At 62.0% G+C, this 48,346-nt stretch carries 37 protein-coding genes, 1 tRNA gene and 1 riboswitch (1 of these 39 running past the window's edge); of the genes, 19 read left to right on the top strand and 19 right to left on the bottom strand.

Annotation, left to right across the window (positions count from 1 at the left end; all coding sequences use genetic code 11):
- Nucleotides 1-43: 43 nt before the first annotated feature.
- Both DF200_RS03555 and DF200_RS03550 read right to left on the bottom strand, forming a co-directional pair.
- Nucleotides 44-1,453 (bottom strand): hypothetical protein, encoded by a 1,410-nt coding sequence (locus DF200_RS03555; RefSeq protein WP_109136921.1) that lies wholly within the window; start codon nucleotides 1,451-1,453, stop codon nucleotides 44-46.
- A 130-nt stretch (nucleotides 1,454-1,583) separates the two neighbouring features.
- Entirely contained in the window at nucleotides 1,584-2,057 is a 474-nt protein-coding gene (locus tag DF200_RS03550) for a hypothetical protein (RefSeq protein WP_109136920.1), read from the bottom strand.
- A 196-nt stretch (nucleotides 2,058-2,253) separates the two neighbouring features.
- Between DF200_RS03550 and DF200_RS03545 the strand changes: the two genes are divergently transcribed.
- Nucleotides 2,254-3,456, top strand: coding sequence for a hypothetical protein (locus DF200_RS03545; protein WP_109136919.1), 1,203 nt, complete (start codon nucleotides 2,254-2,256; stop codon nucleotides 3,454-3,456).
- A 515-nt stretch (nucleotides 3,457-3,971) separates the two neighbouring features.
- Nucleotides 3,972-5,744 carry a UvrD-helicase domain-containing protein gene (locus DF200_RS03540; protein WP_241520107.1) on the top strand — a complete coding sequence of 591 codons (1,773 nt, stop codon included), beginning with the start codon at nucleotides 3,972-3,974 and terminating at the stop codon, nucleotides 5,742-5,744.
- Between the two features lie 146 nt (nucleotides 5,745-5,890).
- Here DF200_RS03540 and DF200_RS03535 read toward each other — a convergent pair whose 3' ends face one another.
- A complete protein-coding gene (locus tag DF200_RS03535; protein WP_109136918.1) occupies nucleotides 5,891-6,877 on the bottom strand; it encodes a hypothetical protein in 987 nt (328 codons plus the stop codon).
- A 5-nt stretch (nucleotides 6,878-6,882) separates the two neighbouring features.
- A complete protein-coding gene (locus DF200_RS03530) occupies nucleotides 6,883-7,689 on the bottom strand; it encodes a hypothetical protein (protein ID WP_146192002.1) in 807 nt (268 codons plus the stop codon).
- A gap of 201 nt (nucleotides 7,690-7,890) precedes the next feature.
- Here DF200_RS03530 and DF200_RS03525 point away from each other — a divergent pair, with 201 nt between their 5' ends.
- From DF200_RS03525 to DF200_RS03515, 3 genes are all read left to right on the top strand, one after another.
- Nucleotides 7,891-8,679, top strand: a complete 789-nt coding sequence (locus tag DF200_RS03525; RefSeq protein ID WP_109136916.1) for a hypothetical protein — start codon at nucleotides 7,891-7,893, stop codon at nucleotides 8,677-8,679.
- Between the two features lie 234 nt (nucleotides 8,680-8,913).
- Nucleotides 8,914-9,918, top strand: coding sequence for a hypothetical protein (locus DF200_RS03520; protein ID WP_146192001.1), 1,005 nt, complete (start codon nucleotides 8,914-8,916; stop codon nucleotides 9,916-9,918).
- Nucleotides 9,919-9,944: 26 nt separating this feature from the next.
- A complete protein-coding gene (locus tag DF200_RS03515; protein WP_109136914.1) occupies nucleotides 9,945-10,802 on the top strand; it encodes an ImmA/IrrE family metallo-endopeptidase in 858 nt (285 codons plus the stop codon).
- On the opposite strand, the gene DF200_RS03510 is transcribed toward DF200_RS03515, so the two are convergent.
- Both DF200_RS03510 and DF200_RS03505 read right to left on the bottom strand, forming a co-directional pair.
- On the bottom strand, nucleotides 10,803-11,237 hold the full coding sequence (locus tag DF200_RS03510) for a hypothetical protein (RefSeq protein ID WP_109136913.1): 435 nt from the start codon (nucleotides 11,235-11,237) through the stop codon (nucleotides 10,803-10,805). It lies immediately after the preceding gene.
- Complete coding sequence (locus DF200_RS03505) at nucleotides 11,209-12,063, bottom strand: hypothetical protein (protein WP_109136912.1); 855 nt, start codon at nucleotides 12,061-12,063, stop codon at nucleotides 11,209-11,211. The genes DF200_RS03510 and DF200_RS03505 overlap by 29 nt, the downstream gene beginning before the upstream one ends.
- Before the next feature lie 223 nt (nucleotides 12,064-12,286).
- Between DF200_RS03505 and DF200_RS03500 the strand changes: the two genes are divergently transcribed.
- The 10 genes from DF200_RS03500 to DF200_RS03455 all read left to right on the top strand — a co-directional run bounded on the left by DF200_RS03500 (nucleotide 12,287) and on the right by DF200_RS03455 (nucleotide 25,476).
- On the top strand, nucleotides 12,287-14,812 hold the full coding sequence (locus DF200_RS03500; RefSeq protein ID WP_109136911.1) for a hypothetical protein: 2,526 nt from the start codon (nucleotides 12,287-12,289) through the stop codon (nucleotides 14,810-14,812).
- Between the two features lie 175 nt (nucleotides 14,813-14,987).
- The gene (locus DF200_RS03495; protein ID WP_146192000.1) at nucleotides 14,988-16,490 is read left to right on the top strand and encodes a zinc ribbon domain-containing protein; all 1,503 of its coding nucleotides are present in this window, start codon (nucleotides 14,988-14,990) and stop codon (nucleotides 16,488-16,490) included.
- A 280-nt stretch (nucleotides 16,491-16,770) separates the two neighbouring features.
- Nucleotides 16,771-18,222, top strand: a complete 1,452-nt coding sequence (locus tag DF200_RS03490) for a tagaturonate reductase (protein ID WP_109136909.1) — start codon at nucleotides 16,771-16,773, stop codon at nucleotides 18,220-18,222.
- Between the two features lie 105 nt (nucleotides 18,223-18,327).
- Entirely contained in the window at nucleotides 18,328-19,899 is a 1,572-nt protein-coding gene (locus DF200_RS03485; protein ID WP_109136908.1) for a UxaA family hydrolase, read from the top strand.
- Nucleotides 19,900-20,120: 221 nt separating this feature from the next.
- A complete protein-coding gene (locus DF200_RS03480; RefSeq protein WP_109136907.1) occupies nucleotides 20,121-21,107 on the top strand; it encodes a LacI family DNA-binding transcriptional regulator in 987 nt (328 codons plus the stop codon).
- 136 nt (nucleotides 21,108-21,243) lie between these two features.
- Nucleotides 21,244-21,624, top strand: a complete 381-nt coding sequence (locus tag DF200_RS03475) for a glycerophosphodiester phosphodiesterase (RefSeq protein WP_146191999.1) — start codon at nucleotides 21,244-21,246, stop codon at nucleotides 21,622-21,624.
- Between the two features lie 159 nt (nucleotides 21,625-21,783).
- On the top strand, nucleotides 21,784-22,188 hold the full coding sequence (locus DF200_RS11090; protein WP_241520104.1) for a hypothetical protein: 405 nt from the start codon (nucleotides 21,784-21,786) through the stop codon (nucleotides 22,186-22,188).
- Nucleotides 22,189-22,421: 233 nt separating this feature from the next.
- Nucleotides 22,422-23,240, top strand: a complete 819-nt coding sequence (locus DF200_RS03465; RefSeq protein ID WP_109136905.1) for an alpha/beta hydrolase — start codon at nucleotides 22,422-22,424, stop codon at nucleotides 23,238-23,240.
- Between the two features lie 130 nt (nucleotides 23,241-23,370).
- Nucleotides 23,371-23,631 carry a hypothetical protein gene (locus DF200_RS03460; RefSeq protein WP_109136904.1) on the top strand — a complete coding sequence of 87 codons (261 nt, stop codon included), beginning with the start codon at nucleotides 23,371-23,373 and terminating at the stop codon, nucleotides 23,629-23,631.
- 399 nt (nucleotides 23,632-24,030) lie between these two features.
- Nucleotides 24,031-25,476 carry an amino acid permease gene (locus DF200_RS03455; RefSeq protein WP_109136927.1) on the top strand — a complete coding sequence of 482 codons (1,446 nt, stop codon included), beginning with the start codon at nucleotides 24,031-24,033 and terminating at the stop codon, nucleotides 25,474-25,476.
- A 183-nt stretch (nucleotides 25,477-25,659) separates the two neighbouring features.
- Here DF200_RS03455 and DF200_RS03450 read toward each other — a convergent pair.
- Nucleotides 25,660-25,732 (bottom strand) — tRNA-Asn (locus tag DF200_RS03450).
- A gap of 357 nt (nucleotides 25,733-26,089) precedes the next feature.
- Between DF200_RS03450 and DF200_RS03445 the strand changes: the two genes are divergently transcribed.
- Nucleotides 26,090-28,147 carry a cation:proton antiporter gene (locus DF200_RS03445; protein ID WP_158275763.1) on the top strand — a complete coding sequence of 686 codons (2,058 nt, stop codon included), beginning with the start codon at nucleotides 26,090-26,092 and terminating at the stop codon, nucleotides 28,145-28,147.
- 104 nt (nucleotides 28,148-28,251) lie between these two features.
- Here the strand turns inward: DF200_RS03445 and DF200_RS03440 are convergent, their stop codons facing one another.
- The 5 genes from DF200_RS03440 to DF200_RS03420 form a co-directional block, all read right to left on the bottom strand.
- Nucleotides 28,252-28,788: a hypothetical protein gene (locus tag DF200_RS03440; protein WP_109136902.1), complete on the bottom strand. Its 537-nt coding sequence runs from the start codon at nucleotides 28,786-28,788 to the stop codon at nucleotides 28,252-28,254.
- Between the two features lie 207 nt (nucleotides 28,789-28,995).
- Nucleotides 28,996-30,444 carry a type I glutamate--ammonia ligase gene (gene glnA / locus DF200_RS03435; RefSeq protein ID WP_109136901.1) on the bottom strand — a complete coding sequence of 483 codons (1,449 nt, stop codon included), beginning with the start codon at nucleotides 30,442-30,444 and terminating at the stop codon, nucleotides 28,996-28,998.
- Between the two features lie 390 nt (nucleotides 30,445-30,834).
- On the bottom strand, nucleotides 30,835-31,551 hold the full coding sequence (locus DF200_RS03430; protein ID WP_109136900.1) for a DUF4191 domain-containing protein: 717 nt from the start codon (nucleotides 31,549-31,551) through the stop codon (nucleotides 30,835-30,837).
- Between the two features lie 119 nt (nucleotides 31,552-31,670).
- Nucleotides 31,671-33,191, bottom strand: a complete 1,521-nt coding sequence (locus DF200_RS03425; protein WP_241520103.1) for an FAD-dependent oxidoreductase — start codon at nucleotides 33,189-33,191, stop codon at nucleotides 31,671-31,673.
- 141 nt (nucleotides 33,192-33,332) lie between these two features.
- Nucleotides 33,333-33,950, bottom strand: coding sequence for a DUF3043 domain-containing protein (locus DF200_RS03420; RefSeq protein ID WP_109136899.1), 618 nt, complete (start codon nucleotides 33,948-33,950; stop codon nucleotides 33,333-33,335).
- Between the two features lie 157 nt (nucleotides 33,951-34,107).
- Between DF200_RS03420 and DF200_RS03415 the strand changes: the two genes are divergently transcribed.
- Nucleotides 34,108-35,478: a dipeptidase gene (locus DF200_RS03415; RefSeq protein WP_109136898.1), complete on the top strand. Its 1,371-nt coding sequence runs from the start codon at nucleotides 34,108-34,110 to the stop codon at nucleotides 35,476-35,478.
- A gap of 358 nt (nucleotides 35,479-35,836) precedes the next feature.
- Here the strand turns inward: DF200_RS03415 and DF200_RS03410 are convergent, their stop codons facing one another.
- The 4 genes from DF200_RS03410 to DF200_RS03395 all read right to left on the bottom strand — a co-directional run bounded on the left by DF200_RS03410 (nucleotide 35,837) and on the right by DF200_RS03395 (nucleotide 40,830).
- Nucleotides 35,837-36,637 carry an SDR family oxidoreductase gene (locus DF200_RS03410; RefSeq protein ID WP_206603409.1) on the bottom strand — a complete coding sequence of 267 codons (801 nt, stop codon included), beginning with the start codon at nucleotides 36,635-36,637 and terminating at the stop codon, nucleotides 35,837-35,839.
- A 51-nt stretch (nucleotides 36,638-36,688) separates the two neighbouring features.
- Entirely contained in the window at nucleotides 36,689-38,215 is a 1,527-nt protein-coding gene (locus DF200_RS03405) for an acyl-CoA reductase (protein ID WP_170112476.1), read from the bottom strand.
- On the bottom strand, nucleotides 38,212-39,339 hold the full coding sequence (locus DF200_RS03400; protein ID WP_109136896.1) for a LuxE/PaaK family acyltransferase: 1,128 nt from the start codon (nucleotides 39,337-39,339) through the stop codon (nucleotides 38,212-38,214). Before DF200_RS03400 ends, DF200_RS03405 begins: the two co-directional genes overlap by 4 nt.
- A 135-nt stretch (nucleotides 39,340-39,474) precedes the next feature.
- A complete protein-coding gene (locus tag DF200_RS03395; RefSeq protein WP_109136895.1) occupies nucleotides 39,475-40,830 on the bottom strand; it encodes a solute carrier family 23 protein in 1,356 nt (451 codons plus the stop codon).
- A 152-nt stretch (nucleotides 40,831-40,982) separates the two neighbouring features.
- Nucleotides 40,983-41,090, bottom strand: a riboswitch (TPP riboswitch).
- Nucleotides 41,091-41,352: 262 nt separating this feature from the next.
- On the opposite strand from DF200_RS03395, the gene DF200_RS03390 reads away from it, so the two are divergent.
- Together DF200_RS03390 and mcrC are read left to right on the top strand one after the other, a co-directional pair.
- Nucleotides 41,353-43,125, top strand: coding sequence for a DUF8426 domain-containing protein (locus tag DF200_RS03390; protein WP_109136894.1), 1,773 nt, complete (start codon nucleotides 41,353-41,355; stop codon nucleotides 43,123-43,125).
- The gene (gene mcrC, locus DF200_RS03385) at nucleotides 43,122-44,189 is read left to right on the top strand and encodes a 5-methylcytosine-specific restriction endonuclease system specificity protein McrC (RefSeq protein WP_109136893.1); all 1,068 of its coding nucleotides are present in this window, start codon (nucleotides 43,122-43,124) and stop codon (nucleotides 44,187-44,189) included. Before DF200_RS03390 ends, mcrC begins: the two co-directional genes overlap by 4 nt.
- A gap of 138 nt (nucleotides 44,190-44,327) precedes the next feature.
- Here mcrC and phnX read toward each other — a convergent pair whose 3' ends face one another.
- The 3 genes from phnX to DF200_RS03370 form a co-directional block, all read right to left on the bottom strand.
- Nucleotides 44,328-45,110 (bottom strand): phosphonoacetaldehyde hydrolase, encoded by a 783-nt coding sequence (gene phnX / locus DF200_RS03380; protein ID WP_109136892.1) that lies wholly within the window; start codon nucleotides 45,108-45,110, stop codon nucleotides 44,328-44,330.
- Between the two features lie 243 nt (nucleotides 45,111-45,353).
- Complete coding sequence (locus DF200_RS03375) at nucleotides 45,354-46,562, bottom strand: 2-aminoethylphosphonate--pyruvate transaminase (RefSeq protein WP_109136891.1); 1,209 nt, start codon at nucleotides 46,560-46,562, stop codon at nucleotides 45,354-45,356.
- A gap of 333 nt (nucleotides 46,563-46,895) precedes the next feature.
- Nucleotides 46,896-48,346 carry the 3' portion of an extracellular solute-binding protein gene (locus tag DF200_RS03370; protein WP_109136890.1) on the bottom strand. It continues 1,390 nt past the right edge of the window, so the window shows 1,451 of its 2,841 coding nt (coding positions 1,391-2,841); the start codon falls outside the window, past its right edge; its stop codon occupies nucleotides 46,896-46,898.

Genomic DNA, 48,346 nt, shown 5'->3' with positions numbered 1-48,346 from the left:
TCCATACCCGCACACACAAAAGCCCCGGCCACGACGCCGAGGCTCAACACCCCACCACACAAACTGGCGAAGGCTCGAAATAAATGACGACATCTGCCAGCGACAGGACCATCAGCAGAAGACTCCACATGAAGGAGAACCAGAGGATGCGTCGTTCCGGCAGAATGACGATGCGAATCTGGGCTCGTGGCCGTCGGTCCATCAGACTGCGGGAGAAATGGATGCGTCCGGCCGCGGAGCGTGCCCGTAGGGAATGTCGCCGTTTGGAGGGGGAATCGCCTGATGCCGGGCAGGATTGGGGCGGACGGTTCCTGCTGTGGTACTCCTTTACATCAGCTATCACGGTTCTGTCGATCGGTTCGATTTCCATGTGCGATGATCGGGCCGAGTAGGTTTGGAAAATCATGTCCACTACATCGTGTGCCTGACGGGGGCCGATGGCATGGCCGAGTAGCCTGCCCCAGATGGAGGACGGCCAATCGGACTCGACTCGGGAGTAGCTGGTGTCAAAGTCGACGGTGAACGTCATGCGCGGTTGGACGCTGCTTTCCGCGATGTATACGGCGAGTACGTACTGTGTGCACAACGTGGAGACGAGCATAAGAAAACTCATCAGTGCCAGTGCATCGGGATTCTGCTGGTTGGTTTCCTCCCGGCACATATTGTGGTCTGCAGGGAGATGCAGTCTCACTTGGTCATGGCTGCTGATGTAGTCGCGAAGCACGTCTGCTGCGATGTTCACGCTCTCATTGCACGACGGTCGTGGCTGCCCATCGTGATGCGTCCCATCGGGGCGTTCTTGGCGTTGCGAAGAATCGCCTGGTTCCTGACGGGAAGTTTTGTATTCAGAAGACTCACGTTCATCGTTATCGTCGATTTGCGACAGGAGTTTGAGCAATGAGGAGAACCGATTCTCCCTACGGCGGTTTTCCGCGGCTATGTCCGTGCTGTCCGTGTTGCTGTCGATGATCGTTTTCAAAACGAAACCGATGTCGGTGCCGCGATGTTCCAATTCTTTGTCAAGCTGCTCATGGAATGAGAGTCGACTCCATAGATGCTTACAGGCTTCGATTGTGATGATACGGTTTTCGGAAAACGAGATGGTGGGAAGTTCCCTTCCCTCTGCGTCGCAGATTCTGCGGTGGATGAGATTTCCTGTTCCCATGAACATGAGGGGGACGGCGATATATGTCTCGGTGGCGTCGGTTTTGGAAGCTGCTCGATTGCAGCCCCAACGTAGACGCATTTCCGGGCTGAGTATGGTCTCTATCTTGATGTGATGTGCGATATTACCGTCGGCGGTGAATGTGGTGGTTTCATCTCGACGATTGATCCATCTATGCATCCCCAACAGGAGCATGGCGCTTTTGTATCTAAAGGCAGGGTCGTCCTGCATCGCTCCGAATTGGTTTTCGACATACGGCAATTGGGGATTTGTGGGTTTTCCCAGCATGGCTCCTCCTGATGGTGCTCCGACTCCAGTGTAGTCGCGGCCGTTCGGCCGCCCATGACATGCGGGAGCGGACCGAACGATCGAGATGGTCGTTCCGTCCGCTCCCGGAGAAGTTAAGTGATGTTTGGGGTTATCGGCGTTCGGTGTGCTGTTGTCGCTGTATGGCTTTTGCCTTGTAACGCGCGTCGGCAAGGAAAATGCCCATGGGAACCATCCAGCAGAATGCGGCGAGGATGAACGCGGCGATGTGGATGAACAAGGGGAAGTCCTCGGGGATAAGACCGTTTATGACCACGGGAATCGGCGTAACGGCGATGGTGAAGACGGCAGATGACAGCACAAACGTCATCGGAGACGTCATCACGGGCTTGATCTTCCTCATGATAAATCCGCACCAGCGGATATGGGCTGCGAGCAGCAGCGAATAGATAATGATGAAGGTGACGACGGTCACACCGCTGGTCAGCGCCCAGTTGATGACGTTCGTGGTGGTCTCTCCGGTAGGGGTGGAGAAGAACCATCCGAGTCCTCCGAGCACAAGCAGGAGAACCGCTATCACGATATAGAAGACGGTGGTCAATGAGACGGCGATAAAGATCGACATGGGTGAGCCTTTCTGTGTTGTTTCGGGCCGATTAACGGTGTCTCGCCATGAGTAACAGGACATTTCGTAGCCCCGAGTCTGGCTGTTCCCCATGTCAAAACAAGACGTCGTCGTCGAACGGGTTTGTCCGGTTGCATATGGCAAGGAGGGAATGAAGGATTCCCCGGACGAAGTCACACGATGACAGGAGGACATCATGGCACAGGAGAGCAATCACGACGGCGGGAACGTCGACGGACAGGTTCGCGACGGCGGGATTTCGAAGGAGACCCTGGCGGAACGGCGGTCGAAGAGGGACATGAAGAACATCGTCATGCCTCATCTGGCCGCGCCGCTGCCGCCGGACGTGGAGAACATGCTGCTGGACCGGTTCGCATACGCGTCGGTCCCCGAGAACGAGCTCGGACCCCAGTCGCCGCGCGTGGGCGACTGGGGCACGGCCATCGTCATGAATGATATCTGGCCGGTGCAGCGGGATTTCTACATCACACGGGAGTCCGAATCCGCGCATGAGGGATTCATGCCAGGGGAGCCGACCGAGCTGCCCGGCGTCATGATCACCAACGATGACGGAGACTATGAGTTCCATTCGCTGATCGAGGTGAGCCGGAAGGGCATCGCCCTGAATCTGGAGATGCCGCGTGTCACGGGGCGTGCCGTCCTCGATCTGGAGGAGACCGTCGCATCCGCGAGCCAGGTGTATCTGCTCGATCCGCCCCTTGACGACGATACGGAGCGGCTTCGCATCACCCATGTCGTCAAGTCCGTGGTCACCGGCGATGGCTCCTCGAAAATCGAGGAACGCACCCACGCCGCGCAGTACGTGTCCGCAACGGCCAAATGCGAGCTTGAGGTGTATACGGCGCCGTACAACGTGTCCGACCGTACGGTGCTGGAATCGATCGGATATGCAGTGGTGGACTCTCCCGATCAGCTGCATGCCCTGACCGCCGGCGAGCAGAGGGTCTTGGACGACATGGAGCGGATGAATCGCATCGAGGAATCCATCGCCCGGGCACGCGAGTTGGCCGGATCCCTGCCCGCCTGCGCTAAATGGATGGACGACCTGCACTACGACGACTGTGGCTGGGAACTCATCGTGGCGCTCAATCACGTTGGCGAGGAGCTGAAACGTGCCGGCCGGCCTGAGGACGCGCTGGAGGTGTTCCAATGCTGCATCGACGTGGATGAATACCGTCCGTATCGCATGTACATCGCGTTCCCCGTCATCCAGTCCGCCATCATCCTGCGCAAGCTCAAGCGTCGCGAGGAGGAACGCGACCTGCTGGAGCGCTGGCTGGAGGATTGCGGCGACATGCGGAATTCTGACCGCTGCGCGGAGGTGGCCGAACGTCTGCGCAAGATCTACGCCCGCGCGGCCGGCAAGGGGCGGGCTTAGGATTCAGGTTCGTGCGTGCATGGTTGTGTGACGGCCGCGCATAGGGTGGTTTGCCGGCGTGGTAAGTTCCATACTGTATCGATTGAATACGTGCGCATATGCGGGAGGGAACCGTGGGGCTGTTTGATTGGCTTTGGGGTAAACGGAAGAAGGGGGATGACTTCTCGGATGGGACCTCTTCGGAAGAGGACTCCAAGCCGGACGATGCCAAGGATGCGTTGGACGGCTGGATGCCGGTGGACCTGTCGGCGTTCGAGCAGGCCGGACCGGTACCTCCTCCTCCCATGAGAGACACGCCATCCGCCCCGCAGCCTCAGTTCCAGCCTCGGCCGCAACCCAGGGACCGGCCCCAATCTCAGCCTCAACCGGTTGCTGGGAAGAAGCACGAGGCCGCACCTCCCACAGAGCCACCGAAGAAGGATGATGCCAGGGGAAAGACAGAAGAGACCTCTGCCGTTCCACCCTCCCGCCGTCGTCCACGACCGTCGCCGTTTATCGGGGGAACCGGTGTGAAGATGACGCCGGAGCCGCTGCTGCCTCAGGAGATGCGCGATATGGTGAACCATGTCGTCGGCAAGGTCGAAGGCCATCCTCTCAGCGACGAACAGCTTTCCGCCATCGCCGGAGCCGGCAACAACACGCTGGTGCTTGCCGGGGCGGGAACCGGTAAGACCACCACGATCTGCGGCTACGTCTCGTGGCTGGTCAAATCCGGTGAGGCCAAGCCGGGGGAGATACTCGTCCTCTCGTTCACCAAGGCGTCCGCGGATGAAATGTCCGGAAGGATCCGCAAGGAGACCGGGGAGGATATTCGGGCATGTACGTTTCATAGCCTCGGCCTGAGAATCTGCAAGGGGTCAACCGCGGCGAACATCACCGTGCCATCCGAATCCGCCATTCGGGAAGCGCTGCAGACCGCGTTCGATGAAGCCATGGGCACTGATTCTCGGTATCGTAGACTTGCGTTGTCGATGATGCCGGAAGGAATCGTCAAAGGAAATGAGGCATGGGACGGCACCCCCATGTTCTCCAAGCCGACGTTGCGCTATGCATACCATCAGTACTGTGGTCATCTCATCGATACCGCTTGGACCATAATCCAGCACATGCGCGGCAATGACATGGACCTTGCCGCCATGGAACGGATGAACAGGGAGCGTGGCGGTGAAAACGTCGGCAGGAACCGCGACATGCTCAGAATTATCAAACCGCTGTTCGAGGCCTATGAACGCTATCTGCATGACGGGGGATACATCGATTTTCCGGGAATGATATCGCAAGCCACGCGATGCGTGGAGGACGGCTCATATGACAGTCCGTATCGCTACATCCTCATCGACGAATATCAGGATCTGTCGATGCCGAGATACGAGCTTGTATGCGCGTTGCGGAGGCGGCGCGACTGCGCGTTGTTCTGTGTGGGCGACGATTGGCAGTCGATATACCGTTTCGCCGGTAGTGACATTCGCTTCATCCTCGATTTCGCGCAGGTGTGGAGCGAATGGGGCTCGTCTCGAATGTTCCAGATCACTACGACGCGACGATTCAAGAACAGTCTGATCGAAGCCAGCGGGGAATTCGTGATGGCCGATGGTCATCTTTATGAGAAGCATCTTCGCGCCACTAACAATACTAAAGATCATTCGCTCAAGGCGTTGGGCGGCTCCGACGCCGAGGAGCGTCTTGACTCCATCATCACGCAGCTTGGCAAGCTGCCGAAAAACGCAAGCGTATTGTTCCTTGGACGATACCGTTCCGACGAGAACCTCCTGTTCGGCGGGCAATCCGCGTTCGGAGCGCTTTCCAAAAACGGCAGAGCGATTGCATTGTCCACGCGGCCGGATCTCACCATGGAGTTCCGTACCGTCCACGCGGCCAAGGGGCTGCAAAGCGACTTCGTGTTCCTGCTGTGTTGCTCGGGCGGTCTGCACGGATTTCCCAGCGCCATCGCCGAGGAACCGCTGCTTGGGCTGTTGTTGCCGGAGGTGGGCGAATATCCGTATGCGGAGGAGCGGCGTTTGTTCTACGTGGCCATGACACGCTGCCGGAAGAAACTGTTCTTCATCGTCGACAAGGCCCATCCCTCACGGTTCATGTATGAGCTGCGTGACCATATCTGTCCGAACATCTTCCGAGGGGTGACGCTGCCGCCGCAATGCCCTGTCTGCGGCGAGGCGCTGATGCAGCGGACCTGGGGAGACTCTCGCTTCTGGGGCTGCTCGGCCTACCCGAACTGCACATACACCAAACAGATTGCAGCCTCGAAGGCAACACGGCGGAGGAGGTGAGCTGTCTTCGAGGCCACGACGAATCGCGGAGCCGGTAATCCTTATCCGGGTCGTCATCATCGGTATCATCCCTGTAGCATCTGCGGCGTTTCAAAGTGTCCACGAGTTTGCGGTGGTTGCCGGACGGCTCATGCGATGGTGATGCATCAACGCTTCCAGAGATACTGTTCCACGAACCTCCTGCGGTCGTTCATGGCACAATCCCGGTAATCCTGCCATTCGAGCACGGAGTATGGTCCGTGCTCGGAGGGCAACAGGGTCTGCGTGCTCTCCTCGGCCTCGCGGTCATGCCGGTCGATCCACCGTTGCAGGGGGTTGCCCCTGTTCGCATTCGCATCGCCCGGCATATTGAACTTCGGCAATGGCACGCTGCCGACGTCCATGAGGAAGCTCTCTTTGCGGACGGGCTCGGACGATCCGTATCTGCCATGCCGGTAACGCCAGTTCATCCACAAGGCATGGAAATTGGGGACCGAGAGAAGCAGGGAGCCTACCGCCAGCGTCAGCATGAGCCATCGCAGTGCTCCCTGCGACGGTGATGCCGTCGGGGCCGCATCCTGACTCCAGTGATACAGTTGTCCACCGCAGAAATAGGAGACGGCGGACACCAGCAGATTCACAGTGATGAACAGGTTCGGATATCGCGTCAGCTCCTGGGAGACCGAATGCTCCATGGCATTGATCCTGCGGGCCACCCATAGGGTGAGGAATACGGCGAGCCCCGCCAACACGTTCTCCGGACTGTAGTAGTTCGTGAACCCGTTCAGCCAGCCCATGGAGAACGTCCAGCCGAATATGCTGAACAGCAGGAACAGCAGCGACCATGCCGCATTCGACCAAAGGGTCGAGACCTTGTTCAGCAGCGTGACCCGCAGATGCAGCAGAGGGATGTTCTTCATGGCGCTCGCACTGATATGGACGCGACCGGAGGCGATGCTGGAGCGCAGATCGCATTTCGGATCGTCTCCCTTTACATCCCACTCTACCGCGGCGATTTTGGTGTTGCGTATCGGATTGATTTCGATATGCGTCGATTTCGACGAGGAGGTCTGGAAGGCGAATGACAATTGCGCCGACGACGGTCTGGCGAATCGGTCCCACCATTTCTCCGTATAGCTGCTGTCGAAGGACATCTTGATTATGGTCCGATGCAGCAAGTACTCTTCGGGGACGAGCACGGTGCAGATGTAGTTGTCGCAGAACGACGACAGCAACAGCAGATAGTTTTTTTTAACGCCTCGCCGCTCCCGGTGCCGCCTGTAACGGTTTCGACGGCCTCGTCGTGCAGTTGCCCGAGTAGTGTCTTCACGGCCAAATCGTCTTTGGAATCCTTCGATGAGGGCCTCATGGCCGCACCGATCCGGCCATCATCGTCCGTCACGTCGGTGGGAAGCCGGCCGCTCCACAACATCCTCAGCAGATGCTGGATGTACGACTTCCACTGTTTGCGTTTCTCGGTATCTTCGTTCTTGCCGCCGGCGAAGATGCCGTGGGTGGAATCGAGGTATTGGTAAAGTTCTTTCCACCGTTTCCGAGCCTGGTCGTCATCCTTCGTCCTGTCACTGTCCGTTGACGTGTCCTCGGGACGGAGAGCGGAGAATGCGTCGTAGGAGATTTGCAGGAGGCGGTTCCAGCCGGAAATCCGTTTGAAGCAATAATCCAAGGCGCGTGCGCCTATCTCGCGGTTCTCTTGGAAATTGGCGAGAGACAGGGATTCCCCCGAAGCGGATCTGACGTCGGCGTGGATTAGATCCCCTCTGCCGAGGAACGTCAGCGGCACGCCGATGAGGCCGCTTGCCGTCCCTGCGTTTTCCAGGTAATGGATGCGCAGGTTTTCGGGAAGCGAGAAGTCGAAGCTGACCTGTCTTCTGGTGGTGTCCGCATCGGTGAACGTCAATGTCTCCACACGTCGCTTGACCCATTGGTCGTGCCCCAGCAGCAGCATCGCGCAGATTCTGTTTAACGGGAGTCCTGACCCCATGGAACTCCAGTACCAGGATCGATACCGGCCTTCCGTCCTGAATATGTGGTCCTTCACGACGACCCCCTCCATTCGCTGTGTCGTCCGACGTCGCCTATCGTACCCATCAGCCCCCCCTGTTTCCTGATGATTTGTCTTGTTCTTATGGGAAGGAGGTACACGTCTATGAACAACGAGAACAAGGGCGACGGCAGCAAGAGGGTGTTTTCCCGTGCGGATATCGACCGCTTGGATATAGAATTGTCCCAGCTTCGGGAAGGAGGGGCGTTGGGTGGCAGCTACCGGGAACGGATTCGGCTACTCAGCCGCGGTTGCTATGCCGAGCTGATGAACGCTGGCATCGGCACGCGGTGTGTCACGCTCATCATCGAGATCATGAGGCACCAGTTCGTCGCCCACTCATACTTCAATCTCATCTTCGACTACGAACGGTCCGACGATTCGGCCAGCCAGATTCTCGATCTGGTCAATGATTTCTATCTGGACAAGATCGACTCCGGGCGGAACGGCGCTTCCAAGTCGTTCGATGTCATGCTGCTCACCAAGGCATCCTGCGACGACGACCTCGTTCCCTATCTGACGACAAGCATCGGCAATTGGCTGCAGAACCGGTTGAACGCCACCCCCTTGGGCAGGCTCCGGCAGCGCGTGAGCAAAAGGCTGGAGCGTTCCCCGGAACGGTTCGTGCAGGTGGAGGAACTCGGCGGTGAGACATGGGGTCTGCGCGACGGCTCCCGTGTGCGTTTCGAGGGCGATCTCCAGACGTTGGCATCCGTCACCCTGCGGTATCCCATCAAACGGTATTATCCGAAAGAGGGTGCGAAGCGCGATCCGCAGATCGGGGCGAGAAGCCAGTTGGAGAACATGCTCGAAGGCGTGTTCAAGGCCGCGGACGCCTGTCTGACGCTCAACCAACTGGTGTCCCTGACGCTTACCGATGCCCTTATCTGCTGAGCAAGCGGGACCGGGAAACGGTTGAGGACATCGAACGACGCGTCGGAAATGCGGCCGGCGGGTGGAAGGGGCCGGACCCGGACTGGTTGCAGGGGTCGTGGTCGCGGAACGCGGCACGGGACCCATTCGATATCCTTGCCATTGAAGACACGGTGCAGCAGATGGGCCGCGAACATGATGCGGGTGGCGGGCCGGACCGGCAGGACGACATTCATGATGGAATGGAGGCTTGAGATGGACTATGAAGAGAAACGTCGGCGTCTCATTCGGGATATAGCCACCCGGTCCAAAGCCTCTTCGATACCGGAGAACGTACGGTATTACATGGATCCGGAGGTGCGGAGCCGTCTATTGGACGAAGGCGTGGGCGTGGGGCAGCTTTGGGTCGCCGAAACGCGTCTGGATGCCACGCACGTGCTGGTCGTGAACCTTCGTGAGGATTGCCGCGCGGTTGAGATTGTGCCGATGAGCCTGGACCTTGCCTTGCAGACGGGGGATTCCGTGATCGTCGCGAAAAGCCGCACCTCGTTGGGACTGCGTATGGTGGCCTGGCCAAAGCTACGTGCCTGGATACCGGTCAGACTATTGAAAAAACCGTTGGGAACGTTCGATGAACGGATAATGGAGGCCATTTGCTCCGCGCCTGAAACGCAGGGACGGATATCGGGTTTGGCGCGCGGAAAGCAGCCGGAAAGCCTGGATAGCGCCGTGACCGAGAGGAAACGACTCGCCGAGACCATGCGACATTGGCATGATGAACTGTCCCGGCTTCCCGAATTGCCTACGTCGGATGAAACGCCGAAGAGCGGTGGCGCCGACGGTAATGCCATAGATATGGCGGGCGGACGACGAATGCTGGAATCCCTTACGTCGATTGCCGGATTAAGCGTGTCCGAGGCGCTGGACGTATACCGAGGATTACGGGCGCTGAGCGAGTCGCAGAAGAACCGGCTCGCTGCTGCGGGCGTGGACATCGGTGTGCTCGCAGGTGATGACGATGATTCGCGTCTGCCGGCCGATCTGCTGGTGGAAGTGGAACAACCGTTGTGGCGGGAGGCCGCCGACGTCATCGACCAACGGCATCATGATGATTCCCCGAACGTTTCCGGCGCAGTAAAGGACCCGCGTATGGAATTGGCCAGGGCGGCATTCGGATTGGCGGCCCGTCGCAGCGGGTCCGGTCGCGAACGTTGGCGCAGGCAACTGCGCGTGGTCGTCTCCGAAATGGGGGAGATGTGACTTCCCCTGGCGGAAGACTGTACTGGATGGACCATCCCAACGCCCCCGAGGTGGTGAAACAGGCCCGGCGTATGATCGACGTGGCTGATGCCAGACATCCCGGTCTTGTGGAGATCTGCCGCACGAACCCCATGAGGGTGGCGGATATGTGGCGTGATGACGTCCTCATCGAATTCGTGGATGACGGCGTGAACGGTTCCGGACGATTGGGCCCCGACGGGGTCCCGGCGACATGCCATATGGAGACCGGCGACGGAAGACCGGTGCTGAGGGTGTTTCGCTATCGGGCGAAAAGCCGGACGTATTTCAGTCTGCTGCATGAACTGGGGCATTATCTTCAACGGACCGATCCGGGATTGGCCGTCGCGCTGCTGGGGCAGGACGCGGAAGCGGGCATTGATTTCGAGGAACGGGCCTGCGACGCGTTTGCATCGCGGGTGCTTCTGCCGGACGCACTGGTCTCCGACGTCATCGAACGATGCGGCGGAGTCAACGCCTACGCGGCGTGTACTCTTGCGGAGAACAGCATGGCGTCCCGCTCGTGCGTGGCCAAGCGTCTTGTCGACATCATGCCGAATCCGGGGATGATCGCGGTCTACGGCGCATGGAAGGGGATGTTCTGCGTGACGACCGGAGGATTTCCGCCGTATGAGCCGGAAACGCCGCTCGCGCGGTATTACGACCGGATCCACGACTACATGGACCAACGATACCTGCTTTGGCACGCCCGTCGGGCCGAACGGTTCGACCTGACGCCGGGCGACCTTCCCGTCGATCTGAGGGACGGTGCGCCCGCCCGCATGAGCATGTGCTTCCAGCGGGTCGGCGGGCGCTATCAGTGCTTCATGGTCTTCGAGGATGGTCTTCGAGGAACGGCCGGTTGATCAATCGCCCTTCGGCTGCGTTTCGTCGTTGTCTTCCGTATGCGTCTCGCCGATGCGTCCGAAGTCGACGATCTGATACCGCAGTGGCACCAGACCATGGTCGACGTATCGCCGTTGCTCGCAATCGGGGGTCTGCTGCGACATGATGTCGGAAAGGTAGCCCACGCACAGCGCGTAATGGCGCGTGCAGTAGTGGAACGTCTCCAGATGCCGGTAGTTGGCGTACTCGCCATAGGCCTTGATATAAAACTCCGGCCGCAGCGAGCATTCATACGCGCACTGGAAGTCGTCGCCGCCGTCATCGTCGTCCTTCTTGGTGGGAGGGATCGAATCGTCGTCGAAATCGAAGTCATCGTAATAGATGATCTCGTCGTCGAACGTGGCGGTATCCGTGTCGGATGCGATGCTACTCAGCGTCGTCGGCGTTGTCGTCATCGAGTACATACTGCTGCTCCTGTTCAATGAGATGGTTGAGGTTTTCGGAAAGGTCGTGATATTCGGGGGAGTGGATCCTGCCGATTTCCCGGCGCAGCGCCTTCTCCCAGACGGCGATGTCGCGCAGGGCCCGCGCTTCGTCGAATCCAAGCGGTTCGAAATGGTCGTCGTCATATCGTTCGTGATCGTTCAGGCTGGTGTATTCGTACTGGTTCCTGTGCGGCATGACGCTGATGGTCATGCTGGAGTCGTCATGATTCTCACAGCACAACAATGTCCAGTTGGTCACGGGAATGATCATGCCGGTGGTGTGTTCGATGACGGCCATCACATTCGGCTGGGCCTCGTCGGGGTCGTCGGTGAGGATGTCGTTTTCCCTTGCCTGTTCGAGGTCGATCAGATCCCACAGCTTGTCGATATGCGTGGTCAGCGGCGAATCCGGCATGTCCGGCCATGCCGGACGCGCGCTGACCGTGAGGGACGGACGCAGATTCCGGAATCTCAGCCAGTCGGCCAGATGAAGGATGTTGAACTGTGTCTGCACCGGGGCATAGGTGTCTTCCGTCGGTATGCCGGGTATGCCGAAGATGCCGCTGTACAGCAACCGCTGCTGCCAGACGCAGTTCCATCTGCCATCCGCCAGTCGTCGAGGGTGCCGGAAGAACATCACGCTGTAGCGGAGCGGCAGTTCGGGGCGGGTGAAGTACCGTTCGAGAAACTTTCGGAGATTGCGCCGCGCACATTCCGGTCTGCCGTTCCTGTTGAACGACAGGATGCCGACGCGATGTGATTCCAAGTCGTGGGGATGCTGTTCCGATGCCGTCATCGTGTGGTTCCTTTCCTTCGTTTCTTGAAATGGAAAACCGGACAAAAATGCCGCCGGGTGTGTGATATTCGGAGTGTCGGCTGCGTTTCCAACGGTTTGCGGGAATCGGCGTAGCGGGAACCTGGAGCCGGAGGAATTTGTCCTGTTTCCATTGGTGTCCGATGCGATAAGGATGTCCCGCCTCGGACGGTTGGAAACGACATCCCCAAGGAGATGGGAAATCATGAGCAGGAAGACACCCAAGCATGCAGCGCCCGTTGGCGATGCCCGCAGGTTCACGATGAGCAAGGCCGGAGCGGGTGCGATGGCCTCACTGGTCGCGGTCGGCACGCTCGCCTCGCCGATGGCGGCCATGGCCGACGACACCGCGGTCACCCCCGACGACAAGATCGAAGCGGCGTCCAAGACCGTCAACGACGCCAGGCGTTCGGTAAGCGTCGCCCAGCAGGCGACAGGCGTGCCGCAGGCGCAGGCCAAGGCCGACGCCGCGGCCAAGGCGCTCGACAACGCGCAGGCCGCGTTGAACCAGGCCCAGCAGAACAAGCGGCAGACCGGTTCCGCGGTCGATAACGCCCAGAAGGCAAACGCCCAGGCCCAGCAGAATCTGGGCAATGCCTCCAGCGCTCAGAGCAAGGCGCAGGCCAACTACGATTCGGCCAACGATCCCGCCAAGCAGCAGGCTGCCCAGCAGGCCGTCGACAACGCACAGAAAGCCGTGAAGCAGGCGCAGAGCGACCTTTCCGACGCCAACACCGCCGTGACCGATGCGCAGAAGAAGTCCGACGATGCGAACGCCGTCAAGCAGCAGGCCGAGGCCGTGCAGAAGAACGCCCAGACAGAGCGCGACCAGGCGGCCAAGGACGTACAGGACAAGGAAAAGGACCTCGGCGTGCCGGACTCCGTGGCCCAGCAGCTCAAGGCCGCGCAGGCCGCTCAGGAGGCCTCCAAGAAGAAGCAGGCGGAAAAGGCCGCGGCGGAGACCAAAGCCAACAACGAGAAAGCCGATGCGGAATCCTCCAAGCAGTCGGCCGACGCTGCGGCCTCGTCGGCCAAAAGCGACGCCGATGCCAAAAAGCAGGCTTCGGATAACGCGCAGGCGCAGATCGACAAGGGGTCCCGCGGATTCTTCGAATCCCGCGGCTCCTCCGACGCGCTGAAGGTGTTCGACGATGCGAATTATAACCCCCAGAAGGACGGACTCAACCCCGCCGACCCTTCGAACGCGGCCTCCCTGAAGAACATGTGGCTCGCGCTCCAGTCCATGCAGAAGGGCAACGAGATCCGCAAGCAGCTCGGCCTGGCCGAATGGCAGACCTCCGACCTATATATGGCCGAAGCCCAGTCCAACGCCGAGGCCGACGCGGAAAAGAACGACCACGCCGGCATCTTCGGATTTGCGGAGAACATGGCCTCCGGCCAGGACCTGGAGGCGGGCGACAACCCGTATCTGCTCTGGTACAACCAGGAGAAGGAGACGTATGACGCCGCCGTGGCCTCCGGCCAGTACCCTGGACTGGAGAACATGGACTTGGGTGAGGTGTTCACCAAGTATCCGGAGCTGTTCGCGCGTACTGGGCACTATCTCAACATCGTGGAGCGTGACAACACCATTTCCGGCTATGGCTACGACTCCGGAGTCGGCATGGCCGTGCAAATCATGTCCTACCCCGGATTCGACTACGGAGACACCGGCAAGCTTGAAAGCCTCGACCAGTATGTCGCCGAATTCGCCAAATACAAGAACGGTCTCGAAAACGCCGGCACCGTATATCAGGAAGCGCTCGCCAAGGCCAACAAGGCGGCCGACGCCGCCAAGGAGGCCGCCGATGCGCTCGACAGGGCTCAAGCCAAGGCCGAGTCCGCCGCCGCCGAGCGAAAAACCGCCGACGAGGAACTGCGACAGGCCAACGAGGCGCTCGCCGCGGCGCAGAAGGCCTACGACGCCGCCATCGCCGCGAACAAGGACAAGGTCGACGCGCTCAACCAGGCCAAGAAGATCCTCGCCGACAAGGAACAGGCGCTCGCCAAGGCCAAGGAGAATACCGCGTCCGCGAGTCAAGCCGCGGACGCTGCAGCCAAGGTGCTCGCCGACGCCAAGAGCAAGCAGTCCGATGCCCGAACCGCCTTGGACAAGGCCAACAGTGGCTTGAGGACGGCGCAGGACGCCAAGGACGCCCTCGACCCGGCGACGGCCAAGAAGAACCTCGACGCCGCGAACGCCGTGCTCGCCGAAGCCCGGTCCAAGGCCGATGCCGCGGCCAAGGCGCTCGCCGACGCCGAACAGGCCGACGCCTCCGCGGAGAAGGCCCTGAAAGACGCCCAAGGCGACTATCAGACCGCCAAGTCCAACAAGGACAAGGCCGACAAGGTGCTCGCCGCGGCCAAGGCTGCCGCCAAGAAAGCCGATGACGAGGCGAGGAAGAAGGCCGACGCGGCCGCAGCCGCCAAGAAGAAGGCGGATGCCGCAATCGCCGTGAAGAAGAAGGCCGACGCCGCGGCCAAGAAGCAGGGCGCCGGCAAGAGTGCCGAAACGGGAACGGCGCAGGCCGCCGCATATCGTGACGGCACCGCTTCAGCTGCCGACGGCTCTCGGCAGACGGCCGTGGCCGGGGCGAACGGAGCTGCGTCGGACGGCCTTGCGACGACCGGTGCCGCCGTGGCGCTGCCGGCCAGTATGCTCGCCATCATCGCGCTCGTCGGTTCCGGCTGCGTCTTCACGCGCGTCCGCATGAACGACGACGCCGAGTAACGATCTCGCTGCCGTCCTGAGCGAACAAGGATGGTTTTGCTCGCTCAGGACGGTGGGCGCTTACCGGGGGTTATCGAACCGGTGGTGTGTGCGTTAAATACCGGTACGCTGTATGTGGATATGGCGTGGAAGGATGTATTACGGCGGTTGGGAAACCGTGACAGGGGAGGGGATCATGAACGAGGGGAACGCTCCACGGTTCTGCATGCAGTGCGGGGCCCGATGCCGGGAGAAGGCCAGGTTCTGCCCGCAGTGCGGGGCGGCCCTGGAGGGCGGCGCGTCGCCGTCCGCGGCTTCGCCCGCGTCGCTGCCGGGCGGTCACGTCCCCTCGGCTCCTGGAACATCCGGCGTGCCCGCGATCCCCGCCGTGCCATTGCCCGGAAACGCCGGTGATGCGGGTGTGCGGCAAGCGTCGAATCCCGTCCCCGTGCCGCTGACGGCCGGCATCGCACCGTCCTCTGCCATACCTCCGGTCCCGATGAGGTCGGCGGTCCCGATGGGGCAGGCGGTCCCGATGGGGCAGGCGGTCCCGTCCGCCGCCCGATCCGTGTCGTCGCCGGCTGATCCCCGCCGCCGCAACAGGCTCATCGTCCTGATCGTCGCCATCGTCATGGCGGTGGTCGTCGCATCGGGCGTGGTCATCGTGCCGAACCGCAACACCGTCGCCATCATGCTCGGACTGCATGGCAACAACCCCATCATGGTCACCGCCGACGCCATCAACAGCCTCAGCGGTCTGAAAAGCGCGAAATACACGGCCTCGATCACCCTGAACGACGCATATGGCGACTCCAATAACCTGTCCGCGGACGGATACTTCCGGCTGGCCGACACCACCGACTCCTCGTCGGCGGACACCACATTCACCGTGACCAACACAACCGAATCCTATTCCGGCCGTTTCGCGTGGTACGGCGGCGCATATGCGGTATCCAGCGGCGACGACTACGATTATGCGTCCCCGGACGACGTCCGCGATCAGCTGTCGTCCCTCGATTGCGGGCCCGCATGGGTGTCCGCCAAGAACGCGCTGGTCAGCAAGGGGAGGCTCGACGTCGACAACGCCGGCCGCGTCTTTGCCGAACAGTGCGCAACCAATCAGAGCGCCGGCAACGGTTCCGGATCATCGGGCGCCGGCAATGGTTCCGATGGGGCGTCGACGGCGTCCGGCGAGCCGTCCGACACCGTCAAAAAGCAGATGGGCGCGGCGGCTACGCAATTCCTCGTCAAGGAACTCGACAACAAGGACATACAGGCCGCCGTATTCCCCGTCAACGAGACATCGCGTGCCGGCAGCGGGACGACACTGCATTATCAGCTTGATGTCGAACAGCTTGTCCGCGCGTTCGCCCGGTTCTGGCAGGGTAATCAGGACTCGTATCCCGACCTGCGGAAATACGTCGAGGACACGTTCAAACGGGACAATCCCGACTATTCGTATGACAAGGCGTTGGACGACCTGGCCTCGTGGGAGGCCGGCCCGTCCGAACTGACCAGCCTCGACGTGACCCTGAACTACGGGTTCGGACGGCAACTCAACCGGCTGGACATGACCGCAAGCGGAGACGAGGCGGCCGGCTCCGTCTCGTTCTCGCTGGCGGTGGGCCAGCGCAACGCCGTCAACGCCAACCAGGCTGATACGCTGCGGTTCATGGAGGGCGCGAAACAGGATTCGTGATGGGATCGTGGCACGGAATCGCGTATTCCGTGCCACACCCGCACGGTCGCCGATCTCGTCGACGGCGAATCACGGCGTCCGCATACGCCCATATCGCGATGATGTCAAGACTTGACAACGTCACCGGCGCAAAACAAGGCAACGTTTGGCAACAATTTCAGCCGCCCGGACGCCGCGCGCATACCCTGAAGACAGCAGAACGAAGTGCTGGAATACGAAGCTGTAACGGCGTTTCGCCAAGCTGGCCCACCGCATTTCATCGAGCAGAAAGCAGGGAAACATGACAGACAACAATCTTCCGGTCCTCAACGCCGAAGTCGCCATCGACAAGGGTCTGACCACCGCCGACGCCGCCAAGCGCCCGATCAAGGTCATCCAGTTCGGCGAAGGCAACTTCCTGCGCGCATTCGTCGACTGGACCATTCAGCAGCTCAACGACAACGACCTGTTCGGCGGCAACGTCGCCATCGTGCAGCCGATCGCCCAGGGCCGCACCAAGGAGCTCGCAGCCCAGGACAACCTCTACACCGTCATCCTCGAAGGCCTGAAGAACGGCGAGCAGGTGCAGTCCCGCGAACTCATCGACTCCATCGGCAAGTCCCTCAGCGCCGTGGACGACTGGGATGAGTTCCTCGCCCTGGCCGACGAGCCGGAAGCGAAGATCATCATCTCCAACACCACCGAGGCCGGCATCGCCCTCGACGATTCCGACACCGCCGAAACCGTGCCGCCGAAGAGCTACCCGGCCAAGCTCATCCACCTGCTCAAGCGCCGCTTCGACAACGGCCTGCCCGGATTCCTCATCATCCCCTGCGAACTGATCGCCGACAACGGCGACACCCTGAAGAAGTACCTGCTCGAACTGGCCGGCCGGTTCGGCTACGGCGAGGACTTCAAGTCCTGGCTCGAAAACGACAACAAGTTCTTCAACACGCTCGTCGATCGCATCGTTCCCGGATACCCGCGTGACCGCGCCGAGGAGCTGTGGAACGAACTCGGCTACGTGGACAACAACATGGTCAAGGCCGAGCCGTTCCTGCTGTGGGTCATCGCCGGCGACGCCGAGGCCATCGACGAGGCCCTGCCGGCCAAGAAGCTCGGCATCGACCTGGTCACGCCGGAATCCGTCAAGCCGTACCGCGAGCGCAAGGTGTTCCTGCTCAACTGCCCGCACACCACGCTCGCGTCCGTGGCCCGTCTGGCCGGCGTCGCCACCGTGGGCGAGGCCATGAACGACGAGGATGTGCGCCCGTTCATCGAGAAGGAGATGCACGAGGAGATCATCCCGGTGCTGTCCCTGCCCGAGGACGAGCTCAACAGGTTCGCCGAGGCCGTGCTCGAACGCTACGCCAACCCGTTCGTCAAGCACGCGCTCGACGCCATCGGCCTCAACTCCGCCGCCAAGTACGTCACCCGCTGCCTGCCGGTGCTGCTGAACAACGTGAAGGACGGCCACGGCCTGCCCAAGCGTCTCGTGCTGGCGCTCTCCGGACTCATCTACACCTACGGAGGACTGGCCGAAGGCAAGGTCAACGTCACGGATGACCCGGCCGTCGTCGCCAAGTTCGAGGAGGCCGCGAAGAGCGAGAACTACGCGGCCGCCATCCTCGCCGACGAGTCGGTCTGGGGTCAGGACCTCACCAAGGTAGACGGACTCGTCGACGCCGTGGCCGCCAACCTCGACGCCATCAAGGCCGAAGGCATGCGTCCGCTCATCAAGGCGCTCGCCTGAGGCATTCGGTTTCGGACGCGAACGGCTCCTCCGGTCATGTGCGCATGGTCGGAAGGGGCCTCGCGTCTTCATTCATCGCTATGTGTTAGGAAGGGCTTTCCAATCATGGATACGATTCATCTCGACCCCCATGACAAGGTCGCCGTCGCGGCGCGCGACCTGAAGAAGGGCGAGGCCGTCAAGGTCGAGGGCCTTGCGGAGCCGGTCGTCGCGCTTGAGGACGTCGGCCGCGGCCACAAGATCGCCATCGAGGACATCCCCGAAGGCGAGCAGATCATCAAGTACGGCTACTCCATCGGCCACGCCAGATGCGACATCGCCAAGGGCTCGTGGGTGCACACCCACAACACGAAGTCGAACCTCGGTCCGGACCTCAAGTACGCGTACGATCCGGTTCCGGACGTCGTCAAGCCGGGCAGCAGGCCCAGCGACCTGACGTTCCAGGGCTATCGTCGCGCCACCGGCAAGGTCGGTGTGCGCAACGACCTGTACATCGTGCCCGCAGTCGGCTGCATCAACTCGCTGTGCGACAACATCGCCAAGCAGTTCGAGGCCCTGCACCCCGACCGTGGCGCGTTCGACTCCATCATCATCACGCACCATCCGTACGGATGCTCGCAGCTGGGCGGCGACCATGAGATGACCAAGCGCATCCTGCAGGACATCGCCATGCATCCGAACGCCGGCGGCGTGCTCGTCGTGGGTCTGGGCTGCGAGAACAACCAGATCCCGCAGTTCAAGTCGGAGATGACCCCGCTTATGGGATGCTGCGGCGTCGACGCCGAGCCGAGCGACGAGGTCGTGCGGGACCTGCAGGAAGGTCTCGTCTACGATCCCGACCGCGTGAAGTTCATGATCTGCCAGCTTGAGGACGACGAATACGAGACCGCGGCCAAGCTGCTGGAGGAGATTAACTCCGCCGCGCTCAAGGACCATCGCGAGCCCATACCGATCAGCGAGCTGACCGTGGGTGTCAAGTGCGGCGGCTCCGACGGCCTCTCCGGCGTCACCGCCAACCCGCTCGTCGGCAAGTTCGCCGAATGGCTGGCCGAACAGGGCGGCAAGGTGGTGCTCACCGAGGTGCCCGAGATGTTCGGCGCCGAACAGGTGCTGATGAGCCAGGCCAAGGACGAGAAGACCTTCGAGGACATCGTCAGGCTCATCAAGGACTTCAAGGACTACTTCCGCAGGTACGACCAGCCGATCGGCGAGAACCCGTCGCCGGGCAACAAGGCCGGCGGAATCACCACGCTGGAGGACAAGTCGCTCGGCTGCATCCGCAAGGGCGGCAAGTGCGAGGTGACCGACGTGATCGCCTACGGCCATCAGGCCGTCGAACCCGGCCTCACCCTGCTGCAGGCCCCCGGCAACGACCTCGTCTCCTCGGCGGCGCTGGCCAGCGCGGGCTGCAACATCGTGCTGTTCACCACCGGCCGCGGCAACCCGTACGGCACCTACGTGCCCACGTACAAGGTAGCCACGAACGTGCCGCTCGCCACCAAGCATTCACGCTGGATCGACTTCAACGCCGGCCGGCTGCTCAGCGAGCGCATGGAGGAGGTGCTGCCCGACTTCATCGCCAGCGTGATGGCCACCGTAAACGGCGAGAGGAACACGCGCAACGAGGAGTACGGCATGCACGAGATCGCCATCTTCAAGGACGGCATCACCGAATAGGAAGGAGGCCGCCGCTGGTCTGACCTTCTTTCCCGCGATCGGTTATCGGCGTCCGGAGGATTATGTCCCCCGGACGCTTTTCGCGTATCCGCGTCGGACCGCTTCGGGGCCCATGCCGCACGTCAGCGACACGACACGGCACGGCCGGCGAATGCGGGCTGCGGCGCCATCGATGCGTACACTGAAACGGAGAAGATATCTTGTGTCATGATGGAGTGATAATGAGCAAGGTGACCATTCGCGACGTCGCGAAAGCCGCAGGAGTGTCCCCGTCGACCGTGTCCCGTGCGTATTCCATGCCCGGGCGAGTGAGCCCGGCCACCACGAAACGCATCTTCGCCGTTGCCGAGGAACTCGGATACCATGGCACGCCGATCGAGTCGAGACCGTCCAGCGGCCATAAGGGGCTCATCGCCATCATCGTGCCCGACATGGCTAACCAGTTCTTCACCGACATCACGCGCAGCGTGCAGCAGGAGTGCGCGCGGCAGGGCGCGGGGCTGCTGGTCAGCGAATCGCGCGAGTCCGCGTCCCTGGAGCGCGTGGCGTTCGACCGGGCCGTATACTATGCGGACGGCGTGATCCTCGCCTCCAGCCGTATGCCCGATTCGATGATCCGCAAATGCGCGCAGGTCAAGCCCGTCGTCGTCACCAACCGCATCATCCGCGGCGTGCCCAGCGTCGTCACCGACGTCTCCGACGGCATGCGGCAGGCGGCCGAACATCTCAAGGACATGGGATTCGACCGCGTCACCTATCTCGACGGGCCCGCCCACTCATGGTCCGCCGGCATCTGCTGGAACGAACTGACCAAGGCGTGCTCCGAAGTGGGATTGAGGATTCGCCGGCACTGGCCCGGCGTCCCCACCTACGAGGGCGGGTTCAAGGTCGCCGCCGACTATCTACGACACCCCACCGGCGCGGTCATCGCCTACAACGACATGATGGCGTTGGGATTCATCGCCGCCATGCGCAAGGAGGGGTACGAGTGCCCGCGCGACTATTCGGTCATCGGCATCGACGACGACATCGTCGGCCGGCTCGCATGGCCCGCGCTGACGACCATCCACCGTTCCACGCGGCTCGTGGGCACGCAGGCCGCGAAGACGCTGCTCAAACGGTTCAAGGCGGCCGACGTGGACGTGCCCGTGCAGAGCACCCCCACGCGGCTCGTCATACGCGAAAGCACCGGTCCCCGGACGGCATAGCGGCGGACGCGGCATGAGGCCGGGGCATGGGGCGACCGGCTCGTGAAAGGCCGTCACGGCATACGCATGTTGACCGGCCATGGGTGTAAACATGATGGTTGAAAAACGTTGGAACAACCACGAAACGGGGATTGACATGCCGCTTCCCACACCGCCCGAGGACTCCGGATACGACCGCGCCACCGCCGACGACCTCGCACGCCGGCACGGTGCGCAGGACGGGGACTTCCCGCTTGCCGACGCCTACGGCGCCGAACTCGACAGGCACCACGCCTGGGGACTGCCGTTCAACGGCTACGCCAATGCCGCCGGATACGGCTACGTGCAGGAGCCCACGCTCGGCATCGCGCGGGACGGCTGGGACTCCCACAAGGCGTTCAAGGCGCTCACGCCCGGCGCGCAGACCATCGTCGTCTACCGCAGCCTCGAACGCGGCCACGACATCGACCGCGAATCCGCCCGCAACTTCCTCAAACACGAACGCGGCATCATCATCCACGGCAACCAGCCTTACTGAGGACGTCGCCGTCGCGGCAATGACGTAGCGACCGTGGCAACGCCGGCATCATGGTTGCGTCATGCGAATCCCGGCGTAAGGTGTATTGCCGCATGGGAACGATACGGTCCCATGCGATGCGATGAATGATACGACGAACCATGATGCGGGGGAGAAGCAGTGGAATCCCGGTCTAGACGACACTCCAGGATCACGCTCGGCAACGCCTTGGGCTATGCGATGGGCGACATCTACGGCGGAGGCGGTCCGACGCTCGCCGGCACGTACCTTGCCGTGTTCTGGACGCACTTCTGCGGCTTCGACATCTCCACGGCGCAGGGCATCATCGGCGGGGCCGTCGTCGTCAGCGCAGTCTGCGCCATCCTGTTCGGACTGCTCTCCGAACGCTTCTACCTGTATCGTCTCGGACGACGGTTCACCCTCGACCAGCGGGGAGACCTCATGCTGCTGGATGAGATCGACCGTCTCAGGGCCGGCGGTTCCAAAGCCGACGTCGAACCGGAGGTGAAAACCGTCGTCGAACGGCTTACCGGCATCCCCTACGAGCGTTGCTGGCGAGAATGAACGAGAGCGCATGTGAGGCTATGGCACGGAGTCCGCGATCGGGGCTTGCCGGCGGTCGAATATCGGGGATATCCGTGCCTTCGTAGAAGATGGATGAGGGGAGACCGGCGCCCCGGCGTCGATGCGCCAATCGAAGGAGCCCTTATGAACGAATCCATTCCGGGAAGCGCTGTGCCGCACGCGTTCGGCGGCGGCGATGCATGCAGGATCACCGTGGAAAGCGGGGGAAGGCCATGATTCACGAGAGGATTCCCCTGCCGGTCGCCGGCTCAGCGGCCACGCTCACCACGTATTTCCAGGAACGGCGCGACGCCGTCGACCCTGGACGCACACGGCCGGTGATCGTCGTTGCCCCCGGAGGAGGATACCATTTCCGTTCCGAGCGCGAGGCGGAGCCCGTGGCCCTGCGCATGGTGGCCGAAGGATTCCACGCCTGCGTGCTCGACTACAGCGTCGCTCCGGCACGGTTCCCGCAGTCGCTGCTGGAACTGGCGGCGGCGGTCGCATACCTGAGGTCGCATGCCGACCGGTTCGGCATCGATCCGGACCATATCATCCCATGCGGGTTCTCCGCAGGCGGCCACCTGTGCGCAAGCCTCGGCACCATGTGGAGCGAGCCGTGGCTCGCCGAGCGCATCGGCCTGCCCGCAAGCCGGTTCAGGCCCGACGCCATGATCCTCGGATATCCCGTCATCTCCTCCGGCGAGTTCGCGCACCGCGGATCGTTCGCCAACCTCGCCGGAGACGACGCCGACCTCGTCGAACGGCTGTCGTTGGAGAACCATGTGACCGCCGAGACGCCGCCCACGTTCCTGTGGCATACGTTCGAGGATCGGAGTGTGCCAGTGGAGAACAGCCTGCTGTTCGCCTCCGCGCTGCGCAGGTCCGGCGTGCGTTTCGAGCTGCACGTCTTCCCCTACGGGCCGCACGGATTGGCGCTCGCCAACGACGAGACCGCCCCCGCCGGGAAAGACGACTACGTCCAGCCGCTCGCCGCATGCTGGCCGCGTCTCGCCGCCGAATGGGTGAGGGCGTTGCCCGTCGAACGGTAGCGCGTCCCACACGCCGATTGCGCAACGAGCGCGGAGAGCCCCGTGCCCCCGGTGGAATCTCCGAGGCCGTTCAGGTTCCTCGGATTGGCGTTGTGTATCATCGGGTCGGCACCCAACAAAAGGAGCATCCATGGAATCGGCCATCAACAACATCATCACCTGGTACGGGCAGCTGCCCGGCACCGCGCAGACGGTGCTGACCATCGTCGTCGGCGGGGTCGTGGCATACGCGGTCTTCAAGATCGCCATCCGCGTCATCTCCGGACTGCTGGTCTCCGTGATCGTGGCCGCGCTGGCGTTCCTGCTCACCACGGTCCCCGGCAACATGCTATTGTCCCAGGCCTACGACCGCATCGAACAGCAGGTGAACGGCAGCTCGCTGATGAAGTAGGGGAGGGACCATGCGCCCGGCCATGCGGTGCGCCTGCCACGGAAAGCGGTTCGGGGATGATGCCGCGGGCACAGCCGGCAATGTATCGGACCATGTGACCATGCCCCTGACTATGCCCCTGAACCTTGTGCGCGAGGATGCCCTGTAAACAACCATGTCTTGCATGTCTTGCGTGCAAGGCCGCGGACACACGCCGGCCGTAACCGGTCATAGCTTCTTTCTATAGCCGATATAGGCGTTTTCATGAGGAGGACCGGCCTGACGCACCCTTCTTCGGCCTACAGTGAAACGGATCGGCTTGCGGAATGCACCGTCGAATGCACCGTTGAATACATTGTCGAATGAGCATTCGTGGATGGCGACGCCGCGTCGGGCCGATTCAAAGACGAAGGGAACGATATGGCTTCTTCCGAAACACAGGCCACGGAAACACGGCGTGCTGCGCATCCCGATGAGGGGGAGGCACACGCCGGCGGACACACAGGGCTCCAACGCAAGATGGAGACCCGCCATCTCATGATGATCTCGCTGGGTGGCGTCATCGGCACCGGACTGTTCCTCAGCTCCGGGTACACCATCCATCAGGCCGGTCCGATCGGCACCATCCTCGCCTACGCCATCGGCGCACTCAACGTGTACATGGTCATGCTCTGTCTGGGCGAGCTCGCCACCGACATGCCTCAGACCGGCTCGTTCCACGTGTACGCCAAGCGGTTCATCGGGCCGGCCACGGGATTCACCGTTGCCATCATCTACTTCCTCGCATGGATGGGCGCGCTCGGCTCCGAATTCACCGCTTCCGGACTCATCATGCAGAAATGGTTCCCCGGCTCGCCCGCATGGGCGTGGAGCGCCCTGTTCATCGTGCTGATCTTCACCCTCAACGCGCTCTCCGTACGCTCGTTCGCCGAGGCGGAGTTCTGGTTCGCCGGCATCAAGGTGGTGGCCATCATCGTGTTCATCGCCATCGGCACGCTCGCCATCGTCGGCATTCTGCCGATCGCCGGCTATTCGCATGCGCCCGGCCTGACGAACCTCGTCAAGGACGGCGTCTTCCCCAACGGATTCGCGCCGGTGTTCTCCACGATGTCCACCGTGGTGTTCGCGTTCTCGGGCACCGAACTGCTGGGCGTTACGGCGGGGGAGACCAAGAATCCCGGAGAAAACATCCCCAAGGCCATCCATACCACGTTCTGGCGTCTGGCCATCTTCTTCATCGGTTCCATCGTGGTGATGTCGGCGCTGATCCCCTGGCAGGACGCCGGCGTGGACAAAAGCCCGTTCGTGCTCGTGTTCGATGCCATCGGTCTGCCGTTCGCCGGAGACCTCATGAACTTCGTGGTGCTTACGGCCATCCTCTCCGCGGCGAACTCGGGCCTGTATGCGTCCACGCGCATGCTGTGGTCGCTGTCCAACGAGCATATGATCCCGCAGGTGTTCTCCCGCACCACGAAGCACGGAGTGCCGCTGATCGCGTTGTGCACGGCGATGCTCGGCGGACTGCTGGCGTTGCTGTCGTCGGTCACCGCGGCTTCGGTGATCTATCTGGCGCTGGTGTCGAGCGCCGGCCTGGCCATCGTGATCGTGTGGATCGTGCTCGCCGTCTGCGAGATTCGCTTCCGTCTGGAGATGAGGCGGGATGGACGCGACGTCGGGGAGCTGTCGTTCCATACGCCGGCGTGGCCGGTCGTGCCCATCGTGGCACTGGTGCTGAGCGTGGGGACCATCGTGTTGTCCGGCGTATACGAGTCCATGCGGTCGTCGTTGATGTACATGGTCGTCATCATCGTATTGTGCTATGTGGTGTATGGCATCACAACGGCGGTGACCGGGCGTCGAGGATAATGGCCGGGCTTTGGCATGGGTCAAAGAGTCGGGTTATAGGCCAGAATGTGTGTCCGTTTTGGCCTATAACCCCATTTTTGGTTTATAACCCCACATTTTGGCCTATAACCCAATTTGGCCCATAACCCTAGGCCGTGCTGTGAAAACAGAAAACCCGGAACCATGGGTTCCGGGTTTCATTCGCTCCTGCGGCTGGGCTTGAACCAGCGACCGTCCGATTAACAGTCGGATGCTCTGCCAACTGAGCTACGCAGGAATATCCTGTGCGAGCTTTGTGCCGTGCACAAGACATAAATAATACATATAAGTCATCGGTATGCAAATCGTCGGCGTGTCGTATCGGTTGCGTCGGTCGTATCGCCATGTGATGTGCCACGTAGGGGGCGAACGAATCGCGTTGCGGGAACGGGTGACGTAGTGTGGACTTGTTAACGGATCATAAGGGAAACGCCGCGTCGTGGATTTTGGCGGTAAGGGATTCGTTAGGGTCTGTCGTTCATGCGGGGAACATTCCTACTATGGGAAACTGAGGTATTGGCGATGCGGTCGTCATCGCCTGTGCCGCCGCGGGTGCGGGGTGTCGTCGCGGCGTGAAGGAGCAGGGAAAATGGGCATGGGCAGTGCGATTCTGGTCACCGAGGTGTTGTTCGCCGTACTGGTCTCGTCGTTCCTCAGCAGATTCGTGCCGAAGATATCGACGCCGCTGATTCAGATCGCGTTCGGCATCATCTGGTATTTCACCCCGTCGTTGCCGAACGTCACCTTCGAGCCCGACATGTTCATGCTGTTCTTCATCGTGCCGCTGTTCTATCTCGAATCGCGCGGCATCGACCGCAAGGCGCTGAAACAGGACCTCGGACCGTCGTTGTCGCTCGCCGTCGGCCTCGTGCTGGTACTGATGGTCCTCAGCGGCGTGACGTTGCATGAGCTGTGGCCGGCGATCCCCATGATGGCGGCGGTGGCCATGGGAGCCATCATCAGCCCCACCGACGCGGTGTCCGTGGCCCAGCTGGGCGGCGTGGTGCAGCTGACCCCACGGCAGCGGTCGGTGCTGCAGAGCGAAAGCCTGCTCAACGATCCCGTGAGCCTCGTAGGATTCCAGACCATGCTGGTGGCGCTGTCGACGGGGCATTTCTCGCCGGTGAGCTTCAGCCGCCAGGTGATCATCAGCTTCATCCTCGGCACCGCCGTGGGCGCCCTCATCGGTTTGGTGTTCGACCGCATGATTCTCACCATGCGCCGGCACAATCTGGAGGATGTGACCATGCGCATCCTCATGGAGCTGTTCCTCCCGTTCGGCGCGTATCTGACCGCCGAAGGCCTGGGCATCTCCGGGCTGTTGTCGGTCGTGGCATGCGGCGTGGTCATCACGTTCCAGCACAAGGGCGTGGGCGGCGATGTGGCGCGCGTCAATCTGGTGTCGAACTCCGTATGGCAGTTCGTTGATTTCCTGCTTAACGGCACTGTGTTCGTGCTGCTTGGCATCCAGCTTCCCGGGGCCATGCGGACCATTGTGGAGGACGAGCGCGTGAACCTGTGGATGGTGCTCGGCATGGTGGCGCTGCTCACCGTCATGACCCTGGTGCTGCGGTTCATATGGTGCGTCGCCACGTTGCGGCTCGCCAAGGACAGGAAGACGGGGCTGCGAAGGCGCATGACCCCGGAACGGTGGCATTCCGCCGTGGTGATGACCTTCGGTGGCCCGAAGGGCGCGATATCGCTTGCCATGGCGTATTCCCTGCCGTATTCCATCGACGACGGGGCGAGCGTGCCTGTGAGGGACGTCATCCTGTTCATCGTCTCCGCCTACATCGTCATATCCATTCTGCTGGCGAACGTCATGCTGCCGCTGCTTTCACCCAAGCCGGAGGATTCGTCGAGGGAGGAGTGGGCGAAACGCGACATCGAGATGCTGCGCCGCACCATCGAGAAGATCGTGGACAACGACACCCCGGAGACCCACACCGCCACCACGCAGGTGTTGAAGGGCTACAACGACCGTATTCGGCGTGTGGAGCGTAACCTGCCCACATCCACGCTGAAAGACGCCAACGAACTGCGCATACGGACCCTGCAGTGGGAGCGCGACTGGCTGCGCGACAGGCTTGCCTCCCGCGGGGGAGTCGAGTCTCCCGACTTGGAGACACGCACGCAGATCCAGGGCGCGAAGTACCTGCTCGACCATGTGGAGGGCGCATTGGAGCGGCTCGATGCCGATGGTCCGAGGCCGCGCGGTCTGCGGTTCCGTCTTACTCGGCTTCGTCGTCGTCTCATGCCGGCGGTGCGACGCATGTGGGCGCTGATCGCCCGGCATACGCCCGCCATCGAGGCGGAACGCACCATGGCCATTCGCAAGGTGCAGGTGCCCCTCTACAACCACATCATCGACAGGCTGGATGACGTGCTGCTCGACAAGCAGTATGTCTCGGTGGAGGTGGTGACCGATCTGCTCGTCGAATACCGCAAGGGTCTGAACCAGATCGAGGGCAGGGGAGTGCCGATCAACGGCATTCCGGTCGATCCGGCCGGTCTTGCCTCTGTGAAGGCGAGTGCGCTGCGCATGGAACTGGACACCATCCGCGAGATGCTGGAGAGCAAGGAGATCAGTCGTTCCGATGCGAGGATCATGCGTACCAACGTCCACTTGATTCTCGCGGAGACGGAAATCTAGGTATGACGGAGACCCAGGTATGACGGAGACCAGGGTATGACGGAGACCAGGGTATGACGGAGACCAGGGGCGGAGCCGGGCGGACGCGGCTCCGCCCCTGGTCGTTACAGCTGACGCTGCATGGGGCCGTGCCAGGAGACGTTGGGGCAGATGACGTCGTCGTGGCCGTCGAAATGGCCGAGCCGGGCGCAGTCGTCGCATCGGGCGACGCCGCAGAACGGGCACCAGTAGTGGCAGTCCTTGCAGGTGATGCCCTTGCAGTTCACGCAACGGGCGTAGAAGCGGTCGTCTTTGTACACTTTCTTGTGGCAGACGCAGCAGGTGTCGATGAAGCCGTTCTTATCAAACGGAATCCACGTGTTATTGATCTTGATTGTCCCCACGTATTTGGGATCGCCTTCGATCGGCCTGACCGTGTATTCGGGCGCGGTGTTGGGATTGAACTGATGTTCTTTCCGCCCACCCGGTCCGTACTGCGAGTATACGTAGTCGGCGGGTCCGGCTGCGCCGGACTTCTGTTTGCGGCGTTGCTTCATCTGCTTGGCTGCTGTTTTGAGGCGGAACACGATGAACGCAATTGCAAGTACGATGAGCAGGAATGTGACGAGCAACATGGTGAAGGCGTCTTTCTCTGATTGCACGTGTCGGACTACGACGTGCGGACTATTCCATTGTACAGATGCACGGGAGCGTGATGCCGATGACGGCCGGAAGGAATGCCCAGAGGACTTATGGGAATGCAAGAAGCCTCTTGGCGCGACAAGCGCCAAGAGGCTTCCCTAAGGCTCATCCTTATATTCCGATTTGTATCAAACCGTTGGAATCAAGCCATTTCTGAGGATAATCAATCAGATGTGGTAGTAGAGCTCGTACTCAAGCGGGGTCGGGGCCAGACGGGCCTGGTCGATTTCGCCGCGCTTGAGGTCGATCCACGTCTCGATGAGGTCCTCGGTGAAGACGTCGCCGGCGTTGAGGAAGTCGTGGTCCTCTTCCAGCGCGTCCATGGCCTCGGCCAGGGAGCTCGGAACCTGCTTGATTCCGGCGTGCTCCTCCGGAGGAAGCTCGTAGAGGTCCTTGTCGACCGGCTCCGGGGGCTCGATGTGGTTGAGAATACCGTCGAGACCGGCCATGAGCTGGGCGGAGAAGGCGAGGAACGGGTTGCAGGACGGGTCCGGAGCGCGGAACTCGATGCGCTTCGAAGCCGGGGAGGTGCCGGCCAGCGGAATACGGATGGCGGCGGAGCGGTTACGGGCGGAGTACACGAGGTTGACGGGGGCCTCGAAGCCCGGAACCAGACGGTGGTACGAGTTGAGCGACGGGTTGGTGAAGGCGAGCACGGAGGAGGAGTGCTTGATCAGGCCGCCGATGTACCAACGGGCGATGTCGGAAAGCCCGCCGTAGCCCTTCTCGTCGTAGAACAGCGGCTTGCCGTCCTTCCACAGGGACTGGTGGCAGTGCATGCCGGTGCCGTTGTCGCCGGAAATCGGCTTCGGCATGAAGGTCACGGACTTGCCGTTGAGGAACGCGGTCTCGTGAACGACGTACTTGTACTTCATCAGGTCGTCGCCCGCGTGCTGCAGGGTGTTGAAGCGGTAGTTGATCTCCTGCTGGCCGGCGCCGCCGACCTCGTGGTGGGAGCGCTCAAGCTGGAGGCCGACCTTCTGCAGGTTGGCGACCATGTCGTCACGCAGGTCCTGATAGTGGTCGATCGGCGGGACGGGGAAGTAGCCGCGCTTGACGCGGTTCTTGAAGCCGATGTTCGGGGTGCCGTCCTCTTCGGTGTCGACGCCGGAGTTCCACGGGGCCTCGATGGAGTCCACCTCGTAGAAGGAGCGCTGCATGGTGTTCTCGAAGCGGACCTTGTCGAAGATGAAGAACTCGGCCTCAGGAGCGAAGGAGGCGGTGTCGGCGATGCCGGTGGACTTCAGGTAGGCTTCGGCCTTGGCGGCAACCTGACGCGGGTCGCGCGAGTACGGCTCGTCGGTCAGCGGGTCGACGATGGAGAAGGCCACGTTGAGGGTCTTGTGCTTGCGGAACGGGTCGACGTAGGCGGTGGTCACATCGGGAACCAGCTTCATATCGGACTCGTTGATGGCCTGGAAGCCCTGCACCGAAGAGCCATCGAACGGCATGCCGTCGGTGAAGGCGTTGTCGGTGAACTCGCTGGCAGGCACGGTGAAATGCTGCTGGACGCCGATGAGGTCGGTGAAGCGGACGGAGACATACTCGATGCCTTCCTTGTTGATCAGCGCTTCGACTTCTTCAGGCGTGTGGGCGAAAATCTTATTCTCTGCCACAATCGCTCCTTTATTCGTGAGAACTTACGTATGAAGAATGTACTCTCCGATATTTCCCACAGGGTGCCGTTGGGTTACGAGAATGTTTCGCGGAATGAAAATACAGCGGGAAACGTGTGTCAGTATTTGATATGTCCTTGACAAACGTTTGAGACGTTGGCCGCGTCCACGCCGATGGGTCGGGTCAACCGATTCGATGATGGCGACCGGACGCTCCGGCGGTCCCATGGTATTTGCCGATGGCCGATATCGGAAGACCCTATGGACGATGAATATGAAAAATGTCGGCAATATCACATTTCGTGAATTGCCGACATTCTCATGCCGAACGATTCCGGGATATGAGACCGATCGGTCATGGTCCGTCCCGCCCGGAATCATGCGTATGGTCTACTTGCCCCGCATGGCGCGGCGGCTGACATGCACCTTGGTGGGGTCCATGCCCTTGGGCAGGCCCATGGTGTTCTTGGCCTGCAGGGTCTTGAGACGGGAGTTGAGCTCGTCGACCTCGTACTTGGTGAGCTTGACCTTCTGCTTCATCACGGTCTTCTGCAATCTGCTGAGCGGCACCTGCTTCTCGCCGTCACCCACCGAGATCTTGATGACCGGGATGTCGGAGCCGCGGGTGATGCGCCGGATCTTCAGCTCCTCCTTGTCCATGGCCTTCATCACGCGTCCGTATTCGCCCTCGGCCACGAGATACACGCCGGTGCGGCCGGTGCCGCGCCAGATGGCGTCCTTGGTCTTGGCGTCCACCCAGATGGGCTCCTGCGGGAAGGAGAATCCGGCCTTGGTGATGTTGCTCAGGATCGCGCCCGTGGCGCCGGGCTTGCCCTCCATCTGGCGGTAGCCGACCTTGTCGGCGCGGCGGGTGAGCACCATGGTGCCGAGCAGTATGCCGACCATGACGCCGAGGATGATGGTGAAGATGTCGGTGATCCACGAGAACCACAGCACGGCCACGATGATGGCGGCGATGATCGGCAGGGCCACGGCGCCGGCGATGAGCCACGGCAGCTGCTTGTCGTCCCGGGCGGTGAACCTGTAGATCTGGATGAGCTGGCTGATGGTGCCTTGCTTCTTCGGCTTTTCGTTCTTCTCTGCCATGATGTCCTTTATATCGCGTTTCTATAGCGTCTGTCGTGTGATGAGACTTTTTGCTGAAAGACCAGTGTACTGGACTTCCTGCCAAACGACACGGGGCCTGCGCCGCGTTCCCCGCGGTTTCAGCGCATGTGCAGCGGCCGTCCGTCGGCCTTGAGCAGCGCCTCGCCCAGCGCCTCGCCGAACGTGGGATGGGGGTGGATGAGGCGTGCGGCCTTGGCGAGCGGGATTCTGTTGCCGATGATCTGCTCGGCCTCGCCGGCAATCTCGTTGACCTCCGGTCCGACCATGTGCACGCCCACGACGATGCGCGGGGCGGCGGCGTCGTCGGACGGTACGGCGCTGACCACCGTGACCGAGCCGTTTTCGCCGGTCATGAGCGTACGGGCGTTGCCCAGCATCGGATAGATGGTCTCGGCCACGTCGGCGTAGCGGCCGTCCGCCTGGGCCTGCGCCTTGGTGAGTCCGACGGCGGCGGCCTCGGGGGAGGAGAACACCACGCGGGGAATGGTCTCCTCACGCACCGGTTCGGGGTCGAGCCCGGCGATGGCCTCCGCGACGGCGATGGCCTCCGCGACGGCGATGCCCTGTTCGAAGGCGCGGTGCGCGAGCTGGTAGCCGCCGGTTACGTCGCCCACCGCCCAGACGTTGGCGACGTTCGTGCGTCCCAGACCGTCGACGGCCAGGTATCCTGCGGTGTCGCGGGTCAGGCCGAGGTCGTCGAACCAGGGGGCGTCGGTGTTGGGGTTGCGTCCGATGGCGACGAGCACGATCTGTGCGGCGGCGGACTTCTCCTCGGACGTCTTCCCGTTGGCGACCTCGTAGTGCACGACGGCGCCGAGATTCACGCCGGTGTCGATGGCGGTCACGCCGGTTTTGGTGACGACGTCGATGCCGCGACGTTTCAGCTCGCGTGTCATCGTGGCGCTGGTACGACGATCCCAGTTCGAAAGCACTCCGTTTTTCCGGGCCAGCAGGGTGACGCGACTGCCGGCCGCGTTCCACAGGCTGGCGAACTCCAGCGCGATCGCCCCCGAGCCGATGATGATGACGTCGTCGGGGAATTCGTCGAGCTCCAACGCGCCGTCGGAGTCGATGACGCTCTGCGAGAAGGGGATGCTCGGCAGCGGACGGGGCCGGGATCCGGTCGCCACGACGACATGGCGCGCGGTTACGGTCCTCGTATCGCCCCGGGCATCGCCGTCCGGGGGCGTGACGTCGACGGCGTACGTCATGTCGTCGGCTTCAGAGCCGGGTACACGGCGCAGTCCGCGCGCCTCGCCATGGATCATATCGACGCCGCGGAACCGCAGCAGTCCGGAAAGGCCCTCGACCACGGTGCGCACCGTGCCACGCCGGTAGTCGCGCAGTGCGCCGAAGTCGATGGCGTTCACCGACATGCCGATGCCGTAGCGTTCCGCACGACGGCCCTGTTCCACGCTCCGAGCGGCGGTGATGAGCGCCTTCGTGGGGATGCATCCGCGGTTCAGGCAGGTGCCCCCGGGCGTTGGGTCGCGTTCCACGACCGCGACGCGCAGACCGAGTTCGGCCGCGCGCAGGGCGGCTGAATATCCGCCCGGCCCAGCGCCGATGATGACGGTGTCGTAATCGGTCCGCTTCCCCATGACGTCGACGTCGGCCATGATGGGCATCCTCCTTGTTCGATTGGCGATTCGATGACGAATGTGACGTCCGTAATACGAAAAACGTCGATGTCCAGCCTAATTCGCCGGGCATCGACGCACCGCATGCGGGCCCCGTTGTTCGCTCGGGGCGTCAGACGGTCACTGCGGCCACACGCCGCGCTTCGGGTTGCGCGGACGGGGCAGACGCCAGCGACGCATCTGCATGGCGCGCGACCATGCGTAGCTGGCCGAACGGGTGCCCTTGGCCACCGACTTCTCGCCGAACTTGGCGATAAGCTTCTTCTTCAGCCCATGCCACATGATGGCCACGTCGATGATGGCGGCGAAGAAGTAGGCGTACATGACGAGCATCAGCGGCCACGTCAGCTGCGGGTTCGACGATGTGATGAACATCGACGCGACCAGCATGATGATGATGAACGGCATCATGAACTCCGCGAGATTCCAACGGGCGTCCACATAGTCGCGGATGTAGATGCGGTAGTCGATCTGCTCGGTCTTCGGCATATGGTGCAGGTCGCCGCTCTTCATGGCGGCGTACTCGGCGTCCTGCTTCTCCCGGAGCTTCGCCTTCGCGGCCTTGTTGCTGGCCTTGCGGTCCTTGGGTACCAGCGGGCGGATCTTCGCGGCCTGCGCGTCCTTCATCTTCGGGGTGGGACGGTTCTTCTTGCCGTTGCCCGTCTTCGGCGTGCTCTCCGCCGGGGCCTCCTCGGGCTTTTCCTTGTCTTCTGAACGTTTGAAGGGGTTCCATGTCATGCGAACAGGTTACGGTGACGCCTAGACTCTCCACGGCGCGAAACCCGTGGGGGACGCCGCGCGCATGCGCCGATACGCGGCGCGATGCGCAGCGGCGGATACGAGGATACGAAGGATGCGCGGGATGCGTGCATCACCGAAAACAAAGGAGGACGGCATGGCGGACATCACCACCGACGAACTGCGTTCACGCATCGACGAGGACTGGCCGAGGGTGGTCGACGCGTTGTCGGAGAAGATCGCTCTCGGGTCGGTCTCCGCGAAGGGCATCACAGGCGGGCACATGAAGCGTTCCGCTGAATTCGTGGCGGACCTGTTGGGCAAGGAGGGCGTGGACGCCCGCGTGGTGCAGTCCTCCAACCCGGACGGGACGCCCGGCGCATGGGAGGTCGTCGGCTCGCGCATCGTGGACCCGAAGGCCCCGACCGTGCTGCTCTACGCCCACCACGACGTGCAGCCTGTGCCCGACCCGTCCGAATGGGACACGGACCCGTTCGTCGCCACCGCAAAGGACGACGGCCGTCTCTACGGTCGTGGTTCCGCTGACGACGGCGGCGGCATCGCCATCCACTCCGGCGCCCTGCATGCGCTCGGCGACGACCTCGGAGTCAACATCAAGGTGTTCATCGAAGGCGAGGAGGAGATGGGCTCACCCAGCTTCATCCCGTTCATCGAGGCGCATCGGGACGAATTCGCATCCGACGTGATCATCGTGGCCGACTCGGGCAACTGGTCCGCCGAAATCCCCTCGCTCACCACGTCGCTGCGCGGCAACACCTGCGTGGACGTGACCGTGCGCGTGCTCGGCCATCCCGTGCACTCCGGACAGTTCGGCGGGCCGATTCTCGACGCCAACACGCTCGCCTCCATGCTCATCGCCTCCATGTACGACGAGAACGGCAGCCTGGTGGTGCCCGGCGTCGCCTCCGAGGAGCCGGTCGGCGGGCTCCAGCGCGACCTCGATGAGGCCTCGCTGCGCGCCGACGCCGCCGTGGTGGACGGCTACCGGCTCGCCGGCGCCGACTCGCTCGCATCCCGCCTGTGGACCAAGCCCAGCGTCACCGTCATCGGCTTCGACGCCCATCCGGTCGACGGCTCCTTCAACGTCATCGCCGACTCAGCCCGGTTCCGCCTCTCCATGCGCACCGCACCCAACCAGAATCCGGCCGAGGCGCAGCGGGCGCTCGCCGACTTTCTCGTCGCACACGCCCCGTTCGGTGCCGAAGTGAGCGTGGAGCCGTTGGAGAACGGTCAGGGATGGGCCATGGACCCCGACAGCGCGGCGGTCAGGGACGCGGAGGAGGCGCTCGCCGAGGCGTTCGGCACCGAACCGGCCAACAAGGGCGAGGGCGGCTCCATTCCGTTCATTCCCGAGCTGCAGCGCATCTTCCCGGGGGCGCAGGTGCTTGTTACGGGGCCGGAGGATCCGAAGGCCAACGCGCACAGCCCCAACGAGTCCATCGACCTGGCAAGCCTGCGGAAGAACATCCTCGCCGAGGCGCTGATCCTCACCAAACTCGCCAAGTAGGGGAGTGCTCCCCTCAGTCAGGCTCCGCCTGACAGCTCCCCTCAATCCTGAGGGGAGCCGTGAATCATGCCGTTCGGGACCTTTGCGCCATCGCATCCCCCAATCCTGAGGGGCAAGCAATCGTTCCGCGTCTCCATTGGCTCCCCTCGTCGAGGGGAGCCGTGAATCATGCCGTTCGGGTCCTTCGTGCCATCGCATCCCCCAATCCTGAGGGGCAAGCAATCGTTCCGTTTCTCCATTGGCTCCCCTCGTCGAGGGGAGCTGTCGGCGCAGCCGACTGAGGGGAGCGGAACGGCGAAGGCGGGGACGGTGGATTCCTCGACTACGCCGCAGGCGGCTCCGCCCGGAATGACGGTTTTTACCGCATCACCAGACCGCCGTCGGCGTGCAGCGTCTGACCGGTGATGAATCCGGCATCGTCGCCGGCCAGCATCATCACGGCGCCTGCGATGTCGTCGGCGGTGGCGAGACGGCCGAGCGGCGTCATCGCCACGATGCGTTCACGCACGTCCTCGGTGGTGGCGCGGCTGGAATCCGTGCCGGCGGTGAGTCCCGCCGCCACGGCGTTCGCACGGATGCCCCACTTGCCCAGCTCCTGCGCGAGCGAACGGGTGAATCCCACAAGCGATCCCTTCGCCGCCGTGTAGTCGTGGTATGGCACAATCGGCGCATCCACGAGATTGCTGGAGATGTTGACGATCGCGCCACCCGCCTGACGTCGCATACGCGGCACGCACGCCGCGCACGTATTGTAGGCGCCGCGCAGGCATCCGTCGATCTGCTCGCGGTAGTCGTCCCATGAGATGCCGTCGAAGGTGCGGCGCCGGCGCGGGTCGAACGAATAATGGCTGAGCGCATTGTTGACGAGGATGTCCACGCCGCCGAACGTCTCCTCGGTGAACGAGGCCAGCGCGCGCGTCCGTTCCTCACTGCGTACGTCGGCCTTGAACACGGCCACACGGCCCGCCGCATCGGCCTGCTGCTCGATGGCGGTGGCCGTGGCGAGGGCCCGTTCGTCGTCGCTCAGATAGTCGATGACCACGGCCGCCCCGAGTTCGGCGAAACGCCGCGCGATGGCCGCGCCGATGCCACGGCTCGCACCGGTGACGATGGCGACCTTGCCGGTGAAGGGCATGGTCGTGGATGCTGCTGTTGTCATGATGATACTCCCGGAAAAATCGAGGAAATCCGCAATCGAGGAAATCCGTTGTCACTCGAAGTCGTCGTCGAAGGAGTCGGCGAACCGGTCGGTGCCGCGCTCCACATCCACGGCGCGCACCAGGTCGAGCAGGTTGAATCCGCCGTCATGATGCCATCCCGACTTGGCGCGGTTCATCTCCCCGACCGGGCAGATGCGGTCGATGCCGAGCGCGCCCGCACGCTGCGCCAGAGGAAACAGCCGCGTGCCGTCCACGGCCACGCCGCATGATTGCAGCCACTGACGATATGGCGCCATCACCGGCATCGCGTCGGCAAGATCGTCGACCGCCACCACGGTGATGGTGCGGTTCAGCGGCGAGGCCGGCGTGGGCAATGCCGCCGCATCCGCGTAGTACAGCACCGTCCAGTCGGTGCCATGCGGCGAGGGGATGACGAACGGTTTGGAACCGGCATCCGCGTTCGTCGCACTGGCGCCGCCGGCGAACAGCGAAAGCATCTCCACGGAGGAGCGAACCCGCTGGATCGCCAGGGACTCCTCCTGCGTGGGTGTTGACCGCGGATACTTGCGCTGCTGCGACTCCAGCTCATGGGCCAGCAGTTCGGCCGTCTCATGCGGCGCCACCATGCCGCCACGCTCCACGAACACCGTCTGCGCGGCCAGACAGCTCTGCTGGTCGTATGTGGCCACATCCAGCGCCATGCGGTGAATCGTGGACTCATACCGGTCCGCGCGCAGCGACTCCCGGCCGATCAGGGAGAACCCGATGCGTGCGCCATAGCTGAGGAACGGTTTGCCTTCAGCGACCTTCGGGCGCAGCGCCTGCGTCGTATGCGAGGAACCATAGACGACGACCGCGTTCGATTCCCCGATGGCGGCGTCCTCCAACGGCTCCGTACCGCCTTTCCACGGCACCACGGCGATGGCGTCGGCCAGTCGGGGGTCTATCTCGCGGATAGATCGGGCGAACAGGACCGGCATCAGCGGCTCGTCGAACGACGCTTTGCCGATGATCGCGCTTTTGACCAGCAGCCCCATCGTCATGCTCCAAACCGGAATGCCCGGCACATTGCTGGAGAACACGTGGAACGACAGGTCCGGGCCATACAGACGCGTATAGCCGCCGGCCTTGTTCGGACGGTACTCGTCCAGCATCTGCGGGCACGACAGCTCATCATCGACGAACCGCAGCAGCTCACGTCTACGGAACATGCGCATATAGCGTTTCAGCTCGATGCGCGTCATATCCGCGTCATAGCCGGTGATCGCCGGCACCAGCCGTTCGGCGATGCGCCGCGGCGGATAATCGGGGTCCATCCACAACTCCACGGCCCGGGACAACACATCGATGATGGAGCCCACGGGCTGGCCGGCAAGATGATCGTTGCGATTCTTCCGAACGCAATCGCATAACGCATGAATCACATCGGCGTCAAGACGCGGATATTGCAACGTCATCACACCGTCGGACGTCATGACCTCGCGCGTATCGAACGCCTCGAATACGAAACCTGCCGGCGCATGGAAGATGTCGACGACGCCGATATCGGCGACGTCGACGTGCTCGTTGCCGCTCATGCGTTCGCCGCCATGACCTCGTCCACGGTGATCGAGCATCCGCGCGCCTCGGCGCCTTTCGCACGGCCCAGCAGACGATACCCGTCCGCCGAACGAACGCCCAGATCCTCGGTGAGGATCGCCAGACATGAATTCCAGTTCGCGAGGTCATAGTGCGCGATCACGCCCGTCTCGCCATCCTCCACCGGCGTCAGCGTCTGCGGGTCCAGCATGACCGAACGCACCCACGCCGGCGTAGCCTTCAGCGTATTGACCGAACCGTCCGCGTAATACGACAGCAGGTTCTGGTCATAGATCTGCGAACTCAACTCGGTCATGCCGTACATGTTCACGCAATGCGCGCGGTCCACGCCGAACACGTCGGCGAACATCGCATACATGTCGTCCACGGTGATTCCCGTCCTCGTGCCCTTGAACCCGCCCGTATCGAACAGGCGCGAATCAGCCGGCAGACGGAACGTGCGGCCCGAACCACGCAGATGCTCCAGCAGATACCAGTATGCGGATGAGGCACCCATGAGCATCACCGGCTCGCCGTCCTCCACAGCCCGGTCCAGGAACCGTTCGATGCGGTCGAACTCCAGTCCCTCGGCGTGGAAGAAACAATCGCTTCCTTCGGTGCCGCAGCATTCCACGGCCCTTGTCAGGTACCGGGACAGCGACGAATGCTCATTCATGTCCCATGCCGGGGAGATCACGCCGATGCGGATGCGCTCGCGGTCGGGGAGGATGAAATGACGGAATGGGCCGATCATCGAAGCGTCCCACACTTCCAGATCGGGATGGAAATTCCGGCCCTTCTGACCGGGATGCGTGGTGCCGCTCGTGGTGAACACGGCTTCGCACTCGTCCTCCGGCGTGGACGTGAGGGTGAGCATCTTGAAGCCGTCCACCGGCATCGGGGGGATGTCCGACCAGTGCGTCATCGTGGCCGGGGTCACACGCTTCGACGTGCAGTAGGCACGGTACGGCGCGTTGTTGGCGAACTGGAACGCGAAGACGAGCCGGGCGAGGGCGTCGAACGCATCGTCGGGAGCGTCGTCGCAACCGTATCGGCTGATGAAATCGAGCACCGCCTGTTTGACGTCTTCGCGGGTGGGGGCGGAGACCGGCTGTATGGGCATGATGGGTCCTTTCCGGGAGGGCCGGCCATATGTCGTACAGGGCACGAACGACATCCGTCCGCGCCCCGTACATATGGCCTATGGCATGGGGCATCGGCTATCGTCTGATACCGATTCTAAATGTAAATGCTGAGGCTATTTGGTTTCGGGTGCGGACTCGCCGGCGGCGTCGGAGCCGGCGTCGCCCGTCGTCTCCTTGACGACTGCCTTACCGGCTCTCCTGGCCACGAAATTCGGCAGGTCGATGAGCAGCAGCTTGAGGATGACGACGGCGAACGCGCCGACGAGGATGCTGTTCGAGAAGAACACATGCGCACCGCCCTCAAGACCGCTCAGCGCGCCCGGCAGCGCGATGCCCAGCAGCAGGGACAGGCCGATGACGACCTGGTTGCGGTCGTTCGGCTCTACCTTGCGCAGCGTGTTGAAGCCTGTGGAGATGAGGCTTGCGGCGGCCGGCAGGAAGATGCCGCCGATGACCGGCGAGGGGATGAGCGAAAGCACGGCGCCCGCCTTGGGGATGAAGCCCAGCACCACGAAGACGACGCCGGCGATGATCACCGGCACGCGTGTGCGGGTCCTGCCCTCGTCGGTGACCTTGAGCAGCGCCACGTTCTGCGGGTATGCGGTGGTGGTGAAGCCGCCGATCAGCGACGACAGCGCCGAACCGGCCGCCTCGCCGGCCAGACCGTACCGCACCTGCTTGTTCTCCAGCTTCGTGCCCTGGATCTCCGTGGCGGCCTGATACACGCCCAGCGCCTCCATGACGGCCACCATATAGGCGATGAGGAACGGCACGAAGATGGCGGCGTTGAAGGTGAAACCGCCGTACGGCATGAATGTGGGCAGACCGAACCATGGTTTGGAGGCCACGCCGGAGAAGTCGGACAGGCCGAACGCCATGGCCAGCGCGGTGCCGGCCACCAGTGCGATGAGATACGACAGCGAGCGCCACAGGCCCTTGCCGAACTGGGAGAGCGCCACCACGAGCACGGTGGTGAGGATGGAGACGGCCAGCACCTTCGGGTCGGCGAAGCCCTTGTCCCCGGGGGCGCCGCCGAGGAACTCGCTGAGCGTGAAGCCGGAGAGCGAGACGCCGACGAGGAAGATGATGACGCCGGAGACGATGGGGGCGAACAGGAACCGCAGGTTCTCGATGACGCGGGTGAGGCACAGCACCAGGAAGATCAGCGATGCGATGAAGATGGATGTTCCTGCCGCGGCGAGCGAGCCGGCGGTGCCGGCGGCGATCATCAGCGCGTCGAATGCGGCGGACGGGCCCTGTATGATCGGCAGTCGCACGAGCCTGGTGGCCTGCACGAGCGTGACCAGACCGGAGATGATGAAGATGGCGTTCACCATGTTCGACGACAGCGCCAGCGGCAGGCCGATCGCCGCGGCCACGAAGACCGGGTCGAGCCAGACGTTGGAGACCAGTACGTGCTGGAATCCCAGCAGCATATTCTTGGGGCTCAGTGATCGTTGCTGAGTCATATACTTCTTTCCTCTCATGCGTCGGCCATACGATTCGTGGCCGATGGGAGCATGCGTAAAGGAAACGAATGCACGACATGTAAACGACACCTGGGCAACGCGTGGGAACCGCCCGTTCGAGAAGCTCGCCAGCAGCGAGTATGCGCAAGAGAACGCCGTGCAGCATCCGATTCCCTACGCAGGCATTATCCTGTTCAGGTCAACGGGTTCGGACGGGTCGTCCATCTCAGCCGTATAAGCGGGCACCCCCGGAGTCTGCATTCAGCACCATAGCGGAAAACCCCGGCGCCACGCAATAGTCGACCACGACATAATCGGTGCCGAAACGCGTCCGGCAACGTCGTCTCATTCACCGTTCGTCAGGATTTCCGCACGAAACCACGATATATTCCTCCGGTTTTTTGCACGAAACAGCTATTTCGTCATCGGGATTTCTGTACGAAACCGCTGTTCATTCATCAGGTTTTTTGCACGAGCAAGAAAAGAATATACTGAGAACTTATGTGGTGAAAGGATTTTGCGATGGTTGATGAAGACGTTGCCAAAACCAATCTGAAGTCTGCCTACATGCGATGGATGGAGCCAATTCTGAATGCATTGAAGGAATTGGGAGGGAAGGCAAGCCCCGCAGAGGTAAGAGACAGGATTGCGGGGAACCTCCACCTGACGCAAGAGGAGCTTACGGCTGTACGAGGGAAAACAAAGGTCAACAGATTCTCCAATGAGGTCGCTTTCGCGAGGAATATCCTCGTCTTCGGCGGCTATATCGATGGCGGAGAGCATGGCGTCTGGAAGCTGACGGATACCGGCGCCAACGTACATATGACCAATGAGCTGGCTTCACACCTTATTCGTGAACGGAACAAGCATGATCGAGACCGGCGTAAAATGGCGCCGGCCAATGCCCTCGGAGACAGTGGTGCTCCGGAACAACGATATTGGTCGTACCGTCCTGGCTCCAGAGCGGAGAAATGGCAGGAATGCCAGGACGACTCCGTTATGCTGATAGGGTGGGGGAAGATCGGCGACATCTCACGGTACGACAAGCGAAGTGAGATACAGCAGGAATTGCGGGATTCCTATGAGATGGACGGGATTCCCCGGAACGCGGCCCGCATGCTTTGGCAGTTCGCCAATGAGATGAAGCCCGGTGATGTGGTGGTGGCGATTAAGGGCACCAGAACGATTCTCGGTATCGGTGAAGTGCAGTCCGATTACGAGCATTATGAGAGCGCCGATGATTTCAATAATGCTCGGCAAGTGTCATGGATGACTGTGGATGACGCCGATAGCACTTTGCGCTCCGCAAAGCAGTTCCATAACAAGACGCTGAACGACATTACATCGAATCTCGACATGGTCCGTCAGATCGACGAACTGCTGAATGACGATGCGGAGGAAGGCGATGATGCTTCGGTTGTCGAGGAGATTCCTCTTGATCCGTACTCGCGTGAGGATTTTCTCGACGAGGCGTATGTCGGTGAGCATACCTATGACAATCTCGTCGCAGCCCTCGATCGCAAGAAAAACATCATCCTCATGGGGGCTCCCGGCGTGGGCAAGACCTTCATGGCCAAGCGGCTCGCCTACTCCATCATGGGGGTGAAGGACCCGAGCCGGGTGACAATGGTGCAGTTCCACCAGAACTATTCCTATGAGGACTTCATGCTTGGATATCGGCCGAAGGACACCGGCTTCGAACTCAAATACGGAGTGTTCTATGAATTCTGCAAAAAGGCAGAGGAAGATGAGGACCGGCCATATTACTTCATCATCGACGAAATCAACCGCGGCAATCTCAACAAGATCTTCGGCGAACTGTTCATGCTCATCGAGAACGACAAGCGCGACCTCAAACTGCAGTTGCCGTATGCGGACGAACTGTTCTCCATTCCCTCCAACGTGTTCATCATCGGCATGATGAACACCGCCGACCGCAGCCTGGCGATGATCGACTACGCGCTTCGCCGCAGGTTCGCGTTCGTCGAACTTGAGCCGGGATTCGACACCGATGGGTTCAAACGGTATGAACAATCGTTGGGCAGCGACAGGTTCGGCAGGCTCATCTCCGCCGTCAAAACGCTCAACAGGAAGATATCCGAGGACGATTCCCTCGGCAAGGGTTTCCGGATCGGGCACAGCTATTTCTGCGGGTTGACTCCGCAAACCGCAGACGAGCGGACATTGTCGGGCATCGTGGAATACGAGCTTATTCCGTTGCTTGAGGAATACTGGTTTGACGAACCGCAGACCGTGGCAGACGAGGCCGAAAGGCTGAGAGAGGCCATCCGATGACGTCGGCGGATTTGACGTCGTCAAGCATTCCGATTCGGAATGTGTACTACATGCTGTCGTACGCTTTTCGAGCCTTGCGGGAACAGCAATATCGGAAACTGGGTACGGAATCCTTCGATAACATCGCCGACTTATGCGCCGCCATCCTCGTGCAGGGAATGTCGACGCAAATCAAGCGAGGGCTGTCGCGAGAATATATCCCCCATACCGACGAGCTGGATTCTCCCCGAGGCAGGATCGAAATCACCGAAAGCGCCCGCAAGGTCACGATGTCAAGGAAAAAGCTCGTCTGCACAGTGGATGATTTCACTGTGGATTCTCATGCGAACCGCATCATCAAATCGACCATGCTGCTGCTGACGCATGCCGACGTCGGTCCGATTCGCAGAGCGAAACTGCGGCGACTGCTCGCATGCCTGGATAACGTTGGGCGAGTCGATCTTCGCCGAGTCGATTGGCGACTGCGATTCGACAGGAACAATCAGACCTATCGTATGCTCATCGGCATCTGCCGTCTGGCGGTCAAAGGGCTGCTGCAAAGCTCCCGACCAGGAAAAACCCTGCTCATGGACTTCCTCGATGATCAGCAGATGCATCGGATATACGAGAAGTTTCTTTTCGGATATTATTCGCGTGAATGGCGGGGACGCATCAAAACGACCCATCATCGTATCCCCTGGATGTGCCCGGCAGGCGTGGAACTGCCGGTTATGCAACCGGACGTGGTATTGGACAATGGCCGGGACACGCTCATCATCGATGCGAAATACTATACGCGGACGATGCAGCGGAACTTCGACAGTTATACGATGCATTCCACGAACATGTATCAGATGTTCACCTATGTGAAAAACAAGACGTTCCAGCTGTCGGCGAACGGCGATGCCCACATTGTGTCCGGCATGGTGCTGTATGCGAGAACGGATGAGGAACGGCAGCCGGATGGAGAGTTCGACATGGACGGCAATCGCATCATCGTACGTACTCTGGATTTGAATCAGGATTTCTCTGGCATCTCCTCCCAGCTCGACGATATCGTTACGCGATTCCTTCCGGAATCCTGATGGAGGTCGGGGAGCGTATATGCGAAAACGGTCGTCCACCGATTTCACTGCGATATGCCTGTCGTACAGGCATGAACGCGGCGGAGACGGTGGGCTACCGTATGATGCGGGTCAGGCGATCTGGGTCAGGCGATCTGGTCAGGCGATCTGGCTGAGCAGCGTCGGCAGTTCGGCCATCGTGTCGATGACGGCATCGGCGCCGGCCTCGGTGAACGCGGCCCTGGCCTTCGCACGGGCCTCGGCCTTCTCGGCCTCCGTCAGTGCCTCGAACTCCTCCTCGCTCAGCGCCAGCTGGGAGCTGCCCTCGACCACGCCGATGGTGAACACGCCGGCGTTCCTGCCCTCGCGGATGTCGGAAAGCGTGTCGCCCACCTTGGCGGCGGCGTGCACGGAGGAGACGCCCAGCTGCTCAAGGTTGCGGAAGATCATGTACGGGTAGGGGCGGCCGAAGCCGTTCGTGCCGTCCGGGCTGATCCAGAAGTCGGGGGCGTAGCCGTTCTCCTTGGCCTTCGGCACCACGATGTCCATCATCTTGTCGGTGTAACCCGTGGTGGAGCCGATCTTCAGACCCGCCCCGCGCAGCGCGGCCACGGCGTCGAGCACTCCCGGCTTCGGGTCGGCGTAGTTATCGAGAATCGACAGCAGCTTCGGCTCGAAGTGGGCGTACACGTCGTCCACATCCTTGTCGGTGGGGGCGTGGCCGTGCTCGTCCTCCCAGGCGCGGGCGATGCGTTCCATGTGCAGCATCGTGTTGATGTGATCGTGCTTGAGCATGCCCATCGGCTTGCGGGTCTCCGCCATCGTCGGATCGATGCCGAACTCGCGGAACGCCTCCTGGAAGGCGCGGACGGGGGCGAAGCAGCCGTAGTCGACGGTGGTGCCGGCCCAATCGAAGATGACGGCCTCAAAACGGTTGGTCATAGTGGTTTTCCTTTTGTTTGTTTGTACTGATTTGCTTGATGATGTCAGGTGACGCGCGGTCGGTTGAAGTCGAGATCGGCATCCTTGTTCGACACACTCAAGGCCGTTCGGCCTCGCTCCGGCATTTGCTCGCAAAGCGTAGCAAATGCCTTCGCTGCTTACGGCCGAACAAGGATGCCGATCTCTCCATGGGGATTTCACGCTGATGCCCGTTCCGTTTTGAGCGGGCCGTGGAAGGGTGGGTCAGGCGGCGAGCTTGACGCCCATCGGGGCGGCGGCCTTGATCGGCTCGCCGGCCTTGTCCATCGCGGCGATGGCTGCGGGCACGGAATCCGAGCCGGTGGCGGCCTCAAGCAGGCCGCGCTCGCCCATGTACATGGCCAGCAGCTCCGTGACCTTCTCGATGTCGTCGGCGTAGATCTCGCCGATGTTGCCCAGACGGAACGTCTCCTCGTCGGTCAGCTTGCCCGGGTAGATCGCGTAGCCGCGCTCCTTGATGAACTCGTACATGTCGTGGAAGTCGAACGAGATGCCCTTCGGGTACAGGAACGTCGTGATGATCGGGCCCTGATGGTCGGCGAGGAACGTGGAGAAGCCCAGCGCCTTCATGCGGGCGATCAGCAGGTCGTTGTTCAGCTGGTAGCGGGCGGAGCGCACGGGGATGCCGCCCTCCTCGAACATCTCGTCAAGCGCCTTGGAGAAGGCGAGCACCACATGGGTGGGGGAGGTGTAGCGCCACTTGCCGTTCGCCTTCTCCAAGGTGTTCCACTGGTCCCACAGGTCGAGCGAGAGGCTGCGGGCCTTGCCCTTGGAGGCCTCCAGCTTGGCCTTGTTGCAGATGATGAAGCTGAAGCCGGGAACGCCCTGGATGCACTTGTTGGCGGATGAGACGATGAAGTCGATGCCCCAGTCGGCCACCGGGATGTCCACGCCGCCGAAGGAGCTCATGGCGTCCACCATGAACGTCTTGCCGCGGGACTTGACCACCTTGGCCACGGCCTCGATGTCGTTGAGCAGTCCGGACGTGGTCTCGGAGTGGATCATCGAGACGTGGGTGATGGACGGGTCGGCGTCGAGGTATTCGGCCACCTTCTCGGCGCTGGGGATGCGGTCGTACGGCTCGGCGTACTGCGTGTGGGCGATGCCCGCGTGCTCGCAGATCTTGACCTGACGGTCGCCGTACGCGCCGTTGGTGCACAGCAGCACCTTCTCGTCCTCGCCGATCACGGAGGTGAGCACGCTCTCGACGCCGAAGGTGCCGGAACCCTGCATGACCACCACGGTGTACTCCTCCGGATCGCAGTGCGCGAGCTCAAGCAGCTGGCGGCGGATCTTCTGCGTGATCTGCTGGTAGTCCTCGTCCCAGGTGCAATGGTCGAAGAGCATCTCCTCCTTGACGGTGCGGGTCGTGGTCAGCGGGCCGGGGGTGAGCAGCTTGTATTCGTTGGTCATTATGGTTCCTTCTCTATTTTTGGGGGATTGAATTATGGGATGAAAGATCGGGTTCTATGAGAGCGGCGAATGCTGTGACCGTGGGTTGCCGGTATGCTCTGCTCGATGCACTCAGGACCGTTCGACCTGCTGAGGAGCCCGGGGCGTCGATGTGCATTTCGTGATACGCTCCGGGCCGCTCAGGCCGAGTCTTTACGATTGCGAAACGCACATCGACGACCTCATTCGGCTGTCTGTCCACGGTCGGGCAGCATAGTTCAAGGATTTGTTGTGACGGACGGCGGGGTGAGACCCATGTCCGTCACAACAATGGGGCTGTGAGGGTGGGGTGGGTCAGGCCTCCTTGGCGGCGCGCTTGCAGGCCTCGGAGAAGTCCTGATGCTGTTGCAGCAGGTCCACCGTCAGCGGCTTGTCGAAGGTCTTCGGATACTTCGAGCCGTTGGCCGGTTCCTTCTCACCCTGGTAGAGCGGGGTCGGATAGGTCTGGAGCAGTTCCTTGCGGCCCTGGTCGATGATCACGCCGGCCATCTTCTGCGCAAGGGGATTGGTCTTGGAGCCCTTGTCGAGCACCGCCACCGATTCCGTCAGCGAGTAGTTGCCCTCGACCGGGTCCACGTAGTCGATCGGCAGGCCCTTCTTCTTGTCGGCCGCGGCCTGGTGCCGCAGTCCGAAGCCGATGGCCACCTCGCCGGAGCGCACGGACTTCAGCGGGCCGGAACCAGACTGTTCGAGATGCGGGCCGGCGTTCCTGTAGATGTCGGTCAGGATCTGCCTGCCCTCGTCGCCGGTGCCGTAGGCGCCCGCGATGGCCTGCACCATCAGCCAGCCGGTGGAGGAGCCCTCCATGTCGGGCACGGAGATCAGGCCCTTGTACTTCGGGTCGGCGAGGTCCTTGAAGCTTGTCGGCACGGGCACGCCGGCCTGCTTGATGGCTTCGGTGTTGTAGAAGATCGCTCCCTCCTGGGCGGTGGTCGGGCTGCGGTAGTCGGGCGCCGTGGTGTTCACGTTCGTCTTCAGCAGCTTCGACTTCACGTCGGTGAGCGGCTGGAACATGTGGTTGCGTTCCTGGGCGGAATCCACGTAGTAGGAGCTCATGGTGAGCATGTCGGCCTCAAGGCTTTTGCCTTCGGCCAGCATCTTGCCGCCGAGTTCGGAGGTGCCGAAGCTCTGCATGATGTACTTGCCCTTGTAGCCGTTGTCGTCGAGCGCGTGCTCGAACGCGGCCACGGCCTCGTCGTCGGCGTTCGTGTAGATCACGACCTGCTGGCTGGCGGCTGCGGTGCCGGAGAAGGCGCCGAATCCGAAGGCCACGAGGATCGCTGCCACCACACCGGAGGCGATGCCGGTCACCACGCTGCGTCCGTGGGAGCGCGGGTTGATCGGCGGCAGTGCGAAGCTGCCGGCGGCGATCTGTTCGGCGCTCTTGCGCGCACCCTGCTTCACCGTCGCGGCCGCAGCCTCGGTGGCCTTGGCCTTGATTGGCTTCTTGCGGGTGGCGAGGGCGATGAGGCCCTTGACCACGAGGTTCGTGACCAGGATGAGCAGCGAGAGGGCGAAGATGTCGTCGAACTTGGCGAGGTGCTGCAGGGCGGAGATCTTCGTGGTGATCACCTGGGTCTTGGCGCCGGTGAGGAACACCACCGCGGAGATGGTGACCATGGCGTTGACGAAGTAGTAGCCGAACACCTGCAGCACGGTGGGCCATGCGTTCGGCGTGACCACGCGCACGATGGTCTTGAACCAGCTGTCGCCCATGAGCTTCGCCGTGGTCTCCCACGAGGCGT

Source organism: Bifidobacterium catulorum, assembly GCF_003129925.1.
In the GTDB taxonomy this organism is placed as follows: Bacteria; Actinomycetota; Actinomycetes; order Actinomycetales; family Bifidobacteriaceae; genus Galliscardovia; species Galliscardovia catulorum.
This window is presented reverse-complemented; position numbering and strand designations above follow the sequence as displayed.

Bases quoted from the DNA above. Each gene is read 5' to 3' on its own strand.
- DF200_RS03555 (WP_109136921.1), bottom strand. From the start codon at position 1,453: ATGCTGGGAAAACCCACAAATCCCCAATTGCCGTATGTCGAAAACCAA.
- DF200_RS03550 (WP_109136920.1), bottom strand. From the start codon at position 2,057: ATGTCGATCTTTATCGCCGTCTCATTGACCACCGTCTTCTATATCGTG.
- DF200_RS03545 (WP_109136919.1), top strand. From the start codon at position 2,254: ATGGCACAGGAGAGCAATCACGACGGCGGGAACGTCGACGGACAGGTT.
- DF200_RS03540 (WP_241520107.1), top strand. From the start codon at position 3,972: ATGACGCCGGAGCCGCTGCTGCCTCAGGAGATGCGCGATATGGTGAAC.
- DF200_RS03535 (WP_109136918.1), bottom strand. From the start codon at position 6,877: ATGTCCTTCGACAGCAGCTATACGGAGAAATGGTGGGACCGATTCGCC.
- DF200_RS03530 (WP_146192002.1), bottom strand. From the start codon at position 7,689: ATGCTGCTGCTGGGGCACGACCAATGGGTCAAGCGACGTGTGGAGACA.
- DF200_RS03525 (WP_109136916.1), top strand. From the start codon at position 7,891: ATGAACAACGAGAACAAGGGCGACGGCAGCAAGAGGGTGTTTTCCCGT.
- DF200_RS03520 (WP_146192001.1), top strand. From the start codon at position 8,914: ATGGACTATGAAGAGAAACGTCGGCGTCTCATTCGGGATATAGCCACC.
- DF200_RS03515 (WP_109136914.1), top strand. From the start codon at position 9,945: ATGGACCATCCCAACGCCCCCGAGGTGGTGAAACAGGCCCGGCGTATG.
- DF200_RS03510 (WP_109136913.1), bottom strand. From the start codon at position 11,237: ATGACGACAACGCCGACGACGCTGAGTAGCATCGCATCCGACACGGAT.
- DF200_RS03505 (WP_109136912.1), bottom strand. From the start codon at position 12,063: ATGACGGCATCGGAACAGCATCCCCACGACTTGGAATCACATCGCGTC.
- DF200_RS03500 (WP_109136911.1), top strand. From the start codon at position 12,287: ATGAGCAGGAAGACACCCAAGCATGCAGCGCCCGTTGGCGATGCCCGC.
- DF200_RS03495 (WP_146192000.1), top strand. From the start codon at position 14,988: ATGAACGAGGGGAACGCTCCACGGTTCTGCATGCAGTGCGGGGCCCGA.
- DF200_RS03490 (WP_109136909.1), top strand. From the start codon at position 16,771: ATGACAGACAACAATCTTCCGGTCCTCAACGCCGAAGTCGCCATCGAC.
- DF200_RS03485 (WP_109136908.1), top strand. From the start codon at position 18,328: ATGGATACGATTCATCTCGACCCCCATGACAAGGTCGCCGTCGCGGCG.
- DF200_RS03480 (WP_109136907.1), top strand. From the start codon at position 20,121: ATGAGCAAGGTGACCATTCGCGACGTCGCGAAAGCCGCAGGAGTGTCC.
- DF200_RS03475 (WP_146191999.1), top strand. From the start codon at position 21,244: ATGCCGCTTCCCACACCGCCCGAGGACTCCGGATACGACCGCGCCACC.
- DF200_RS03465 (WP_109136905.1), top strand. From the start codon at position 22,422: ATGATTCACGAGAGGATTCCCCTGCCGGTCGCCGGCTCAGCGGCCACG.
- DF200_RS03460 (WP_109136904.1), top strand. From the start codon at position 23,371: ATGGAATCGGCCATCAACAACATCATCACCTGGTACGGGCAGCTGCCC.
- DF200_RS03455 (WP_109136927.1), top strand. From the start codon at position 24,031: ATGGCTTCTTCCGAAACACAGGCCACGGAAACACGGCGTGCTGCGCAT.
- DF200_RS03445 (WP_158275763.1), top strand. From the start codon at position 26,090: ATGGGCAGTGCGATTCTGGTCACCGAGGTGTTGTTCGCCGTACTGGTC.
- DF200_RS03430 (WP_109136900.1), bottom strand. From the start codon at position 31,551: ATGGCAGAGAAGAACGAAAAGCCGAAGAAGCAAGGCACCATCAGCCAG.
- DF200_RS03425 (WP_241520103.1), bottom strand. From the start codon at position 33,191: ATGGCCGACGTCGACGTCATGGGGAAGCGGACCGATTACGACACCGTC.
- DF200_RS03420 (WP_109136899.1), bottom strand. From the start codon at position 33,950: ATGACATGGAACCCCTTCAAACGTTCAGAAGACAAGGAAAAGCCCGAG.
- DF200_RS03415 (WP_109136898.1), top strand. From the start codon at position 34,108: ATGGCGGACATCACCACCGACGAACTGCGTTCACGCATCGACGAGGAC.
- DF200_RS03410 (WP_206603409.1), bottom strand. From the start codon at position 36,637: ATGACAACAGCAGCATCCACGACCATGCCCTTCACCGGCAAGGTCGCC.
- DF200_RS03405 (WP_170112476.1), bottom strand. From the start codon at position 38,215: ATGAGCGGCAACGAGCACGTCGACGTCGCCGATATCGGCGTCGTCGAC.
- DF200_RS03400 (WP_109136896.1), bottom strand. From the start codon at position 39,339: ATGCCCATACAGCCGGTCTCCGCCCCCACCCGCGAAGACGTCAAACAG.
- DF200_RS03395 (WP_109136895.1), bottom strand. From the start codon at position 40,830: ATGACTCAGCAACGATCACTGAGCCCCAAGAATATGCTGCTGGGATTC.
- DF200_RS03390 (WP_109136894.1), top strand. From the start codon at position 41,353: ATGGTTGATGAAGACGTTGCCAAAACCAATCTGAAGTCTGCCTACATG.
- mcrC (WP_109136893.1), top strand. From the start codon at position 43,122: ATGACGTCGGCGGATTTGACGTCGTCAAGCATTCCGATTCGGAATGTG.
- phnX (WP_109136892.1), bottom strand. From the start codon at position 45,110: ATGACCAACCGTTTTGAGGCCGTCATCTTCGATTGGGCCGGCACCACC.
- DF200_RS03375 (WP_109136891.1), bottom strand. From the start codon at position 46,562: ATGACCAACGAATACAAGCTGCTCACCCCCGGCCCGCTGACCACGACC.